This is a genomic window from Mycobacterium shunyiense (assembly GCF_058270035.1).
The window spans coordinates 571,524-627,979 of the sequence record NZ_JBZDPT010000047.1; the positions used below are offsets into that span (position 1 = coordinate 571,524).

Annotated in this window: 54 protein-coding genes and 1 riboswitch (1 of these 55 only partly in view); of the genes, 21 read left to right on the top strand and 33 right to left on the bottom strand. The window is 65.3% G+C overall.

Annotated elements, in window-relative coordinates; genetic code table 11:
* The 5 genes from AC4ELS_RS29880 to prpD all read right to left on the bottom strand — a co-directional run.
* Positions 1-276 carry the 5' end (the start) of a mycobacterial-type methylenetetrahydrofolate reductase gene (locus AC4ELS_RS29880; protein WP_499050566.1) on the bottom strand. 615 nt of this gene lie to the left of the window's left edge, so only the first 276 of its 891 coding nucleotides appear in the window; it begins with the start codon at positions 274-276; its stop codon lies beyond the left edge, outside the window.
* Positions 277-288: 12 nt separating this feature from the next.
* The gene (locus AC4ELS_RS29885) at positions 289-3,684 is read right to left on the bottom strand and encodes a pyruvate carboxylase (RefSeq protein WP_499050568.1); all 3,396 of its coding nucleotides are present in this window, start codon (positions 3,682-3,684) and stop codon (positions 289-291) included.
* Between the two features lie 93 nt (positions 3,685-3,777).
* The gene (locus AC4ELS_RS29890) at positions 3,778-4,911 is read right to left on the bottom strand and encodes a bifunctional 2-methylcitrate synthase/citrate synthase (RefSeq protein WP_499050571.1); all 1,134 of its coding nucleotides are present in this window, start codon (positions 4,909-4,911) and stop codon (positions 3,778-3,780) included.
* Positions 4,908-5,831, bottom strand: a complete 924-nt coding sequence (gene prpB, locus AC4ELS_RS29895; RefSeq protein ID WP_498887903.1) for a methylisocitrate lyase — start codon at positions 5,829-5,831, stop codon at positions 4,908-4,910. Before prpB ends, AC4ELS_RS29890 begins: the two co-directional genes overlap by 4 nt.
* Positions 5,832-5,860: 29 nt before the next feature.
* Entirely contained in the window at positions 5,861-7,366 is a 1,506-nt protein-coding gene (prpD, locus tag AC4ELS_RS29900) for a 2-methylcitrate dehydratase PrpD (RefSeq protein WP_064880029.1), read from the bottom strand.
* Positions 7,367-7,434: 68 nt separating this feature from the next.
* Here prpD and AC4ELS_RS29905 point away from each other — a divergent pair, with 68 nt between their 5' ends.
* Positions 7,435-8,895 carry a short-chain fatty acyl-CoA regulator family protein gene (locus tag AC4ELS_RS29905; RefSeq protein WP_499050574.1) on the top strand — a complete coding sequence of 487 codons (1,461 nt, stop codon included), beginning with the start codon at positions 7,435-7,437 and terminating at the stop codon, positions 8,893-8,895.
* Positions 8,896-8,979: 84 nt separating this feature from the next.
* Positions 8,980-9,678, top strand: a complete 699-nt coding sequence (locus tag AC4ELS_RS29910) for a zf-HC2 domain-containing protein (protein ID WP_236734861.1) — start codon at positions 8,980-8,982, stop codon at positions 9,676-9,678.
* 5 nt (positions 9,679-9,683) lie between these two features.
* Here AC4ELS_RS29910 and AC4ELS_RS29915 read toward each other — a convergent pair whose 3' ends face one another.
* Positions 9,684-10,322 carry a DUF5134 domain-containing protein gene (locus AC4ELS_RS29915; protein ID WP_499050577.1) on the bottom strand — a complete coding sequence of 213 codons (639 nt, stop codon included), beginning with the start codon at positions 10,320-10,322 and terminating at the stop codon, positions 9,684-9,686.
* Between the two features lie 171 nt (positions 10,323-10,493).
* On the opposite strand from AC4ELS_RS29915, the gene AC4ELS_RS29920 reads away from it, so the two are divergent.
* From AC4ELS_RS29920 to AC4ELS_RS29930, 3 genes are all read left to right on the top strand, one after another.
* Positions 10,494-12,434 carry a cytochrome c oxidase assembly protein gene (locus tag AC4ELS_RS29920; RefSeq protein ID WP_499050579.1) on the top strand — a complete coding sequence of 647 codons (1,941 nt, stop codon included), beginning with the start codon at positions 10,494-10,496 and terminating at the stop codon, positions 12,432-12,434.
* Positions 12,435-12,715: 281 nt separating this feature from the next.
* The gene (locus AC4ELS_RS29925; protein WP_499050582.1) at positions 12,716-12,955 is read left to right on the top strand and encodes a WhiB family transcriptional regulator; all 240 of its coding nucleotides are present in this window, start codon (positions 12,716-12,718) and stop codon (positions 12,953-12,955) included.
* 100 nt (positions 12,956-13,055) lie between these two features.
* The gene (locus AC4ELS_RS29930; RefSeq protein WP_064957447.1) at positions 13,056-13,535 is read left to right on the top strand and encodes a hypothetical protein; all 480 of its coding nucleotides are present in this window, start codon (positions 13,056-13,058) and stop codon (positions 13,533-13,535) included.
* On the opposite strand, the gene AC4ELS_RS29935 is transcribed toward AC4ELS_RS29930, so the two are convergent.
* Complete coding sequence (locus tag AC4ELS_RS29935) at positions 13,505-15,811, bottom strand: heavy metal translocating P-type ATPase (RefSeq protein WP_499050586.1); 2,307 nt, start codon at positions 15,809-15,811, stop codon at positions 13,505-13,507. The genes AC4ELS_RS29930 and AC4ELS_RS29935 overlap by 31 nt on opposite strands.
* Before the next feature lie 84 nt (positions 15,812-15,895).
* Between AC4ELS_RS29935 and sigC the strand changes: the two genes are divergently transcribed.
* Complete coding sequence (gene sigC, locus AC4ELS_RS29940) at positions 15,896-16,462, top strand: RNA polymerase sigma factor SigC (RefSeq protein WP_082449030.1); 567 nt, start codon at positions 15,896-15,898, stop codon at positions 16,460-16,462.
* Here sigC and AC4ELS_RS29945 read toward each other — a convergent pair.
* From AC4ELS_RS29945 to AC4ELS_RS29980, 8 genes are all read right to left on the bottom strand, one after another.
* The gene (locus AC4ELS_RS29945; RefSeq protein WP_498887866.1) at positions 16,459-17,919 is read right to left on the bottom strand and encodes a PepSY-associated TM helix domain-containing protein; all 1,461 of its coding nucleotides are present in this window, start codon (positions 17,917-17,919) and stop codon (positions 16,459-16,461) included. The genes sigC and AC4ELS_RS29945 overlap by 4 nt on opposite strands.
* Positions 17,920-17,992: 73 nt before the next feature.
* A complete protein-coding gene (locus AC4ELS_RS29950) occupies positions 17,993-18,340 on the bottom strand; it encodes a heavy-metal-associated domain-containing protein (protein ID WP_498887868.1) in 348 nt (115 codons plus the stop codon).
* A 3-nt stretch (positions 18,341-18,343) separates the two neighbouring features.
* The gene (locus AC4ELS_RS29955; protein WP_499050589.1) at positions 18,344-22,561 is read right to left on the bottom strand and encodes an AMP-binding protein; all 4,218 of its coding nucleotides are present in this window, start codon (positions 22,559-22,561) and stop codon (positions 18,344-18,346) included.
* Entirely contained in the window at positions 22,548-22,793 is a 246-nt protein-coding gene (gene mmaB / locus AC4ELS_RS29960) for an acyl carrier protein MmaB (protein WP_064886008.1), read from the bottom strand. Before mmaB ends, AC4ELS_RS29955 begins: the two co-directional genes overlap by 14 nt.
* Positions 22,786-24,357, bottom strand: a complete 1,572-nt coding sequence (fadD10, locus tag AC4ELS_RS29965; protein WP_499050833.1) for a fatty acid--CoA ligase FadD10 — start codon at positions 24,355-24,357, stop codon at positions 22,786-22,788. Before fadD10 ends, mmaB begins: the two co-directional genes overlap by 8 nt.
* Before the next feature lie 23 nt (positions 24,358-24,380).
* A complete protein-coding gene (locus AC4ELS_RS29970) occupies positions 24,381-24,935 on the bottom strand; it encodes an FcoT family thioesterase (RefSeq protein WP_064886005.1) in 555 nt (184 codons plus the stop codon).
* A 2-nt stretch (positions 24,936-24,937) separates the two neighbouring features.
* Positions 24,938-25,807 carry a (3R)-3-[(carboxymethyl)amino]fatty acid oxygenase/decarboxylase gene (gene scoE, locus AC4ELS_RS29975; RefSeq protein ID WP_064886003.1) on the bottom strand — a complete coding sequence of 290 codons (870 nt, stop codon included), beginning with the start codon at positions 25,805-25,807 and terminating at the stop codon, positions 24,938-24,940.
* 69 nt (positions 25,808-25,876) lie between these two features.
* The gene (locus AC4ELS_RS29980; RefSeq protein WP_448448252.1) at positions 25,877-27,340 is read right to left on the bottom strand and encodes a PPE family protein; all 1,464 of its coding nucleotides are present in this window, start codon (positions 27,338-27,340) and stop codon (positions 25,877-25,879) included.
* 191 nt (positions 27,341-27,531) lie between these two features.
* Between AC4ELS_RS29980 and AC4ELS_RS29985 the strand changes: the two genes are divergently transcribed.
* The gene (locus tag AC4ELS_RS29985) at positions 27,532-28,341 is read left to right on the top strand and encodes a class I SAM-dependent methyltransferase (RefSeq protein WP_499050592.1); all 810 of its coding nucleotides are present in this window, start codon (positions 27,532-27,534) and stop codon (positions 28,339-28,341) included.
* A gap of 18 nt (positions 28,342-28,359) precedes the next feature.
* Here the strand turns inward: AC4ELS_RS29985 and AC4ELS_RS29990 are convergent, their stop codons facing one another.
* Genes AC4ELS_RS29990 through AC4ELS_RS30000 form a run of 3 tightly spaced genes read right to left on the bottom strand, consistent with a single transcriptional unit; the run spans position 28,360 to position 31,851 of the window.
* Complete coding sequence (locus tag AC4ELS_RS29990; protein WP_064885996.1) at positions 28,360-29,268, bottom strand: HpcH/HpaI aldolase/citrate lyase family protein; 909 nt, start codon at positions 29,266-29,268, stop codon at positions 28,360-28,362.
* A gap of 30 nt (positions 29,269-29,298) precedes the next feature.
* Positions 29,299-30,483 carry a CaiB/BaiF CoA transferase family protein gene (locus tag AC4ELS_RS29995; protein ID WP_064886039.1) on the bottom strand — a complete coding sequence of 395 codons (1,185 nt, stop codon included), beginning with the start codon at positions 30,481-30,483 and terminating at the stop codon, positions 29,299-29,301.
* A gap of 9 nt (positions 30,484-30,492) precedes the next feature.
* Positions 30,493-31,851, bottom strand: coding sequence for an LLM class flavin-dependent oxidoreductase (locus AC4ELS_RS30000; protein WP_448448251.1), 1,359 nt, complete (start codon positions 31,849-31,851; stop codon positions 30,493-30,495).
* Between the two features lie 68 nt (positions 31,852-31,919).
* On the opposite strand from AC4ELS_RS30000, the gene AC4ELS_RS30005 reads away from it, so the two are divergent.
* Positions 31,920-32,573, top strand: a complete 654-nt coding sequence (locus AC4ELS_RS30005; RefSeq protein WP_064885992.1) for a GntR family transcriptional regulator — start codon at positions 31,920-31,922, stop codon at positions 32,571-32,573.
* Positions 32,574-32,586: 13 nt separating this feature from the next.
* Here the strand turns inward: AC4ELS_RS30005 and metE are convergent, their stop codons facing one another.
* The 3 genes from metE to AC4ELS_RS30020 all read right to left on the bottom strand — a co-directional run bounded on the left by metE (position 32,587) and on the right by AC4ELS_RS30020 (position 36,615).
* Complete coding sequence (metE, locus tag AC4ELS_RS30010) at positions 32,587-34,860, bottom strand: 5-methyltetrahydropteroyltriglutamate--homocysteine S-methyltransferase (RefSeq protein ID WP_499050595.1); 2,274 nt, start codon at positions 34,858-34,860, stop codon at positions 32,587-32,589.
* 129 nt (positions 34,861-34,989) lie between these two features.
* Positions 34,990-35,206, bottom strand: a riboswitch (cobalamin riboswitch).
* A 57-nt stretch (positions 35,207-35,263) separates the two neighbouring features.
* A complete protein-coding gene (locus tag AC4ELS_RS30015; RefSeq protein ID WP_499050597.1) occupies positions 35,264-35,938 on the bottom strand; it encodes a sensor domain-containing protein in 675 nt (224 codons plus the stop codon).
* 113 nt (positions 35,939-36,051) lie between these two features.
* Entirely contained in the window at positions 36,052-36,615 is a 564-nt protein-coding gene (locus AC4ELS_RS30020) for an Rv2240c family protein (protein WP_448448247.1), read from the bottom strand.
* Positions 36,616-37,065: 450 nt separating this feature from the next.
* On the opposite strand from AC4ELS_RS30020, the gene AC4ELS_RS30025 reads away from it, so the two are divergent.
* Both AC4ELS_RS30025 and AC4ELS_RS30030 read left to right on the top strand, forming a co-directional pair.
* Positions 37,066-37,767: an MspA family porin gene (locus AC4ELS_RS30025; protein ID WP_448448246.1), complete on the top strand. Its 702-nt coding sequence runs from the start codon at positions 37,066-37,068 to the stop codon at positions 37,765-37,767.
* Between the two features lie 91 nt (positions 37,768-37,858).
* On the top strand, positions 37,859-38,545 hold the full coding sequence (locus AC4ELS_RS30030; protein ID WP_463804814.1) for an MspA family porin: 687 nt from the start codon (positions 37,859-37,861) through the stop codon (positions 38,543-38,545).
* 9 nt (positions 38,546-38,554) lie between these two features.
* Here the strand turns inward: AC4ELS_RS30030 and AC4ELS_RS30035 are convergent, their stop codons facing one another.
* From AC4ELS_RS30035 to AC4ELS_RS30045, 3 genes are all read right to left on the bottom strand, one after another.
* On the bottom strand, positions 38,555-39,241 hold the full coding sequence (locus AC4ELS_RS30035; RefSeq protein ID WP_064958738.1) for a hypothetical protein: 687 nt from the start codon (positions 39,239-39,241) through the stop codon (positions 38,555-38,557).
* Positions 39,242-39,674: 433 nt separating this feature from the next.
* A complete protein-coding gene (locus AC4ELS_RS30040) occupies positions 39,675-40,103 on the bottom strand; it encodes a cellulose-binding domain-containing protein (protein WP_499050601.1) in 429 nt (142 codons plus the stop codon).
* 300 nt (positions 40,104-40,403) lie between these two features.
* Positions 40,404-40,943 carry a hypothetical protein gene (locus AC4ELS_RS30045; protein ID WP_064887006.1) on the bottom strand — a complete coding sequence of 180 codons (540 nt, stop codon included), beginning with the start codon at positions 40,941-40,943 and terminating at the stop codon, positions 40,404-40,406.
* Positions 40,944-40,953: 10 nt separating this feature from the next.
* Between AC4ELS_RS30045 and AC4ELS_RS30050 the strand changes: the two genes are divergently transcribed.
* The gene (locus AC4ELS_RS30050; protein ID WP_499050604.1) at positions 40,954-41,676 is read left to right on the top strand and encodes a hypothetical protein; all 723 of its coding nucleotides are present in this window, start codon (positions 40,954-40,956) and stop codon (positions 41,674-41,676) included.
* Positions 41,677-41,821: 145 nt separating this feature from the next.
* On the opposite strand, the gene AC4ELS_RS30055 is transcribed toward AC4ELS_RS30050, so the two are convergent.
* A complete protein-coding gene (locus AC4ELS_RS30055) occupies positions 41,822-42,223 on the bottom strand; it encodes a type II toxin-antitoxin system VapC family toxin (protein WP_498883318.1) in 402 nt (133 codons plus the stop codon).
* Between the two features lie 135 nt (positions 42,224-42,358).
* Between AC4ELS_RS30055 and AC4ELS_RS30060 the strand changes: the two genes are divergently transcribed.
* From AC4ELS_RS30060 to AC4ELS_RS30070, 3 genes are all read left to right on the top strand, one after another.
* Positions 42,359-42,814, top strand: a complete 456-nt coding sequence (locus AC4ELS_RS30060; RefSeq protein ID WP_064885227.1) for a DUF1942 domain-containing protein — start codon at positions 42,359-42,361, stop codon at positions 42,812-42,814.
* A gap of 65 nt (positions 42,815-42,879) precedes the next feature.
* Positions 42,880-43,530, top strand: coding sequence for a maleylpyruvate isomerase family mycothiol-dependent enzyme (locus tag AC4ELS_RS30065; protein WP_064885229.1), 651 nt, complete (start codon positions 42,880-42,882; stop codon positions 43,528-43,530).
* Positions 43,531-43,540: 10 nt separating this feature from the next.
* Complete coding sequence (locus AC4ELS_RS30070; RefSeq protein ID WP_499050607.1) at positions 43,541-44,440, top strand: hypothetical protein; 900 nt, start codon at positions 43,541-43,543, stop codon at positions 44,438-44,440.
* Positions 44,441-44,456: 16 nt separating this feature from the next.
* Here the strand turns inward: AC4ELS_RS30070 and AC4ELS_RS30075 are convergent, their stop codons facing one another.
* Both AC4ELS_RS30075 and AC4ELS_RS30080 read right to left on the bottom strand, forming a co-directional pair.
* Complete coding sequence (locus AC4ELS_RS30075) at positions 44,457-44,960, bottom strand: GNAT family N-acetyltransferase (RefSeq protein ID WP_448448763.1); 504 nt, start codon at positions 44,958-44,960, stop codon at positions 44,457-44,459.
* 62 nt (positions 44,961-45,022) lie between these two features.
* On the bottom strand, positions 45,023-45,784 hold the full coding sequence (locus AC4ELS_RS30080; RefSeq protein WP_448448735.1) for an alpha/beta hydrolase family protein: 762 nt from the start codon (positions 45,782-45,784) through the stop codon (positions 45,023-45,025).
* 256 nt (positions 45,785-46,040) lie between these two features.
* Between AC4ELS_RS30080 and AC4ELS_RS30085 the strand changes: the two genes are divergently transcribed.
* Both AC4ELS_RS30085 and AC4ELS_RS30090 read left to right on the top strand, forming a co-directional pair.
* Positions 46,041-46,781, top strand: a complete 741-nt coding sequence (locus AC4ELS_RS30085; protein WP_082963463.1) for a cutinase family protein — start codon at positions 46,041-46,043, stop codon at positions 46,779-46,781.
* A gap of 151 nt (positions 46,782-46,932) precedes the next feature.
* A complete protein-coding gene (locus AC4ELS_RS30090) occupies positions 46,933-47,445 on the top strand; it encodes a DinB family protein (protein ID WP_064885237.1) in 513 nt (170 codons plus the stop codon).
* Positions 47,446-47,481: 36 nt separating this feature from the next.
* On the opposite strand, the gene AC4ELS_RS30095 is transcribed toward AC4ELS_RS30090, so the two are convergent.
* A complete protein-coding gene (locus tag AC4ELS_RS30095; RefSeq protein ID WP_448448734.1) occupies positions 47,482-47,916 on the bottom strand; it encodes a VOC family protein in 435 nt (144 codons plus the stop codon).
* A 120-nt stretch (positions 47,917-48,036) separates the two neighbouring features.
* Between AC4ELS_RS30095 and AC4ELS_RS30100 the strand changes: the two genes are divergently transcribed.
* Positions 48,037-48,948, top strand: coding sequence for an MBL fold metallo-hydrolase (locus tag AC4ELS_RS30100; RefSeq protein ID WP_499050610.1), 912 nt, complete (start codon positions 48,037-48,039; stop codon positions 48,946-48,948).
* 254 nt (positions 48,949-49,202) lie between these two features.
* On the top strand, positions 49,203-49,538 hold the full coding sequence (locus AC4ELS_RS30105) for a hypothetical protein (protein WP_131811668.1): 336 nt from the start codon (positions 49,203-49,205) through the stop codon (positions 49,536-49,538).
* A 5-nt stretch (positions 49,539-49,543) separates the two neighbouring features.
* On the opposite strand, the gene AC4ELS_RS30110 is transcribed toward AC4ELS_RS30105, so the two are convergent.
* Positions 49,544-50,191 carry a hemerythrin domain-containing protein gene (locus tag AC4ELS_RS30110; RefSeq protein ID WP_448448732.1) on the bottom strand — a complete coding sequence of 216 codons (648 nt, stop codon included), beginning with the start codon at positions 50,189-50,191 and terminating at the stop codon, positions 49,544-49,546.
* Positions 50,192-50,330: 139 nt separating this feature from the next.
* Between AC4ELS_RS30110 and AC4ELS_RS30115 the strand changes: the two genes are divergently transcribed.
* The 3 genes from AC4ELS_RS30115 to AC4ELS_RS30125 are packed head-to-tail and all read left to right on the top strand — an operon-like array spanning position 50,331 to position 51,948.
* Positions 50,331-50,660, top strand: coding sequence for an ArsR/SmtB family transcription factor (locus AC4ELS_RS30115; protein WP_448448731.1), 330 nt, complete (start codon positions 50,331-50,333; stop codon positions 50,658-50,660).
* A complete protein-coding gene (locus AC4ELS_RS30120) occupies positions 50,660-51,298 on the top strand; it encodes a cation efflux transmembrane domain-containing protein (protein WP_448448730.1) in 639 nt (212 codons plus the stop codon). The genes AC4ELS_RS30115 and AC4ELS_RS30120 overlap by 1 nt, the downstream gene beginning before the upstream one ends.
* Before the next feature lie 14 nt (positions 51,299-51,312).
* Positions 51,313-51,948 carry a methyltransferase family protein gene (locus AC4ELS_RS30125; RefSeq protein WP_499050613.1) on the top strand — a complete coding sequence of 212 codons (636 nt, stop codon included), beginning with the start codon at positions 51,313-51,315 and terminating at the stop codon, positions 51,946-51,948.
* Here AC4ELS_RS30125 and AC4ELS_RS30130 read toward each other — a convergent pair.
* The 4 genes from AC4ELS_RS30130 to AC4ELS_RS30145 all read right to left on the bottom strand — a co-directional run bounded on the left by AC4ELS_RS30130 (position 51,932) and on the right by AC4ELS_RS30145 (position 56,369).
* Positions 51,932-52,327 (bottom strand): tautomerase family protein, encoded by a 396-nt coding sequence (locus AC4ELS_RS30130; protein ID WP_448448728.1) that lies wholly within the window; start codon positions 52,325-52,327, stop codon positions 51,932-51,934. The genes AC4ELS_RS30125 and AC4ELS_RS30130 overlap by 17 nt on opposite strands.
* A gap of 133 nt (positions 52,328-52,460) precedes the next feature.
* On the bottom strand, positions 52,461-53,717 hold the full coding sequence (locus AC4ELS_RS30135; protein WP_498887816.1) for a S1C family serine protease: 1,257 nt from the start codon (positions 53,715-53,717) through the stop codon (positions 52,461-52,463).
* A 490-nt stretch (positions 53,718-54,207) separates the two neighbouring features.
* A complete protein-coding gene (locus AC4ELS_RS30140; RefSeq protein ID WP_064885250.1) occupies positions 54,208-54,618 on the bottom strand; it encodes a transglycosylase family protein in 411 nt (136 codons plus the stop codon).
* 395 nt (positions 54,619-55,013) lie between these two features.
* A complete protein-coding gene (locus tag AC4ELS_RS30145; RefSeq protein ID WP_064958745.1) occupies positions 55,014-56,369 on the bottom strand; it encodes an alpha/beta hydrolase-fold protein in 1,356 nt (451 codons plus the stop codon).
* Positions 56,370-56,456 lie beyond the last annotated feature (87 nt).

The window sequence follows — 56,456 nt, forward strand, 5'->3', positions numbered from 1 at the left end:
TTCGTCGGAGAACGAGGTGACCTGCGTGCACAGGCCACGGACACCCGGCAGCTCGGGTTGCAGGATCGACCAGTAGTCGAGGACGTCCATCTTGGGTTTCATCTCGATGGGTCGGTCGTCGTCTTCGGCGATCATTCCCGGGATCATGACGTGACCGAGACGTCCTCCCACGCCGAACTCGGCGGAGAGCCGCGCCACCTTCTGCGCTTCGGCTACGGCATCGCCCGTTGCCCGATCGAGATTGGGTGGCACCAACTCGAGCGCGACGGTTCTCATGGACACAAGTACCTACTGACCCACGACGACCAGGAGGTCGCCGCCTTCGACTTGCGCGGTCGGGGCGACCGCGATTCTGGTGACGGTGCCGGATTCCGGTGCCGTGATCGCCGCTTCCATCTTCATCGCCTCGATGGTGGCGATGGACTGGCCGGCCTCGACCGCGTCCCCTTCGGTGACATTGACTGTGACCACCCCGGCGAACGGCGCACCGATGTGGGCTGGGTTGGCCCGATCGACCTTCTCGGCTACCGGGACCTCGCTGGCAATACTGCGGTCCCGCACCACAATCGGTCGTAATTGTCCGTTGAGGATGCACATCACTGTCCGCATTCCTCGCTCATCGGGTTCGGAGATTGCCTCCAGCCCGATCAGCAGTTCGACGCCGGGTTCGAGTTTGACCCGGTGCTCCTCACCGTGACGCAGACCGTAGAAGAACTGGTTGGCGCTCAGACGTGAGGTATCGCCGTACTCGTCGCGATGCGCCTCGAACTCCGCTGTAGGGCCCGGGAACAGCAGCCGATTCAAGGCGGCCTGACGCTTCGGCCCCGGCGCAGCCAGCACCGTTTCGTCCTCGGCGGACAATTCCTGGATCGACTTGGCCGGGCTCCGGCCGTTCAGCGCCTTGGTCCTCAGCGGTTCCGGCCAGCCGCCCGGGGGCTCTCCGAGTTCGCCTCGCAGAAAACCGATCACGCTGTCCGGGATGTCGTATCGAGCCGGGTCGGCGGCGAAGTCGTCGGCGTCGATACCCGCGCCCACCATCGCCAGTGCCAAATCGCCCACGACCTTGCTCGATGGGGTGACCTTCACCAGCCGTCCCAACATTCGGTCCGCGGCGGCGTAGTTCGCCTCGATGTCCTCGAAGCGGCCGCCCAGACCGAGCGCGATGGCCTGCTGACGGAGATTGCTCAACTGTCCGCCCGGGATCTCGTGCGTATACACCCGGCCCGTCGGAGAAGGAGGGCCCGAGGCCGCGACATCAAATGGCGCATATACCTTCCGCAACGCCTCCCAGTAGGGCTCCAGGTCGCACACTGCGTCGAGCGAGACGCCGGTGTCGTACTCGGTGTGCGCGGCGGCGGCCACGATCGAGGACAACGCCGGCTGACTTGTCGTGCCCGCCAATGGAGCTGCGGCACCGTCGACAGCATCGGCGCCGGCCATCCAGGCCGCCACATAGGTGGCCAACTGCCCACCCGGACTGTCGTGGGTGTGTACGTGCACCGGAAGGTCGAACCGCGATTTCAGAGCCGACACCAGCGTCGCGGCCGCCGGCGCCCGCAGCAAGCCCGCCATGTCCTTGATGGCCAGAACGTGCGCGCCGGCCTCGACGATCTGCTCGGCCAGACGCAGGTAGTAATCCAAGGTGTACAGCGACTCACGCGGATCGGACAGGTCGCCGGTGTAGGACATCGCAACTTCGGCGACCGTGGTTCCGGTGTTGCGGACCGCGTCGATGGCCGGACGCATCGAGTCCAGGTTGTTCAGCGCGTCGAAGATCCGGAAGATGTCCACCCCGGTGGCGGCCGCCTCATCGATGAACGCACGCGTCACGGTCTCCGGGTACGGCGTGTACCCCACGGTGTTTCGGCCCCGCAACAACATCTGCAGACAAATGTTGGGCAGCGCTTCGCGCAGCGCCGCCAGCCGCTCCCACGGATCCTGCTTGAGGAACCGGAGTGAGACGTCATAGGTGGCACCGCCCCAGCACTCGACGGACAGCAGCTGCGGCATGGTCCGGGCGATGTACGGCGCGACCCGCAGCAGGCCGCTGGTGCGCACCCGGGTCGCCAGCAGCGATTGATGGGCATCGCGAAAGGTGGTGTCGGTGATGCCGACAGCACGACTGTCGCGCAGCCAGGAGGCGAACCCTTCCGGCCCCAGCTCGGTCAGGCGCTGCTTGGATCCCGACGGCGGGGCCACGCTCAAATCACACGCGGGGAGCTTGTCGCGCGGATACACCGCCGAGGGTCGCGGACCGTGAGGCTGGTTGACCGTCACATCGGCCAGATAGTTGAGGATCCTGGTGCCCCGGTCGGCACTGCCGCGTGCAGTCAGCAGTTCGGGTCGTTCCTCGATGAAGGACGTCGTCACCCGCCCGGCCACGAAGTCGGGGTCCTCCAGGACCGCGGCCAGTAACGGGATGTTGGTCGATACTCCACGAATCCGGAACTCCGCGACCGCGCGTCGGGCCCGCGCCACTGCCGTCGAAAAGTCTCGTCCCCGACAGGTCAGCTTCACCAGCATGGAATCGAAATGCGCGGCGACCTCAGCGCCGAGGTTGGTGCCGCCATCCAACCGGACGCCGGCGCCGCCCGGTGAGCGGTATCCGGTGATGCGTCCGGTGTCAGGACGAAAACCGTTCGAGGGGTCTTCGGTGGTGATCCTGCACTGCAGGGCCGCACCGCGAATCTTCAACGCGTCCTGAGTGAGTCCGAGATCAGCCAGGGACTCCCCGCCCGCGATGCGCAGCTGACTCGACACCAGGTCGACATCGGTGATCTCCTCGGTCACCGTGTGCTCGACCTGAATCCGGGGATTGCACTCGATGAACACGTGGCGCCCCTGCTCATCGAGCAGGAATTCCACCGTACCGGCGCACGAGTACCCGATCTGACGAGCGAACGCCACCGCGTCGGCACAGATCCTTTCCCGCAGTTCGGGATCCAGATTTGGGGCGGGCGCCAGCTCGATGACTTTCTGGTGACGCCGTTGCACACTGCAGTCACGCTCGAAGAGGTGGATCACGTTGCCCTGCGTGTCGGCCAGGATCTGTACCTCGATGTGGCGCGGGTTGATCACCGCCTGCTCGAGGAACACCGTGGGATCCCCGAACGCCGACTGTGCCTCCCGGCTCGCGGCCTCGATCGCGTCCTTCAGGTCGGCCGGGTCGTTGACCTTCCGCATCCCCCGGCCCCCGCCACCGGCAACCGCTTTGACAAACACCGGGAAACTCATCGATTCGGCGGCTGCCAGCAGTTCCGAGATCGAACTCGACGGCGCAGACGACGCCAGCACCGGGAGTCCGGCCCTGCGGGCCTCGGCGATGGCCCGGGCCTTGTTGCCAGTCAGCTCCAGCACGTCGGCCGAAGGCCCCACGAACGCGATACCGGCCTGATCGCATGCCCGGGCCAGCTCAGGGTTCTCAGAGAGAAACCCATAGCCGGGATAGATCGCATCGGCGCCCGCATGGAGAGCGACCCGGATGACCTCATCGACCGAAAGATAGGCCCGGACCGGATGTCCTTCCTCGCCTATCTGATACGACTCGTCGGCTTTCAGCCGGTGCTGAGAATTACGGTCCTCGTACGGATAGACCGCGACCGTTGCGAGACCGAGCTCATAGGCCGCGCGAAACGCACGGATCGCGATCTCTCCCCGGTTGGCGACCAGAACCTTGTCGACCACTGTTTCCTTTCCTATCCCGCGAGCAGACGTGTAGGTACCCGTAGGGAGTGCTTTCCGGGTACCTACACGTCTGCTCGCCGGAAAACGGGCGAACTAAGCCAGGACCCGTTGCGGGTGCCCGCTGTATTCGCTGAGTGGCCGGATGAGCGCGTTGGAGGCCGCCTGTTCCATGATGTGGGCCGTCCAACCGGTGATCCGGCTCATCACGAAAAGCGGTGTGAAGCTGGGAATGTCGAACCCCATCAGGTAGTACGCCGGGCCGGTCGGGAAGTCCAGGTTGGGCTTGATCCCAGTGGCGGCGAGCATGTTCTGCTCCAGGCGCTCGTAGAGGTCGAGCCAACGCTGACCGTCGCGCACCGCAGCGACCTGCTGGAGTGCGGCCTTCATGGTCGGTACCCGGGAATCGCCGTTCTTGTAGACCCGGTGCCCGAATCCCATCACCTTGTCCTTGCGGGACAGCTTGCCGTGCAACCATTCCGCGGCGTTCTCGGCGCCGCCGATCTCCAGCATGTCGTGCATGACAGCCTCGTTGGCCCCGCCGTGCAATGAGCCCTTCAGCGCACCGATCGCCGCTGTCACCGCGCTGTAGATATCGGACTGCGTCGAGGTGACCACCCGCGCCGCGAACGTCGAGGCGTTGAAACTGTGCTCGGCGTAGAGGACCATCGACTGCTCGAACGCCTTGACGATCACCGGATCCGGCACCTCGCCGAAGCACATGTTGAGGAAGTTCTCCGAGTAGTCCATGTGGCTGTGCGGGGCAATCGGTTCCAGGCCGCGACGCCGGCGCATATCGGCGGCGACGATGGTTGGCAGCACCGCGAACATCCGCAACGACTTCGCGAAGTTGGCCGAAGGGGCGCTGTCGTCCTCCTCCGGGTCTTCCGCACCGAGATAGCTGATCGCGGTCCGGACCACGTCCATCGGATGGCAGGTGTCGGGAATCTTGGCGAGCAGCGACTGCATCGAGCGGTCGATGCGGCGCGAGGCCCGTTCACGCTGGGAGAACAGGGCCAGCTCCTGATCCGTGGGGAGTTCACCGTGCCACAGCAGGTAGGCGACCTGCTCGAAGCTGCAGTGCGCGGCAAGATCCTGCACGGCGTAGCCCCGGTAGGTCAGGGAGTTGGTTTCCGGGACCACCTTGGAGATCGCGGTGGTGTCGACTACCACGCCGGCCAGGCCCTTGTGGATGTTCGGCTTGACTGTGTCGTTCGCGGTAGCGGTCATCGTGTCGCCCCTTGCAGCGAGAAGTTGTAGATATCCGAGTCGAACTGGTTGTAGTCGTTGTAACGCAGGAGCTCGTAGAGCCGGCTCCGATGCTGCATCTGGTCGAGAAGTCCGGATTGTGTTCCTGCCGAGTCGATCTCGCGCAACCCGACCTCGACGGCCTGCATCGCCAGGCGCAGCGTGGTAACCGGGTAGATCACCATGTTGTAACCGATCTCCGACAGCTGCCGAGTAGTCAGCAGTTCGGACTTGCCGAACTCGGTCATGTTGGCCAGCAGTGGAACGTCCACTGCCTCACGGAACTGTTCGAAATCCGCCGGGGTGTGCAGAGCCTCGGTGAAGATCAGGTCGGCGCCGGCGTCGGCGTAGGCCTTGGCCCGGTCGATCGCCGCGGGAATCCCCTCGATCCCCGCGGCGTCGGTACGGGCACAGACGATGAAGTTGGGATCGCGCCGTGCCGAGACGGCAGCACGCAACCGCTTGACCATCTCCGCGGTCTCCACCACGGCCTTGCCGTCGAGGTGTCCGCACCGCTTCGGGTTCACCTGGTCTTCCAGGTGCAGCCCGGCCAGGCCCGCATCTTCGAGCAGTGTCACGGTGCGGGCCGCGCTCATCGGTTCCCCGAAGCCGGTGTCGGCATCGATGAGCGTCGGAAGGTCGGTGGCCGAAGCGATCTGGGCACCACGGCCTGTCACCTCGGTCAGCGTCGTCAACCCGATGTCGGGCAGGCCCAGGTCTGCGGACAAGACCGCGCCGGAGACATAGACGCCGTCGAAGCCGATCTCGGCGACGAGCTTGGCCGCCAGCGGCGAGAATGCCCCCGGAAAGCGCAGGAGCCGACCCGATTCCAACCCGCGGCGGAACTTTCGGCGCTTCTCCGAGGCAGGGACCGCAGAGCCGAGCAGCCCGCCCGCGCTCATCTCAAGCCCGCTACTCTCCGCGCAAGCGCTCATCGGAAAATCCCCGAGGGAATCGTCGGCGCCTTGTCCAACACCCGTGGATCGACGCGGACATTCAGGGCACCGAGTCCACCGGACTTGGTCGCCGAGACATTCTCGACGGCAGACAGGAAGCGCTTCTGCTCCTCGGCTTCGACGACGCCCTCCGCCAATTCGGCGAACTTGGCGACGTACTGCTCGCGCTCGAAAGGCCGTGCGCCGAGCGGGTGGGCATCGGCGACCGCGAGCTCGTCGACGATGGTCTCGCCGCTCTTGAGCGTGACGACGGCCTTGGCGCCGAATGCCTTCTCGGCCGGATCGTTGGAGTGATAACGCCGGGTCCACTCCGGGTCTTCGACCGTGGAGATCTTGCGCCACAACTCGATGGTGTCGGGCCGGTGCGCGCGCTCGGGGGCGTAGGACCGCTCGTGGTGCCAGGTACCGTCCTGCAGCGCGACCGCGAAGATGTACATCACCGAGTGGTCGAGCGTTTCCCGCGACGCGTCGGGGTCGAACTTCTGCGGATCATTGGAGCCGGTGCCGATCACGACGTGAGTGTGGTTGCTGGTGTGCAGCACGATCGTGGCGATCTGATCCAAATCGCCGATGCGCTCGCGCATCCGGCGGGCCAGGTCGATCGGCGCCTGGCTCTGATACTCCGCCGAATGCTCCTTGGTGTAGGTGTCCAGGATGGCGCGCTTGGGTTCGCCCGGGCCGGGCAGCGGAACCTGGTAGGTGTGGTTCGGGCCGGACAGCATCCAGGCGATCACACCGTCCTCGCCCTCCCAGATCGGGGCGGGCGAGCCCTCGCCGCGCATCGCCCGGTCCACGGCCTCGACCGCGACCTTGCCGGCCCACGCCGGTGCGTAGGCCTTCCAGCTGGAGATCAGCCCCTTGCGGGACTGGCGGGTGGCAGTGGTGAGATGTAGCGCCTGACCGATTGCGGCGTAGATGGTTTCGGGATCGAGTCGCAACATGGTGCCCAGGCCGGCGGCGACCGACGGGCCCAGATGCGCGACATGATCGATCTTGTGCTGGTGCAGGCAGATGCCCTTGACCAGGTCGACCTGCACCTCGTAGGCCGTGGCGATCCCGCGGATCAGGTCCGATCCGCCCACGCCGAGCTGCTGTGCCACCGCGACCAACGCCGGGATGTTGTCGCCTGGGTGCGAGTATTCGGCGGCCAGGAAAGTGTCGTGGAAGTCCAGCTCGCGAACGGCGACGCCGTTGGCCCACGCCGCCCACTCGGGCGAAACCGTGCCGTCGACTCCGAACACCGTGGCTCCCCGCGGGGTCTTGTGGGCGAGTGCCTGCGCACGGGCCACCGTCACCGGCCGGCGGATCACCGACGCGGCCGATACCGCGGCGTTGTCGATGATGCGGTTGATCACCATCGCCTCGGTCTCAGGCAGTACGTCCACCGGGTCTGCCGCGATCTCGGCGATCTTCCAAGCCAAGTGCTCGGTGCGGGGGAAGTCCTCGGCGCTGCGTCGGGTTCTGACGTCGTGTTCAAGCATGTTCCGCACGGTACGCAGAGGCGATGACCAGCGGAAGTACCTGTAAATGCGTACTTTTGTGTCCTTGGATGACCATTTTTGCGAACGTTGCGAAACCCGATCGGGGTAGCGTCGGCAGCGTGACGAAGACATTCGCCGGCGCCCGTCTGCGACGGCTACGCGACGAGAGGGGCCTGACACAGGTCGCGCTGGCGCGCGCGCTGGGACTGTCGACGAGCTACGTCAACCAACTCGAGAACGATCAGCGTCCGATCACGGTCCCGGTGTTGCTCGCCCTGGCTGACCGCTTCGACCTGCCGACTCAGTACTTCACCCCCGATGCCGATGCCCGGCTGGTGTCGGATCTGCGCGAGATTCTGGCCGACGGCCCGACCACCTCGGCCCAGATCGAAGAGCTCGTCGCGCGCATGCCCGAGGTGGGCCAGGCAATGGTCACCATGCACCGCCGGTTGCACGACGCCACCGCCGAGCTGGAGGCTGTCCACGGCCGGACCAACTTGGATGCGCAAACCGGTACCCAACAGCCGATGCCGTTCGAAGAGGTACGTGATTTCTTCTACGACCGGCGCAATTACATCGATGCACTCGACCGCGCCGCCGAAGACCTGTTCACCCGTCACCGTCTCCAGATCGGCGGCCTCGACCGGCAACTGGCCGATCTGTTGTCCACGGAGTTCGGCATCTCGGTGATCGTGGACAACGGAGATGTCCTGGGGTCCAGCGTCAAACGCCGGTACCAGCCCGAAGCCGGCACACTCCACGTGGCGCGATGGCTGCTGCCGGGCCAGCGCGCATTCCAGCTCGCCACCCAGATTGCCTTGCTGCTGCACTCTGAGCTGATCAACTCCATCGTGGCCACCGACGACCAGTTGAGCTCGGAGGCAAGGGATGTCGCGCGGATCGGGCTGGCCAACTACTTCGCCGGCGCCCTGTTACTCCCCTACCGGATGTTCCTGTCCGCCGCCGAGGATCTGCGTTACGACATCGATCAGCTCGCCCGGCGGTTCGAGATGGGATTCGAGACGATCTGTCATCGGCTGTCCACTCTTCAGCGGCCGGATGCGCGTGGCGTACCGTTCATCTTCGTTCGCACCGACAGCGCGGGAAACATCTCGAAGCGGCAGTCCGCCACCGCCTTTCACTTCTCCCGGGTGGGCGGAAACTGTCCGCTGTGGGTGGTGCACCACGCTTTCTCCCGTCCCGGCGAGTTCTTGACCCAGGTCGCTCAGATGCCTGACGGCCGGAGCTATTTCTGGATCGCGAGAACCTCGGCGTCGGCACCGAGCCGATATCTGGGTACACCCAAGAGTTTCGCCATCGGGCTCGGCTGCGACCTGAGCCATGCCGACAAGCTCGTCTATTCGGCGGGCATCGATCTGAGCGATCCCGAGGCCACGGTGCCCATCGGCGCGGGTTGCCGGATCTGCGACCGCCCGGCCTGCCCGCAACGGGCGTTCCCCTACGTGGGCCGACCGGTGCAGGTCGACCCGCAGACCAGCAGCAATCTGCCCTACTCACCGACGGTGTGACCGGCGCTGTCGACGTTCGGGCGGCAGAGCCGAGCAGATGTGCAATCCGCGAGTTCAATGCGAGAGAATGGCCCGGTGGACTGCGTGGTGGCACGAGAGGCGCTTTCGGCGCGCCTGGATGGGGAGCGTGAGCCGGTCCCCTCTGCGCGCGTCGACGAGCATCTGCGTGACTGCCAGGAGTGTGCCAACTGGTACGACCGGGCCGGAGCGCTGGGGCTGCAATTGCGCGACCTGGCCGACACCGGACTGATCGGCGCAGTCAGCGGACGCCCGGACCGCGGGGCCGGCGCGCTGAGCGGACTCTGGCACCGGCTGAGCCCACACCTGCTGACCACCGCAATCATCACCATCGGGATCGTCCAGCTGGGCTTGGCGGTCGCGCAGGCGGCAGGCATCAATTTCGGGATGGTTGCAGCCCACCATGGCTCGGCCAGCGGAGCCCACCTGCTGAACGAGTCCACGGCGTGGTCCGCGGCGCTGGGAATCGCGACGATCGCGATGGCCTTCCGCCGTCGAATCGCGCCCGGTCTGGCGTGCGTGCTGGTGATCTACTGCGGATTCCTCACCTATTACGTGGTGTCGGATGCGCTGGCGGGACTCGTCACCCCGGTCCGGGTCCTGAGTCATGTCCCGGTGGCTCTGGCGGCGATCGTCTCGATGTGGGCGTCGCGCACCAAGCGACCGAACGACCCGTCGCCCAGGGCACACGGTGAAGATGACGAATCGGGCCCGGCCGCACCGACCCGTCGTCATCTCCGTGCCGCGGACGACCCGGCCGCCTGAGCCGCTTACACCATCACGCCGAACATGATCGCCATACCGGCGGCCATCATCGTCCGGCACAGTGTGCCGAAATGCGAGAACGGCGAAGTGTCGGACTGCTGACGTGCCGCGAAGTAGCGGTGCAGCCACACCGCGGCGGCAATCGTGAAACCAATGGTCAGCAGCCAGTTGACGGCAGGGATCCAGAGCGGCGGCTGCGCCGAGACGTGTTCCATGGCCATCGTCGTGCTGCCATGGTGTCCGGTCATGTGCATGGCGTGCATGTCCTGACCGCCCGCGGCGACCGTTTCGGTATGGCGCCCAAGCACATTGCCGTTCATGGCGGCGTACATCCAGGCCATCGCCAGCATCATTGCGGCGTGATAGCCGTCGATCACCCGCCCCTGGGTCGTTGCGGACCTCAGCACACCGGCCAGGAACCAGGCCGCGGCGACCAGGAAGAAAAACATCGGGCCGAGTGTGGGCAGTTCGGCCCCTCGCGGCCAGGCCATCACCATCATCGCGACGGCCATCGCCAGATGCAGCAGCTGGCTCATCACAGCGCTCGGCCGGCCACGCGAGCCCACCAACGCGTAGGCGCACTCGACCGCGCTCAACGCGAACAACCCCGTCACAACCCAGCGGAGTGCAAGATCGGCGATCATTCCGGGTCCTGTCTACAAGAGTGTCGGGCGGCTTCGTCTCTTGGTCGCAGACGAGAGTGCCAGAGTTCCCGCACCCATCAGCACTACGACACGTTGTCGTAGAATCGCATGGCCGCGACGTTCGGTTCGTTTCCGCGGCGGAAGGCCGGTTCGACTATGGCGCGAGTGCGCATGTCCACTGCGGCCGGGGTGTGGCGGGAACGCCTGACACTGCTCGGCATCGTCGCAGGTTGCACTGTGGTGTTGTCCATGAGCGGCGCGCACCTGGGCGCGCAGCGGCTGGCCGCTGCAGGCATCGCTGACCCGGGAACGGCCACCAGTGCAGCTCGGCTGCTCGGGCACTGGGCCGGCACTTTGGCTGCTGTGCTTTGCGTCGGAGCACTTGTCTGGATTGTGACGACCGCGACACCTCGCGACGACGGGCGGATCGACGCGGCATCCTTTCCGGTGCATCTGCTTGTCGAACGCATCGCCATTTTCTGGGCCTGCTGCGCCACCGCGATGATCGTCATCTCGGCGTCCGCCGACGCGGGGATTCCCATCGGCCGGCTTGTCGCCGGGCCCGGGCTCGGAAGCACCATCGCGGCCTCCGAGGTCGCCCGCGGCTGGTGCGTGACAGCGATATGTGCGCTGGTGTTGGCGGTCGGCGTGCGGTTCACCCTCCGCTGGATGGGTCATTGCGTGGCACTGCTGCCTGCGTTGATCGGCGTGATCGCGGTACCGGTGACCGGGAATGCCGGGCAGGGACCGGATCACGACATCGCCACGAGCGCCGTCATCGTGTTCTCGGTGGCGATGGCGGTGTGGGCCGGAACGAAGATCGTCTCCGCGGTACTGCAGGACGTCGTGTTCCGACGCCGGATCCAGGCGTTGCAACTGGCGTGCGGTGCGGTCACGATCGTCTACGGCGCCCTCCTGGCCACGCTGATGTTGGGCGGGTTGCCGATCCTGGGGTCGGCCTACGGGCGGGCCGTGGTGGTCGCCGGGGTGCTGCTGGTACTGGTGTGGGCCGGCGACGGCGTACTTCTGTTGGCTCGGCGCACGCCGTCGCGACTGGTCAACAGTGTGTCCGCGGCGGCCATGATCATCGTCACCGCCGCGGTGGCGCTCGCCGCGAACAGTGTGCCTCCCCGATTCACGGTCCACGAGTTCACCACGTGGGACGTCTTTTTGGGCTATCAGCTCGATGCGCCGCCGAGTCCGGTCAGCCTGATCACCGAGTGGCGGTTCGACCCCCTGATCGGGACCGCAGCCATCGTGCTTGCACTCGGCTACCTCGTCGCGGTGGTTCGGCTGCGGCGACGCGGTGACCAGTGGCCGGTGGGACGCACGATCGCCTGGTCTCTGGGTTGCCTCGCCTTGCTGATCACCACGAGCTCCGGAGTGCGGGCCTACGGATCAGCGATGTTCAGCGTGCACATGGGCGAACACATGGCGCTGAACATGTTCGTCCCGGTACTCCTGGTGCTCGGCGCACCTGTCACGCTCGCGCTGCGGGTGCTGCCCTCCGCGCCGAAAGGTGAAACGCCTGGTCCCCGCGAGTGGCTGGTGTGGTTCGTGCACGCCCCGGTGACGCGATTCCTGTCGCACCCCGTGACGGCGTTCCTCCTGTTCGTCGGATCGCTGTACCTCGTGTACTTCACGCCCCTGTTCGACACCTTGATCCGGTATCACTGGGGCCACGAGTTCATGAGCGTGCATTTCCTGCTGACCGGCTACCTGTATTACTGGGGGATCATCGGCATCGACCCCGGTCCGCGGCGACTCCCCTTCCTGGGGCGGCTCGGGCTCCTGTTCGCGGTGATGCCGTTCCATGCCTTCTTCGGTATCGCCACGATGACGATGACCTCGTCCCTGGGCGATAGCTTCTACAGGTCCGTCAATCTGCCTTGGTTGCAGAGCATTTCGGATGACCAACATATGGGCGGCGCCATCGCTTGGGGTTCGAGTGAGCTGCCGGTCGTCATCGTGGTGATTGCCCTGGTGGCCCAGTGGGCACGTCAGGACCGCCGGGCGGGTGCACGCGAGGACCGCCACAGCGATCGCGGGTACGACGACGAACTCGACGCCTACAACGCCATGCTGAGCGAGCTGGCCCGCAACCGGCGTTGACTCCTAGGTCATTCGGCCGCGTCGGAACCGCACGTGCAGTTGCTCCCGCAGGTGCAGTTTTCACACGTACAGTTCGGGTTGTCGCACTTGGTCGACTCCACGGTTTCATTGCTGGTCATGCATATGAGGTTACGCCCCAGGGGTGCCGATCACGCCACAACGGAACTAATCACGTCGTGCTCCCGACCAATCAGCAGGGCCATCGAGAACCGCAGTGCGCAACTGCCTCTCGTGCCCGCATTGAAGGCGTAGCTCTACGAGCCGTGGGGGGAACCACAACCATGCAGCAGTCGCATCGATTGCCCGCGCCCCGGGTGGAGCTGTGGGAGTGGCAGCGGCTGGGACGGTGTCGAGATTCCGGGCAGGCGATGTTCTTCTTCGGCCCGGACGGGGAAGATCGGCGCACCCGCAACCGACGGGTTCAGCAGGCCAAGCGGGTGTGCGCAGACTGCCCGGTACAGTCGACATGTCGTGACCACGCACTCGTCGCGGCCGAGCAGCACGGTATCTGGGCGGCCTGACCCCAAGCGAACGTGACGCGATTCTCGAGAATTCGCCGCCCCGCCACGCCCCTATAGTCCAGGTCAGGTAGTCAGACACATTGATGAGCGAGGTATCTCGGTGACGACGAGGCAGACCAGCAACACGGTCGAGGCCGAACTACGGGCGATCGAGCGTCGGGTCTTCGAAGACGTCTGGATCAGCGCCACGCGCGCCCGTGCTCTGGCCGCACTCGCCACCGCATTGACGGTGTCCGCCGTGGCACTGCAGGCGACCGGCGCGACACCTGCCGGCGTTACGCGCAACGGGCACTGGATATCCCTGGTGGCGTTCTCCCTGTTCGCCTTCGCGGCATCCGGATCGGCATTCGCTCTGCTGCGCCGCCGTTTTCGATGGTGCTGCATGGCGATGTGCGCGTCGGCTGTCGCCACTGTTGTTGGCGCCGGGGCGTTCTGGTGGCATCACACCACACATACCGCTTCCTGGATTCCGGCGGCACTGGGCACACTCTTCGTTGCGGCACTGACCGCAGCATGGCTTGGTGTGTGCCTGGCCCCGCTGGCCTCGTCTCAGCCGGATATGCGCGCTGCCGGCAACTGAGCGTCACCGAACGTATTCGGTTGCACCGTACCGTAATTGCGCAACCGCAGGCTGTTCGAGACCACCAGGAAAGACGACACCGCCATCGCCGCACCGGCGATCAACGGGTTCAGCAGGCCCGCCGCAGCGATCGGGATGGCCGCGATGTTGTACCCGAAGGCCCAGATCATGTTGACCCGGATGGTCCGCATCGTCGCCCGGGCCAGCCCCAACGCCTGCGGGACCGAATCGAGGTTGTCGCGAACCAGGATGATGTCGGCCGCGCCGATGGCTACGTCGGTCCCCCGACCGATGGCCAGGCCCAGGTCTGCGCAGGCCAACGCGGGGCCGTCGTTGATCCCGTCGCCGACCATGGCCACCACCCGGCCCTGGTCGCGCAGCTTCTCGATCGCGCCGACCTTGTCCTCCGGCAGCACCTCGGCGACGACGTCGTCGATGCCCACGGCCGCGCCGATCGCGGCTGCCGTGGCGGCGTTGTCACCCGTGAGCAGCATGGTCTTCATGCCCTCGGCGTGGAGCTGGGCGATCGCACCGGCCGCCGAATCCTTGACGGCGTCGGCGACACAGATGGCGCCGCGCACGGCATCGCCGCAGGCGACGAATACCACTGTCTGGCCCCGTGACTCGCCGAACTTGCGGGCAGCCGCCAGATCGGCGGGCACCACCCGGTCCCGGGTGACCCAGGCCGGACGCCCGACCGCCACGGCGACCCCGTCCACCGAACCGGTCACACCGTGGCCGGCGAACGCCTGGAAATCCTCCACTGCGGCGATATCCCGACCCGCTCGGGCGGTGACGATCGCATGGGCCACCGGATGCTCGGACGCCGACTCGACCGCTGCCGCATACGCGAGAACTTCGTCCTCGTCCCATCCGTCGCCCTCTGCGACGACGACGGTGATGACCTGAGGCTGCCCGGTGGTCAGGGTGCCGGTCTTGTCGAAGACGACCGTGTCGACGGCGCGGATGGCCTCCAGTGCGCGATGGCCCTTGAGGAAGATGCCGAGTTGAGCGCCCCGCCCCGAGGCCACCATCATCGCCGTCGGGGTCGCCAACCCCAGCGCGCACGGGCAGGCGATCACCAGCACTGCCAGGGCAGCCGATACGGCTCGGTTGACATCTCCATCGATCAGCAGCCAGCAGATCGCGGTGGCCGCCGCGATCACGAGCACGCAGGGCACGAACACCGCGGCGATGCGGTCAGCCAGTCTCTGCGCGTCGGCCTTCTGGGCCTGCGCCTGCTCCACGAGGCGGACCATCCCGGCGAACCGGGTATCGGGCCCCACCGCGGCGGCCTCGACGACCAAGCGACCATCGAGGACGACGGTGCCACCCACCACGCTCGAACCTTCGTGGGTCTGCACCGGTTTCGACTCTCCGGTCATGGCGCTGACGTCGACCGCGGCCGCCCCGCTCACCACGAGACCGTCAGCCGCGATGGCCTCGCCGGGACGCACGACGAACCGCTGGCCCTCTTTGAGCTCGTCCGCGGGCAACACCAGTTCGCCGCCATCGGCAAGCAACACCGTGACCGACTTGGCGCCCAGCGCGGCAAGCGCGCGCAGCGCTCCCCCGGCGCGCGAGCGTGCCCGGGCTTCGAAGTAACGGCCGGCGAGCACGAAAACCGTTACGCCCGCGGCGACCTCGAGGTAGATCGCATCGCTGCCGAGCAGCGCCTGCCAGATCCCCGCAGCGTGGTAGGTCTGATGATCGAAGAAGATCGTGTACATCGACCACACGGTGGCCGCGGTCACGCCGATGGAGATCAAGGTCTCCATGGTCGAGGTTCCGTGCCGGGCGTTGCGCAGCGCAGTGCGGTGGAACGGCCACGCCGCCCACGTCACGATCGGCGCCGCCAACGCGGTGAGCACCCACTGCCATCCGGCGAATCGGGTGTCGGGCACCACGGCAAACATCACCGACAGATCGGCCAGGGGAATGAACAACACTGCGGAAATCGCGAGGCGCCGGAGCAGGCTGTGGGCATGGTCGGCATCGGGGTCGACGTCGGTCGTGGAGCGCTCGGTCCGGGGCGCCGCCTGGTAACCGGCCCGCTCGATGACCGCACAGAGCTGCTCGACACCGATGTCGGGATCGGCTTCCACCGTGGCGACGCGTGTGGCGAAGTTCACTGACGCCCGTACCCCGTCGACCTTGTTGAGTTTGTTCTCCACGCGGGCAGCGCAGGCCCCGCACGACATTCCTGTGACGTCGAGCGCAATGCGCTGAGTCACCTCTTTGTCGGGGACAGTTGCTGTTGTCACCACCACTCCCATTGCTCACTCACCACGTCGGTGGCATACGTCACCGATTACATAGTCGGTCCAGCCCGATGCCGAGTTCCCGGGCGTCATCGAATAATGTCGATGGCTGTGACTACCGAACGCAGCGAGGATCACGTTACGCGGCTGGCCTTCGCCGCCGGCCGCGGTGATTCGGCGGCGCTCGAGCAATTCATCCGGGCCACCCAGACCGATGTCTGGCGAACGGTCGCCTACCTGGGCGATTCCGGGTCTGCCGACGACCTGACCCAAGAGACGTTCATGCGCGCCATCACCGCGCTGCCCCGGTTCAGTGGCCGGTCCTCGGCCCGCACCTGGCTGCTGTCGATCGCTCGGCGAGTTGTGGTCGACCAGATTCGGCACAAGCAGAGCCGGCCGCGGACCCAGCACGGTGTGGACGTCGAGCAGGTTCTCGAGAGCTACCGCCCGGTGGGTGGGTTCGAGAAGATGGTCGAGATTCGCCTCCTGTTGGACGGACTCGATCCCGACCGGCGGCACGCGCTGTTGCTGACCCAGGTCCTCGGCTTGTCCTACGCGGAAGCGGCCGAGGTATGCGGCTGCCCGGTCGGCACCATCCGTTCACGGGTCGCGCGCGCCCGCGAAGACCTCATCGCGGCGGCCGAACGCGACGATCTGACCGGCTAGCGTTGCCGGCGGTGCTGTCGCCATCCCATAACGACGTCCACGGCCACGAACACCACCAGGCTGACCCCCAGCAACGGGATGAACCAGCCCACGGCGGTGGCCACCAGGACCACCGCGACCGCCGCGCCGGGCGGTAGGCCGGTGAGGACACCGCGACGGGGTGCACTACCCACCAGGGCACGGCTCGCCGTGGGGCGACGGTGCCACCACAGCAGGTAGCCGCGCACGATCACGGTGACCAACGCGACCGCAAGGCCCAACAACACGAGCTGGTTGGCGACCCCGAACAGCAGTCCCATGTGCAGTTGGATGCCCCATGCGGAAAGCTTTGCCGCCAAGGGCCAGTCGGCGAACCACGCGATGTCGGTCACCTTCGCGGAGGTTCCGTCCACAGCCACCGCGTTGTTCGACATCACCCAGGGCTGCCGGGTCTGCGCCACGGTGAACGCGGTGTGCGAGTTCGCGGGAATCCCGACCTCGACCCTGCCGCCGACCCCGGCATCGCGCGCTGCCTTCAGCACCCCGTCGATGTCGCCCACCAGCGACGCGTTGGCCACGTGTGCGGCGGAGGGGGCCGCAACACCGTGATGCCCCTCGTGACCGGACATGAGGCCGGGCATATCTTCCGCTGCGCCGTCGAGCGCCGTCGAAACGGTCGGCGTCGTCCACGACAGCGCGGCACGGACAGCGGTGATGTTGTCGCCGGCGAACCGCGACCAGGTGAGCCCTGTCGCCGACAGGAACAGCAATCCGACGGCGATCCAGATCCCCACCGCCCCATGCCAGTTCAATGCGCGCGCTCGACCCCGGAGGGCGCGGTCGAGCGTCAACAACCGGGGCTCTGCACCGCCGCGCCGCGACACACGACGGTATCTGCCCCACCACAGGAACACCCCGGCCAGCGCGATCAGCCACAGCCACGACGCCGCAAGTTCGCTGTACATGCGGCCCGGCTCGCCCAGATGCAGGCTGCGGTGCATCTGATCGATCCAGGTCCGCAGTGGCAGTGCGCCACTGCTGCCGTACACCGTGAGCTCCCCGTGCGAGGCGCCCGTCACCGGGTCGATGAACACAGCATTACGTTCGGACTCACCCAATGACGGATCGTCGAACATGACGCGCGTGGTCTCACCCGGCCCGGTGGCCGGGCGAACCGCGGCGACCGCCAGATCGCGTCGCACGGTTTGGGCCGCGCGGATCTGTTCGGCAACCGGCAGCAGGTCACCGCTGCTGTGGGATTGAAGTTGATCCCGATAGACGAACTGCTCGATGGTGGGTGCGATCGCGTACAGGCCGCCGCTGATCGCGGCGATCAGCAGGAAGGGCCCGACGAAGATCCCGGCATAGAAGTGCAGACGCAGCAGGAACGCGCGGTAATGCGCTGTCCCCGCCGGTGGCGAGATCGACGATTCCGGAGGCGTGGTTTCATCTGTGGCTGTCGACGGGTTCTCGCCCATGGCTCCTCAGCGGTCGAACGGTTCCTCGATAAGAGTGGTCGTTCGCGCCGCGCCGACAGTTCCCGACAAATATTCAGCCACCCATGTGCCCGATGGTCACCCACCGGATGGCCCTCGCCACCAAGGAGGGTTTCGAGGACGGCCCCTCGGGCGCGGTTTCGGGGGCGTCGAGGGCGGTGCGCTCTTCGGCGTGGTAGCCGGCCTGCTCAACGGCATCGCAGAGGTCGGCCACACTGATGTCGGGGCCGGCATCGATGGTCGCGATCTTGGTGGAGATGGCGACCGAGGCCTGCACCCCGTCGATCTTGTTCAGCGCGTTCTCGACCCGGCGCGAACACGCTCCGCAGGACATTCCTGTCACGTCGAGTCGGATCCGTCGGGTACCTGATGTCTCGTGTGCGACCACGTCTGTCACTGCCATCCCTCACTGTCTAACGGCGTCTGATTGATGAGTCGTTGCACAGGCGGGTTGAGTTCCCGAGCCTTGGGTGAGCAGTGCCCGCACCGAGGTCGGCTCCGCCACGAACTCGCCGACGAATCGCACGTCCAGCGGTAAGGCGGGGTACCCAGCCAGGTACTCCGCGTAGGTGCGTCCGTCGAGCTGCAGGCCCAACCCGATCCACGCGTCGATCACCGACCAACGCCGCGGATTGGCTCTTGCCCAATCACTTTCGTCCAACCGGCGCTTCCACTCGTGGCTGCCGACCTCTTCGAAGGCAATCGTGCCGAGCAACTGCCGGTATGCCACCGTCTGCCCGCGCATCACCTCGATCCCGGAACCCAGCTCGTCCGGTCCACCGAACTCGGGCAATCGGCGAAGAATGCTCTCCGCCGCCGCGCGGCCGGTCGTCACTTCCTCGATCAACTCCACCGCCGGGTAGGCCTGTAGCGCACGGCAGGCATCGGCAACGGCCACCAGGATGTCGGCGGACCCGCGCAGTTGTTCGGTTGTTCCCAGGACCCGGGGCAGGCGCACGATGGTGAAGTCGAGGTCTCGACCGGCCCCGGCCACTGCCAGTTCTGCGAGTGCCTTCGAGGCTGCGTAGGGGTACGGAGCCTGACACGGGTCAACGACGTGTGGCGAGGAAACATCCGCATTGACGACATAGGACGAAAGGTGCACCAGCCGGGCACCGGTCGCCGCACACGAATCGGCCATGGTCTTCACCAATTCCACATTGGCCGAACGGAGTTCGCGGTAAGGAACCACCACGTTGGTGTTCCCGATGCAGTTGACGACAGTCTGGGCACCGGTCTCGCGGATCAGCGCCTCCAACTCGACCGGACCGAAACCGGCGACGAGGGTCTCGATGCGGACGCCTGGCGTGCCGCGAAGCTCCGTCCAGACCCGGTTGTCGGGGAGGTCCGATCGGGTGGCCAGCACCAGGTCGGGGCGCAGCACATCCGAGCGGGTCAGCTCCAGAATCGCCTCGGCGAATCCGGTCCCCAGCACTCCGGAGGAACCGAGCACCAGCACGGGCTCTGCACCGTGGGCGGACGGTCCCCGTCGTCTCGGCGCTGTCGGGGCGTCCCGCGTCGAAAGTCCCGTGAAGTCACGCTCGATCTCCATCGCGGCGTCGGTATCCATCCAGCTGCCGGTGAACGACATGTCGTCCACCAGGTTCGCCGCGGTGTCGGCACTGATGAGGTCCAGGATCGACACCTGTCGATCGAGATACCTCCGGGTAGCGGGCAGGATTCGCACGAGGTCCAATGACCCGATGCCTTCGTGCAAGAGCGACGCATGCGGTGTGATCGACCTCTCGAGGCAGACGCTCCAGAGTGCGGCGAGACCGTCGGGCCGCTCTCCTGCTTCGGCGGTGTGGGTTCCTGATCCAGACGCGGCAGGTCCCGGCAGCCTCGCCGTGTCGACCTTCCCACCGGGCTTACGCGGAATGCTCGCGACGCTGGAAACAGAGAACGACGGCACCCGCGAGTCCACCAGGATGTTCCTGATACGTGCTGCCGCAGCAGGGTCTTCATCACCGTCGCGGGTTCGCTGGGTTTCGAACCACACCCCCAGACCGCCGTTGTGAAGCTCGACCGCAACGTCGACCACGGTCGGGTCGGTCCCGATACGTCGGGTGATCTCGGCGGTGTCGACGCGCTTGCCCGCGATCTTGACGATCGCGTCCTTACGTCCCGCGAACATCGGGTATCCGTCACCGTCGATCGTCACCCGGTCGGCAGTCGAAAAGGCTCGCTGTCGCCGGCCGTCGGGCGTCACGACCCAGCCGAAACTGGCGCTGTCCACGCCGAGGTAGCCGCAGGCCACCATCTCCCCCATCACCACGACTTCGCCGAACGCGACCACCACCGCGTTCGGAACGAGTGGTCGACCCAGTCGAAGGCGCCCGCCGTACTCGATCACCTGGCCACCGTCGATGATCGGCAAGTAGGTCACCACGACGGTGGTCTCTGTCGGGCCATAGCTCGACACCAGCGAAATATCCTCGGTGCCCACGGTGTCGATCCACTTGTCGACAACGGTCGGGCGGACCGGCTCGCCACCGATCACAATCTGTCGGAGTCGAGAGCGGCCGACTCCGGAGATCGCGTCGAGATCCTCACCCCAGAGCTGCCACAGCGCGGTGGGCAGATCGACGATGGTGGCTCCACTTTCCACCAGATCATGGGTAAGGGCCTGCAGATCAGTGTCTTTCACTGCGGCTGAACGGACGATCCCTGCCCCGGCCAGTGCGGCACCGAACACTTCTTCGACGCTGATATCCGATGTCAGCGGCGCACATTGGAGGATCGTGTCATCCGGTCCCCAGCCATATGCCCGGGTCGCGCCGACGCAGAACGTCGCGAGTGCACCGTGGCTGACGTGCACGAGTTTGGGTTCCCCGGTCGACCCCGACGTGGGCATGACGTAGGCGGTCCTGATGGCCAGGCACGGGTCCGTCGCCGTCTGCTCGACACGGGCCTCCACCAGGCGGCGAAGGTCCCCGTCGAGATGCGGCAGGATGGTCGCCGACGCGACATCGACGATGTGCGCCGAGATCCCGTTGCCGGATTGGTTGATTCGTTCGGCCCGCGATTTCAGCTGATCATCGCGGTCGCAGACGCTGTACCCGCAGCCCGCGAAGTGACACCCGATCAAGAGGCCGATTGTCTTGTCGGTGCCGTCATCGGCGAACACCACCACATCGCCCGGCGCCGCACCGATTTCGAGCAGCGAGGCGATCGAGGAATCGACGTGGGCGTGGCGACGACGACATTCAGCGATGGTCTCGGGACAGTTGAGAAACCACGCGGGCGCCGGCGATGCCGCAGGCTCAGATTCTTCCGAATCCGGACACAACGACCCGTCCGTGGCGACCGGTCGCCAGGCGCCGACCGTCATCGCGATCGGGGAATCCCACATCGCCGGCATCGATTTCAGGGCGGCCGCGATCCGGGTCGCCACGTTCGAGACAGTCTCCCGGGGCAGATCGGGCCGATTCCACATGTTGAGGGTCAATGTGTGGTGGTGCTCGTCGAGCACGGCCGCCACCGTGATGCCCTCGACCGGTCCGATATCCGACGTCACCGGTGCGTCCGACAAGAACGGCGCCAGCTCAGGCGCACAGGGCTCACGCAGAAAATTGAGCGTCAACGTCTCCACGGAGGTGGTCCGATTGATCGCCAGATACATTCGGCGGTACTGCTCTTCGCGCAGCCAACGGCGCCTGCCGGCCTTGACATAGCCCCGGTCCACCACGCGCACCAGGTCAGCCACCGAGGCGTACGGAGAAAATCGGACCGGCTGCGCCAACGAGTTGACCAAGCACGTCGCGACATCGAGGTCAGGATCACCGAAGCGGTTGTCGACCGCATGTACCAGCAGGCTCTCGGTGGTGTGACGAAGGCTCGCGTCCACCGCCGTTGCCGCCGCCGCGACGAGGATGTTGAGCGGGATGTTCTCCCGGGCGGCCAGATCAACGATCTGGTCGTAGTCTTCGCCGCGGACCACCACAGTTTCGACGAGAACCCCTCTGGCCGCGGTGGCGGGGCCGCCAGCGGCCGCAGGTCCGTGACCCCCCTCCTCGGCAGCCGCGGCGAGCTCCCGCTGCACAACGGTGGTGAGCCCGGTGAGAGATTTGTCGATCCGGGTCGCCTCTCGGCGGTGAGCGGTGGCGACACCGGTCAGACCGGCACGAACGCAGGTGGTGTCACCAGGGTCGGCGCCGGAAAGGAAGCGCCCCAGGTCGGCTTCGATGATGCCGATCGCTCCCCCGTCGAGCAGAATGTGATGCGCGTGGGCAGCAAGGCCGACAACGAGGCCACTGCTGTCGAGATGCACGGTATAGCGCACCAATGGCGTTGCGAAGATACCCGATTCCCACTCGTGCGACAGCGCGGCGTAGGCGTCACTACCGGACACCTGCACGATATCGTCGGCGGCCAGCCGCGGCACGAGCTCGGGATAACCGCCGGGATCGGACGGCGCCGACAGCACACACAGCTGAACCGGGTTGGCGCAGATGGTCTTCCGTAGAGCGGCCAGGAACTCCGGCTGCGGCGTCGGACGCAACCGGTAGTGCCTTCCGATCAGGTACAGGTGCGGATCATCATCCTGCAGCAGCCCGTTGAAGATGTTCTGCTGTGATCGACTCAGCGGAATGCGTTGCAAATGAGAATCTTCAGGCAGGTTCACCCAGCTTCTCCAACTCCTGGACCCATCCCGCGAGCGACAGGTTGTCCGCCAGCCGCCGCGGAACATCCGATTCCCGATCGATGCCGAGCTGCTTCATCAACAGCACGAAGCGAACGGAGTCCAGCCCGAGATCTCGTAGGTCGGTGGCGTCACCGTCGATGAGATCTGACTCGTCGACGTAGAGCACCTCAGCGAGTGCAGCGAGGATTCTGCTTCTCGACGTCTCACCCACCGGTTACCAGGCCCAAGGCCGCCCGCATGATCTTGCCGGACTGGGTGCGGGGAATCTCCTGCACGAACCTGATTGTCGACGGCCTGGCCATCGGCTCAGATTCCTCTCGGAAGCGGGCCGCAATGGCGTGCTTGAGCTTCCTGGCCCCGGAATCGTCCATGCCCATCGACGTGACCACGGCCAAACCCACCAGCGCGCCGAACTCCTCGTCGGGGATCTCGAAGCAGGCTGCCTCCTCGACGCCCGCTACCCGCTCGGCGATTCGATCGACCTCATCGGGCGCGATGTTGACACCTCCGGAGATGATCATCTCCGATGACCGCCCCCTGATGTAGAAGAAGCCGTCGTCGTGACGATCGAGAAGGTCTCCCGTGTTCACCCACCCGTCGACCAGAGCTTCGGCGGTGCGATCGGCGTCTTCCCAATACCCCAACATGTTCGCCGGGGACTTGATCCACAGCGTGCCCGAAGACGCCGAACCGGAGGAGGACCTGGTGGGTGGACCGCCGCCGTCACCGTCCAGATGGACCTCCACGCCGGGATACGGCCGCCCGACCGCCCCGGCTTCGATCCTGGCGACCGACCCTTCCTCGGTGGGAAGACACAATGCGGTGCAGCCGGTTTCGCTGAGCCCGTAGACCTGAGCGGTATGAACCCCGGCAGCTTCGACAAAGCTGACATCGGAGGCAACCGCGCGGGATCCGCCGTAACCCACCATGCGCAGTGCTGGCGGGACCGGTTTTCCGGCGGCCCGCAGTTCGGCAACGAGGCGGGTCAGGAGCGTGGGCACCAGGCACGTCGTCGCGACGTCGTTCGCGGTGAGGATCTCGGCGATCGACGCGGAAGTCTCACCGCCGGTGATGCAGAGGCCGCCCTGCATCAGGCAATTGAGGATCCACCAGAGACCGCCGATGTGCGTCGCTGGCAACGGTGAGTAGGTCGTTTCGCCGACGACCCAGTGAACCCAGGTCAACTCCGCTCGCTGCAGGATGTCGGCGATGGAGTAGAAAGTCCGGTTGGGCAACAGCACGGCTTTCGGCGCGCCGGTCGTGCCACTGGTGAAGATCATCGCCAGCGGGTGATCTGCTCCATCGACGAGATCGCGGGGCGATGGGTCTGACACCGGTTGGTCAGCGCGGTCGGCCGCGCCTGCGGCGATGTTGACATCGAAGGCAGGGATTGCCTGGAGCGAACTCGAGAGGTCGGACGTTTGCAGCCGGCAGCCCGGTGCGGTCAAAATCGCAGCGGGGTTGGTGATTTCGCCGAAACGGTCAACGGTTGCCGGAGGCAGTCCGCCGTCCACCATGACCGCGATGGCGCCCACTGCAGCACAGGCCAGCACCGACAGGTAGGTCTCGGGTCCATTGTCCGAGACGACGAACACACGGTGTCCCCGAGCGACCGATCGGGAGGCGAGATCGGCTGCCATCCTGTCCACTTCGGCCATCAGGTCCCGGTACCGAATCGAGCTGGATCCGTCGCAGCGACGGAGGGCGATCGCCTCGGGACGTTGTCGCGCCCGCTCGGCGATGCGTTCCAGCACCGTGGATGGTGGGGGTGTCATAGCCATCTTGCTCTCGTAGAAGGTCAGGGGATGTTGAGTGCGGCCAGTTCGACTTCGCCGGATGCGGCGCCCCCGTCCTCATCCCAGAATTCGACCGTGCACGGAATCTTGAGATAGCGGATCGTCCGGTCGACCACCTCGAAGTCCTTGCACAGCAACCGCGCCGAGAACTTCTGGGACTTGATCGGACGCTTGAACCGTGATTTGGTCGTCTTGATCAACATGCTGGGGAGTTGATAGTTGAAGTAGTCCTCGATCGACCAACCCCGGAATTCGGGTATCACCTCGTTGAGGATGGCCGGCGCAAATGCGCTGTACGCGAGTTGGTTGAAGCACAGGACCCATTCGGCGGCGTTGAAGTGACCGGTGTCCCGGATGTATGCGGGCTCTTTGATGCTGAAGTTCCCCACGGCGGATACCGAGGTCTCGGTGGCCTCGTATTCCGCATCGAGAAGGTACCGACACCCTTTGTAGGAATAGGGTTCCAACACCTTGACCAGCAGATCCTCGGGGATCGGCGCCATGTGGGTGATGTCGTACCCACTCGTGACCACGGACAGTGTTTCGGCGGTGCTCATTCTCATACCCCATATCCCGGTGTTGTGAGGCCGTCCAGCATGGTCAGCCGATGTGTCGTCAGAGTTCCTGGCGTCGTTCCGTGTTTCGCCCGGTGCATCAGAACCCGGTTGTCCCACAACACGACATCGCCCACTTCGTAGTGCTGGGCATGGATGAACGGCGAGGTGAAATCCGGATCGAGCTGCCCGGTGGCGGTCATGAGATCCTGCAGCACAGTGGGATCCAGAACACTTCCGTTCTCGTCCTCGATCTTCGTGGTGCCGGATGCGCAGATGTACAGGATCTCCTGCCCGGTCTTCGGGTGTCTGATCACCGTCGGCCAGGCGATCGGAGGCGTGGTCCTGGAGATCTCATCCCATACCTCGCCGATCGGCTTGTACACGTCATGCGGGCGAATCTTGATGTGCCGCCGCGGATCATGCGTGGCGAAGGTGCCACGGACGGGGTCGCGCACGGCATCGGGCAGGGATTCCCACACCTTGTTCAGATCGATGAAGTAGGTCCCTCGGTCAGTCCCCGGCACGGCGAGAGGTACCACCATCGAGAACGCGAACGGCTCGGGCATGAACATGTAGTCGATGTGCCAGAACGCACCGGTCCTCGGGACGCCGAGCCCCTCCTCGGTGGAGGAAACGAAGATCTCCGGGTGGTCTTTGTGGTGATAGATCGGCTCGTAGTACGTGACGACGTCGCCGACGATGCGGCCCAACCGGAGGAATTCCTCGGGCGTCGGATGAACGTCTTTCAGAATCACCAGCTTGTTCTGATAGACGATCTCCCTGATCTCGTCCCTGGTGATGCCGTCGAGATTTTTGGGGTCGATTCCCGTGACGTGCGCCCCGAGCCCCTCCCCCAACACATTCAGCGTCAACTCTTCTCCTCGTTCGGCACAGTTGTGCGACTACCGGATTGGTCGAATCAAACTCGTTGAAAGTTCCGGCTATTCGGGATTTTTCTGTGAACTACCTGTCCAGGTGGCCGGCAGCATCGGGACGGATTCTCCGGAGCTTTCAGACCGAACCATTCCCGCCGCGGTTGCATTCGCGGCGACCGCAGCGGCGCCGGAGAACCCGAGAGTGGTCACCCCCTGGGCACTGGAGAGCGGTGACGCGGGTCGGCCGCTATCAGGGACCTCCGCTGCCTCGGTGTCCTCCAGAAATTCGTGGCGGTAGCTCCGGGCGCGGTCTCGGTCGCGACCAGACTGCTTTCGACGAGTACGCGCGATGACCGCTGCCCTGGCCGCCGCGACGGTGGCCAAGGTATCCGCCATTTCTCCAGGGGATTTCGCACCGGCCCTCGGACCTGCCGCCACTGCCGGCGGATCCAGACCCGGTACGGCGTAGCCAGCGAGGGACGGGCCTGCCGGTCCGCCCGCGGCACCAGGACTGCTCGGGGCGGGTACACCTGACCCCGTAGTGGGCTGCGGAAGTGCTGTTGGCCCCGTGGACAGGGGCAGCGGCATTCGGACATCGACCGACCCGCCGGCGCGATGGCCGGCGTCGACATCGGCGGGTCCTGGCATCGAGCCAGGTACCGGAACCCGGTTCTGCAGCAGCGTCAGTGCGCTCAACGCGCTGAGGGCACTGAGCGCCGGCGCGAAGAACGGCAAGAGCAGTAGCGAGTACGAGGCGTAGTACGGGTACCAGAGCATGTCGTAGAGCACCAACGCGATGGCGGCGAGGATGGCGGTCTCGGCCGGGTTGAAACCCAGTTGCGCGAAGAACTGTTGGAACGTTTCAAGGAGCTGTTGGGGATTGCCGGCTCCCGAGATGAGGTCCGAGATCAGCTTCCAGATGTCGTTCAGCGGCAGGTCGCCTGAGGTTGTGCTCGACGTGTTCTGCTGCTCGCTCGGCGCTTCTCCCCCCGGCGCCAGGATCGACGGAGCCGGCCGGGTCTGCGGAACCACCGAGTACGCGCTCGCGGCCGCCGCTTCGTAGGTGGCCATCGATTCGGCCGCCTGAAACCACATCCGCACGTAATCGGCCTCGTTGAGTGCGATCGGAATGGTGTTGATACCGAAGAAGTTGGTGGCCAGCAGCACGCCGTGGGTGACATGGTTCACCGCGAGTTCCGCCAGGGTCGGCATGGTTGCCAGCGCGCTGCTGTACGCCGCAGCGACCGCCTCATGCTGCGCGGCGGTGACGGCACTGTCGGCTGAAGCCTGCTCCAGCCACGCCAGGTAAGGGCCGTGGGCAGCCACATACTGTGCGGCGCTGGGCCCTTCCCAACTGCTGGTCTGCACGTCGGCCAGGATCTGCGTGAGTTCCACCGCCGCTGCGCTGTATTGCGCACTCAAGCCCTGCCACTGGGCAGCTGCCGCAACCAGGGATCCTGGACCGGGTCCGGCGGTCAACAAAGCCGAATGCACCTCAGGAGGCACCGCAAACCAGAGCGGTGCGGTCACGTCATCACCTCCTCGCATGAGCGTTGATTGCGACCACACAGCCCGGTACGCGTTGCCTCGTAATTCAGCTAGTCGGGCCCGTGCGCCAGAAAGTTCCCGAGAAGTCGGTATTGACCGGTCAACCGGGGCAATGACTCTCGATGGTGTGACACGTGTGCCGCTGCTTGTGCGTTCACGGGTACGGTCGGCCCATGCCAGTCATCGATGCTCGTCACCTGACCGCGATCTCAGAGACCGCGCTCCTGACCCTGCACCAGAGAGCAGCCGAGGCGGCGCGTCCCGACGGCATCATCGAGGACCCGCTGGCGATCGCGCTGCGCGATAGCCTCGGGTACGACTACCAGCATTTCGGCCGTACGCACCAGGCCACCGCCCTGCGGGCCGTCGCGTTCGACAACGCCACCCGCCGTTATCTGCAGATGCAGCCGCGGGCCACCGTGGTTGCCCTGGCCGAGGGCCTGCAGACCAGCTTCTGGCGCCTCGACAATGGCGAGATGAATTGGCTCTCTGTCGATCTGGAGCCGATTGTGCGGCTGCGTCAGCAATTGCTTCCGCCCTCGGACCGACTCCGCAACCTGGCACAGTCCGCGTTCGACTACTCCTGGATGGACCAGGTTGACCCCGCCAACGGTGTGCTGATCACCGCCGAGGGCTTATTCCAATACCTGGAGCGCGACGCGGTGTTGAATCTCATCGCGGCATGTGCCGCCAGATTCCCCGGAGGACAGCTGATCTTCGACAGCGTCCCTCGATTTCTGAGCTGGTACTCGCAGCGACGCGGCATCAAACTCAGCAAGGAGTACACCGCGCCGCCGATGCCGTTCTCGTTGACCGCCGACCGGTATGACGAGCTGCGTGCCATCCGCGGCGTTCGTGCCGTACACGAACTCGAGATGCCGGCGGGACGCGGCAAGGTCCTGTCGCGCGCCGCGGCACTCGTCTACCGAACCCGCTCGCTCCGGCGCTTCCGAGCGCCTACCAACGTCATCGAGTTCGGTTGATACATCGCAGTAGTGGGCCTACGCGACGCCGATCAGCGCGGCGCGGGCCAACACCTCTTCGGCCTTCTTCACATGAGCGGCGTCGACGAGAACACCCTCGACTCCGACCGCTCCACGACCCGCCGCCTCGGCCTCCCGGTACGCCGCGACGTTGCGGTGCGCCAATGCGACCTCCTCGGCCGACGGGGCGAACACCTCATTGGCGATCGGCACCTGGCTGGGGTGGATGGCCCATTTTCCGGTGTAGCCGTATAGCGACGATCGACGCGCCTCGGCCTCGTAGCCGGCAACGTCGGCGTAGTCGGGGTACGGAGAGTCGATGGCGTCGATTCCGGCGATTCGCGCCGCGACCATGATCTTGTTGCGCGCATACGCCCAGAAGTCACCGGGGTACTCACCCATCGGCACGAAATTGGTGTCCACCCGTGCACCCTGGGACAGCGAGAAGTCGCCGACGCCGAAGATCACCGCGTCCAGTCGCGGGCTCGCCCGTACGATCTCCTCGGCGTTGGCCAGTCCTTCGACCTCCTCGATCAGTACCTCAAGCCGAATCTTCTTCTCCAAGGCCAGCTTTTCTTCCAGCTGGGTCAGCAGCAGGTCGACCCACCAGACGTCCTTGGCGGTGCGGGCCTTGGGAATGACGATGGTGTCGAGTTGGGCACCGGCATGAGTGACGACCTCGATGATGTCGTCGTGGCACCACGGGGTGTCGAGACCGTTGATCCGGATCGCGCGTGCGGTCCGGCCCCAGTCGAGCTCGGTCAGCGCCCGGATGGCCTTGGCCCGCGACTCCACCTTGAGCCCCACCGGAGTCGCGTCCTCCAGATCAAGGAACACCAAGTCGGCACCGCAGGTGACTCCCTTGATGAACATGTGGTCATTGCAGGCAGGCAGGGCGAGCTCAGAACGGCGAACCAGATTGGTCATGAGATGTGAATTCCTTTGCATAACTGAGTGTCAGAGCACACCAACGGTGTGCAAGTGATCGATTTCTTCAGCTGTCAGACCCAACAGCTCGTGGTAGACCTCGGCGTTGTGTTCACCGAGTCGGGGGCCCAGCGAGTCCACCCTCCCGGCGTTCCCCGAGAATCTCGGGACCGGCGCCTGCACCGTCATGGCGCCGAGTTCGTCGTCGGCGACCGATACGAACACTCCACGATGCTGCAGTTGCTCGTCAGCCACCAGATCGGCGATCTCGTACACTGGCGCGGCGGCCACTTCGGCAGCGTCGAACACCGCCATTGCCTCCGACAAGGTATGCGCGGCAACCCATTCCGCGACAACCGAGTCAACTTCGGCGGCGCGCGCCAACCGACGCTGAGGATCCGAGAAATCGTCGTCGGACACCAGGTCATCGCGTCCGATGGCGCGGAATACCCTCAATGCCAGGCTCGGCGAACTTCCGGACATGGCCAGCCAACGCCCATCGGACGTGCGATAGGTGTTGCGGGGCGCTGATATGTCCCAGCGATTGCCTGCGCGGCGCGGAACGATACCGAGCTGGTCATACCCCAACAGGTTCTGCTCCAGCAGTCGAGCCAGCGGGTCGACGAGATTGATGTCGATCAATTGACCACCGGCGCCGTGCACGTCGCGGTGATAGAGCGCCATCATCACGGCATAGGCGGCGTTCAGCGACGCCACCCCGTCGGCGAGCATGAATGGGGGCAGAGTCGGCGGACCTTCGGCTTCGCCTGTCACATGGGCGAATCCGCTCATCGCCTCGCCCAGTGTGCCGAACCCGGGGCGCTCGCTCTTGGGCCCGGACAGTCCGTACCCGGTGATGTGCAGCATCACGACACGATTGTTGACCAACCGCAACGACTCGTAATCCAGACCCCATTTGGCCAGTGTCTGCGGCCGGGTGTTGACGATCACGACGTCCGACTTCTCGACCAGGCGCCGCACCAGATCCTGGCCTTCGGTCACCCGCAGATTGGCGGTCACCGATTTCTTGTTGCGGGACACTGACTTCCACATCAACCCGACACCGTCACGTTGGTTGCCCCAGGTGCGGATGGGGTCACCCTGCCCGGGCTGTTCAACCTTGATGACATCAGCTCCGAACTCGCCCAGATACGTCGCGGCCAGGGGGGCCGCCGCGAGCGTGGCGAGGTCGAGCACCCGAATCCCGCTGAGCATGCCGCCCATCTACGACGCGGACCTGGTGAGTGCGCCGGCGGGCCGATCCAGACCCAGGTGGTCACGCAGAGTGGACCCGCTGTATTGGGTGCGGAACAATCCCCGATGCTGCAGCTCTGGCACCACCATCCGGACGAAGTCCTCGTAGGATCCCGGGGAATGCGTTGCGGCCATGACGAATCCGTCGCAGGCGCCGCTGGTGAACCACTCCTCCATCTGGTCCGCCACCTGCGTTCCGGTGCCGACGAAGCGTGGGCCTTGCAGCAGGGTGGCACGATGTCCCGCCAGGTCGCGCACCGTCACCTTGTCCCCGCCGATATGTGCGCGCAGGTTCTGCACCAGGCCCCGGATGCCCGAGACCGAGGCGATCAGCTCATCGGTCACCGGGTCGTCGAGATCGTGCTGGGCGAAGTCGTAGTTCATCAACTCCGACAGCAGGGTCAGCGACGCCATCGGATCCACCAGGTCGTTGAGGAACATGTCCTCACGTTCCTTGGCGTGGGATTCGGACTCGCCTACCACCGCGTACGCCATCGGACAGATCCGCACCGATGAGGGATCCCGCCCGGTCGCGGCGATTCGCGCTTTCTGATCGCCGTAATGCTCGCGTGCCACATCGATGCCAGGATCGCCGGTGAAGATGAGATCTGCCCAGCGTGAGGCGAATTCACGCCCCCGGCCCGACGAACCGGCCTGGAGAATGACCGGACGCCCCTGCGGCGTGCGCGGCACGGTCAGCGGGCCACGCGAGGAGAAGTAACGGCCGACGTGGCCGAGTTCGTGCACCTTGCCCGGATCGGCGTAGTAGCCAGATGCCCGATCGTGCTGGATCGCGCCGTCCTCCCAGGTGTCCCAGAGTCCCGCGACCACGTCGAGGAACTCGTCGGCGCGGTCGTAGCGCTCGTCGTGACCGAGGTGGGATTCCAGACCGAAGTTCTGCGCCTCGCTGTCGTTGACCGAGGTGACGACGTTCCACGCCGCTCGCCCGCGGGACAGATGGTCCAGCGTCGCGAAGGTGCGGGCGACGTGGAATGGGGCGTAATAGGTAGTCGAGTAGGTGGCACCGAGTCCGATGTGGGACGTCGTCTGCGCGAGCACTCCGAGGATGACACTCAGATCCAGCTTGACCGGCCGTGCCCCATAGCGGACCGCCTCGTCCACCGAGCCGCCGTAGATCCCGGGCATCGCCAGGCGGTCGTCGAAGAACATCAGGTCGAAGCAACCTTCTTCGAGCTGCCGGCCGACCTTCGCGTAATACGACGCGTCGAGATAGCCGTGCTCGGTCGCTGGGTGACGCCACGAACCCGCGTATACCGAGGTGCTTCCTGCCTGCATGAATGCCACGAGCGCCATCTGATCTGTCCGCATGTTCGGAATCTAACATCTGATATATCAGATATCAAGGATGATGTTTGACGGATCGGTACGCTGCACGGATGACCCCGCTTGACATCTCAGGCACCGTTCGCGAGCGCGCGGCTCGCGAACTGCGCGACCGGATCATCACCGGCGTGCTCGCGCCCGGGTCACGCATCGACCTCGATGCCATCACCGAAGAGTTCGCGACCAGCCGCACCCCGGTACGGGAGGCGCTGCTGGAACTGTCCTTCGAAGGGCTGGTGCGGGTGGCTCCCCGCAGCGGGATCACCGTCATCGGCGTCAAGTCCGAAGACGTGACCGACAGCTTCACCATCCTCGGTGTCCTCACCGGGCAGGCCGCCGCCTGGGCGGCCGAACGAATCACACCTGACGAACTCGCCCGGCTACGCGAACTGGCCGCCGACGTTGCCCGGCGGTCGGGCGAGGACAGCATCGGCGAGGCAAACTGGCTGTTCCACCAGGAGATTCACCGCGCCGCCCACTCCCCTCGCTTGCTGACCCAGATCCGACAGGCCGCACGGGTGGTGCCGTCGAACTTCCTGACGGTGTTTCCCGAGCATGAGAAACACTCGCTCGACGAGCACGAGCAGCTGCTGGACGCCCTGGAGGCCAAGGACGCCGAGGCCGCCCGCACCATCGCCGAGCGCCACGTTCTGGAGGCCGGGCGCTCGTTGGCGGCCTGGCTCAACGCTCAGACCGCCACGAGCTGACCCCGACACCGGGCTACCCCGCGCGCACCTTCGCGGTAGCGGTGACCAGATGCTTGAGCGACTCGGTCACCTCATCAGTGGTCCGGGTCTTCAAACCGCAGTCGGGATTGACCCAGAGCCGCTCGGCCGGAACGGCTTTGAGCGCCTCCCGCAATGATGTGACGATCTCGTCGACCCCGGGCACCCGGGGCGAGTGGATGTCGTACACACCCGGGCCGACGCTGTTGGAGAAGCCGATGCCGTTGAGGTCATCGAGCACCTCCATATGCGATCGGGCCGCCTCGATCGACGTCACATCGGCATCCAGGTCGGCGATGGCCCCAATCACCTCACCGAACTCCGAATAGCACAGGTGGGTGTGGATCTGCGTGGAGTCGGCAACCCCGGAGGTGGACAGCCGGAACGCGTCGACCGCCCAACTCAGATAGGCCTCCTTGTCCTTGGTGCGTAGCGGCAGCAGTTCGCGTAGCGCGGGCTCGTCGACCTGGATGATCGCGATACCTGCCGACTGCAGGTCCACCGTCTCGTCCCGGATTGCCAGGGCGACCTGAAAAGCGGTGTCGGCCAACGGCTGGTCATCGCGGACGAAAGACCAAGCCAAGATGGTCACCGGCCCGGTGAGCATGCCCTTGACCGGCTTGTCGGTGAGCGACTGCGCGTACGTAGCCCAGTCAACCGTCATCGGCTGCTGACGAGTGACGTCACCGAACAACACCGGCGGACGCACACAACGGCTGCCATACGACTGGACCCACCCGTTCTTGGTGGCGAAGAAGCCGTCGAGCTGCTCGGCGAAATACTGCACCATGTCGTTGCGTTCGGGTTCACCGTGCACGAGCACGTCCAACCCAAGCTGCTCCTGCAGCCGGATCACCGATTCAATCTCCGCCTGCATCCGGTTGCGGTACTCGGCCTCGTCGATCTCGCCGGCCACCAGCGCCGCCCGCGCCTTGCGGATGTCAACGGTCTGCGGGAACGAGCCGATTGTGGTGGTCGGCAGCGACGGCAGGCTGAGCCGCTCATCCTGCGCCCTGCGACGTTCGGTGGCGGCACCGCGGCTGATGCCGCCCGCCAGGACGGACTCCAGCCGAGCCCGCACGCTGTCGTTGTGAAGCCGGGGATCGCCGGCTCTCGACGCGGCCGCCGCGTTGGACGACTCGATCTCGGCGGCCACCTTCTCTTCGCCGTCGCGCAGCGCTACCGCCAGAGTCGCCACCTCGAAGACCTTCTCGGCGCCGAACGCCAACCAGCTGCGCAGCGCGCCATCGAGACCGTCTTCCGGGTCGAGCGTGTACGGCACATGCAGAGTCGAGCATGACGTCGAAACTGCAACTGCATTGGCATTTCCGGGGAGTGCCGTCAGGGTGTGCAGCGCGCTTTCAAGATTGGTACGCCAGATGTTGCGCCCGTCGACCACGCCCGCCACCAGCAGCTTGCCCGCAAGCTCGGGAACCGCTGACAGCGCCGAGGCAGATCCGGCCACCAAATCGATGCCAATCGCTTCGACCGGCGTCCGCGCCAGAGCGGGCAATGCGTCGGTGAGTGCACCGAAGTAGGTCGCGACGAAGATCGCCGGCCGCTTCGCCAGCTCAGCCAGCCGGGTGTATGTGCGCTCAGCCAGCTCGGCAGCATTGTCGAGGATGTCGGTCACCAGGACGGGTTCGTCGATCTGTACCCACGTGACGCCCTTGTCCGCGAGCACCGCGAGCAGTTCGGCGTACACACCGACGAGCTCGTCCAGCCTGGCCGTGGGAGCGTCGGCGCCCTCGACCGCCTTGGACAGGGCCAGGAACGTGATCGGGCCGACCACCACCGGGCGAGCCGGAACACCTTGGGCTGCCGCCTCTTCCAGCTCACCGAGTATCTTCGCCGGGTTGAGCGCGAAGGTGGTGCCCGGCCCGATCTCGGGCACGATGTAGTGGTAGTTGGTGTCGAACCACTTGGTCATCTCCAGCGGCGCGATGTCGTCGTTCCCGCGAGCCGCGGCGAAGTAGCGGTCGAGGTCATCGGCGATGCCGTCGACCCGGGACGGCAGGGCACCGACCAGGACCGCTGTGTCGAGCACCTGGTCGTAATAGGAGAAATCGTTGACCGGGACCGAATCCAGCCCGGCCGCGACCAGCGCCTTCCAGGTGTCGCGGCGCAAAGTAGCGGCGACGGACTCCAGTTCGGCGCGATCGATCCGCCCGGCCCAGTACTTCTCGACGGCACGCTTGAGTTCACGATTGGGCCCGATTCGGGGTGACCCCAGAATGGTGGCGGAAAACGGTGTTGCGGTTGTGCTCATGACGAGGTCCTTCAACGTACGAAGAGGATGGCCACCGCTAGGAGACACCGAGCCGAACGCAGCCACCCGCCACGAGTGAACCGCTTTCGGCCACTGCCCATTCCGCGAGGCGATGAACCACCGGACGCGGCGCGCCCGGTACGGCTGGCAGGTCTTCGGACTCACAGGCACGCACGTGGACCGTGCTCCTACTGGCCGTCGCTTCCCAGCCGCAGATTTCTGCGGGCCAGTGCTGATGACGGCGGTCGTTCCTGCATACCGCTGCGGGACAGTCCCGGATTCTCACCGGGTTCCCTCTCACGTCGCATCTCGATCAGCCTGCGACGCTCGATGTCGGCACCGTAAACGTCCCGGCGCCGACAAACCAGCTGCGTGGCTCAGACTACCCCGTGGTCAGCACTCCTCATCGAGGCATCGCGGCCTTGATCTTGTCCACCACGTCGGCTGCCTGGGTCACTGAGGATCCCGCCGGCTTGCACGCTTGGATGTCCATGACGAGGTTCGCGGCGGCGGCCAGCGCGCGCTGGCAGTCGCGGGTCTGGTCACCGTCGACGCGGGTGAACGGCAGGGTGAGTTCGTCTTCGGTTCTGGTGAGCGTGCCGCTCTTCCACTTGGGCAGCGGTTCACCGTTGAGCGTGATGTTCACCTTGTGGTCGGTGCACTTGGACCAGCGTTCCGCCGACTGAGCAAGGAAGTCGTCGGCGTCCTGCGCAGACGGAAAGATCACCACCGACTGCACCAGAAGGTTCTCCCAGTTGTCATTGTCCGGTGCCCGCAGCAGCACCTGGCGCATCGCGGCCCAGTGATCCCCGTAGATGGCGGACTCGTTTACCTGCCAGGCGCCCAGGCAGTTCAGGTTGGGCAGCAGGTTGCGATGGTCGCTCATCTCCGTGACCGGTGGGTGCGCTGTCATCCCGTCGGCCCCCATCAGCGTGTTGACCTCTTCGGTGCTGAGCAGCAGACCCTCGAGTGCCGACTTGGGCACGTCCTTCGGCGGCCCCGGGACTGTGTCGCTGTTGCCGGAACAACTGGTGGCCATCAGCACGAGCGCAACCAACGAGATCACAAGCCGGATCACGGTAATCCTTTACTGGAGGCACGGTGCACCGCGCAGGTGGGTGAATGTTCAAAGATCGCAGGTGCCGGCCCGAGCCGCGATTACCCGATCATTCCAACGTGATTGGCGCTTCGTCAGGCGTGTGTGCCCGCGGCGGCACAGGCCATCTGCGCGTTGTTGGCATCGTTGTTGAGCTGGGTCGCCGTGTCGTTGAGCGATTGACCGCCGGTCCGCAGCCCCATCTTCAGCAGCAGCTTGGTGGCACCGAAAGACCATGAGCGCATCGGGTTGGCAATGTCGGGCGAGAGTCCCGGTGTGCCTGCGGCATTCATCGCCGACGCGGCGGCTTCACGCAGCGCCGTCCGGCCACTGGTGTTCGTCGTACTGATGGTCGGATCCCCGTAGTCGGGCCGCTCCACACCTTCGATCGAATCGGCGAAATCGCCGTAGAAGGTTGATGCCGAATCGAGCGCGTTGGCGAACGTCGAGCAAGCCGTAACCGCAGGCACGCCAGGGTCATCCGTACTCGCGACCGGCACCGGCACCGGACCTGCAACCGGCGCACCCGCCGTCACCGGCGGCAACTCGGGCACCGCGGGCGCCCCCGGCCCCGGTGCGCCCGCCTCATCGCCGGGTTCCGCGAACGCGGCGGGCGCGGAACCAAACCCAATGCTGAAGGCAATGAGCAACGATGCCACGCCTCGCTCGTACACCTGAGACGACCTCAACGATTCCTCCGTCAGTCGGATAGCAGTTCGACGCCAAGGCGCCACAGTTGACGTCCGCGCCTCATCGACGCATCTGCCGTCCCCCCGGATGCACCTCACCGTCGAGGGTCCACATGTCCAAAAGGTGAACTGCAGGCCAACCCGTTCCCCCTAACGGTCGTCCATTGTGCGCCGGCCGCACCCGCCGATGCCTCATATATGTAATGCGCTGCAGCACACGCTATTTCCCAGCAATCTCACAGGTTCGGCGATTCCAGCTCGACGGAAATGAGGTGGCAACTGTTGGGACGTTGTTCACCAAACCGAAACGCGACCGGTTCATGATTCGTCGCGACAGATTCCTTGGGCCCTTTGATTTTTGACGACCACGGCGCGTCGCATAACGCAGGGCCCAAAACCACGAGAGGCGCAAGTTCACGCATGTTGAGTCGTTTTGCCCCCCTGGCTGCAGTCTGCATGTTGGCCCCTGTAGCGATTGCGCCCCTTGCATATGCAGATCCCCCGCCGCCGCCGGACCCCGCGGTGCCCGCCGCAGCGGCGGCGCCCGCCCCGCCCCCACCGGACACGGGCGCAGTGCCGTCCTCGCCCCCCGGAGTCCTCGACACCCCCGACGGCTGGCACGTGACGGTCGCCGGATCCAACGAAACCCTGCTGCCGGTCGCACCACTGACCACCGCGGTGTCGTCACGTGAGTACCTCGTCGGCGGCACCTTCAACGGAAAGGTATCGGGCGGGGGCAAGACCAAACTGACCGGCGGCACGCTCGAAGCCGGCGCCCAGATCGGTTGCGGCATCATCACTGACGAAACGGAAATCAACCCGGGCATCAGCTTCACCCCAGGCATCAAGATCCCGTTCACCGGTTCGGCCGGCGATGCCAGCCTCGGTACCGGTGTCAGCCTGCAGGGCAAGGTCTACCTCAAGCCCGGCACCGTGACCATCGTTCCGATCGACAAGAAGTCGTTCAAGGGCACGGGCACTCGCGTGACGATCACGGGCGTGCGCATCAAGTTCGATCAGTGCGCCGGTCAGTCGTTCATCCGCACTTACGCGACGCTGACCAGCTCCACCGACAACACCGACGACGTCGTCACCTACCTCGGCGTCACCAAGGCCGTCTGACCGCGGCCCCGCGACGGCACCGACCATCTTTCGCCCCGATCACGACGCCGATACCTCGGATTCGAACCCCATGAGAGGCACAAGTTCCCGCATGTTGAATCGTTTCGCCACATTGGCCGCTGTCTGTATGTTGGCCCCGGTTGCGTTGGCGCCCCTCGCGTCAGCCGACCCGCCGCCACCACCGCCGGATCCCGCCGCACCCGTCGATGCCGGACCACCGCCGGACAACGGGCTGGTCGCCTCCGCCGAGCCGGGCGTGGTCACCACCCCCGACGGCTGGAAACTCACAGTGTCGGCCAAAGACGAGAGCCAGCTGCCGGTCGCGCCGCTGACCACCGCGGCATCGTCACGTGAGTACATGGTGGGAGCCACCTTCACCGGCACCGTCACCGGCGGCGGATCCACCTCGCTGACCGGCGGCACGCTGGACACGGGCTACCAGATCGGCTGCGGAATCGAGCTGGGCCAGGTCCGTCTGATCGGGTCCATCGGTCTGAGCACGTCGGGCTCGACGCTGGCCGGCATCATCCCGACCGGGGTGAGCATGCCGATCTCGGGCACCCTGGAGGTCCACCCCAAGCCCGGCACCGTCACCAACGTCTCGGTGAACAAGAAGTCGTTCAAGGCCGCGCCGGTGCGCGTCACGTTGAAGGACGTTCACATCAAGGTGGACGGCTGCGTCGGCCAGTCCTTCCTGCGGTCCTACGCGACCCTGACCAGTTCCACCACCGACACCGACGATGTGGTCGCCTACTACGGCCTCACCAAGTCGGTCTGAGGGGAACCGTCAGGTAACCGGTTGCAGCACCGGGCCGGCGGCCTGGTTGTACAAGTCCGCGGCCGCGCTCATCGCCGCCTTGATGGTGTTGTAGTAGTGCGTGCCGACGCCGCCGCCGCGGAACTTGAGCAGCTGTGGGTTCTGCGCCAGCGTGGCTGCCAGCACACTGTCGCCGTTGATGGCGTATTTCTTGGACGCCTCAGTGAACCGAGCGATGAACCGGGCGATCGCCTTGTTGGGGTCCTGACGCTCGGCGACGGTGCCGAAACTGGCCTTCTCCTGGAACAGGCCGATGACCTCATCAGCCGCGCCACCTGAGCTGCCATAGGCCTGCACACCGCCAGAGGCGGTCGGGCGGAACGTGGACTCGATCTTCGCGGTGGCGATGACGGTCTTGATCTGGTCTTCGCTGAGTCTGGCGGCGTGGCCCTGGCTCACGATGGCCTTGACGATGTCCTGCGCGCTGGAGTCCTTGCCGACCACCACCGGTGGCGGCGTGGGGACCACGGCTGCGGCGTTCTTGGTGACTGGGTCCACCGCCGGCGGTTGCTCCACCGCCACCACGGTGTTCCGGTGCGTCGGAGCAGACAGCAGGGTGGCGCCGCCGAGGCCGGTAGCGACGAGAACAGTGGTGATGATTTTCTTTGCGCGGTTCTGTTTTCCGAACGCCTCGGTTGGTCCGCCGAACTTCGGCATGGTCGTACTCTCTTCTGTGATCTGCGAAAATTTGTGAGCCGTGTCCGACGCGCCCGCCCGCTCCCACCGCCATTCAGACGCCAAAAGACAGGGATGGACCGTGCATCGGTCACGCTGGGGCGGTCACGCGCCGATCCGACCAGATGCACGCGACTAAAAGTTTGCTATGTGCGATTCGGCCGAGGCGACGCAAGAGTCAGCCCGCCGGCGACACGTCACATTTATGGCAACTACCACCCTTATTGCCACAATGTGATCAGTGTCACTCTACCTGGCACTACAGAGGTGTAGTAATTAGCCGTGAACTGTATTAGAACATCCGAAATCTGGCAAAACCCCAGTACAGGTCTGTCCGACGGCGGCCAGTAGAAGCCTGGTCAATGATCAGCTTCCCGTTTGCCGAGGCGCACCCCGACGCTTTGCGTAGCCGCCGCTAGATGCACAAATATTGTCCGTTGAGCACGCAATTCGAAGGTGGCGCGTACGACCCGGACAACACGCCTCTGAGGCCCCCAGTGGCGGTACCGCCAGGTGCAATGATGCGATTCCAATTCGCGGGCGTGAGCACATAGTGCGTGCCATACCGCGTGATGTTGCTGCTCCACGTGTGCGAGACGGATTCGCCCATCGGCAGGTCGAATTCGAGCTTCCAATCGGACAGCGGCACGGCGCTCGGGTTGGTGATCGTGAAGTGGCCGATGAAGCCGGTCTGCCACGTCGATGACACCCACAATCTCGCCGCGGGCGCGGCCGCTTGAGCTACGGGGGTGATGACAAGCCCGGGCATGGCGACCAGTAACGCCGACACCGCTACCTGAACCGCTGTGCGCCAGCGCTTCACGTATGAACGCAATCCCGCCATGGTGGCAAAGTTAGAGCCACCCGGGCGATGTCGACGCCTCGCATCGCGGCTCCGCTGCAGTACCTTTGCGCAACTGAAACCGTCACGAAATCTCCGGTCTCCCCGATTCGCTGATTGAAACCGGCACCCCGGCCCGGAAACCGCAGGTATAAACATCGTCAGCCGACGATGGCTGGGAACATGCGGACAGTTGTGGTGATCCGCCGGAAACGATCGGGACAGCATGGGTCGGCACAGTGCCTCGCATATCGCAGCGCAACATCGACCTTCCGCCGGACCGACCGGATCGGGAGCAGCAATCTACGCTGGGCGCGTCGGATTGTTGGCGCTGGGTTTGGGCATCGGCGCGGCGGTAGCAGGCAGCGCCGGAATCGCCAATGCCCAAGGCACCCCGGACAACAACGGCGGTTCCGCCGCACATTCGTCGGATTCATCGACTGGCGCCGGCACGGTGAAGAGTCCCCCCTCCGTCGGATCGCCTGGCGCCAAGACCCGCAAGCCCGGGTTGTCACCCACGCCAAGAATCAAACCGGCCAACAGCCGCCGGGCTCCGATCGGCGACGAGCGGGCGGCCGCTGCCGGCCCAGCGTCGATACCGGGGTTGTCCCTTCGCATTTCGCGGAAGGTCCCGGCTCCCGCGCGCTCCGCTGCACCTGCCAGAGCGACCGAGGCCTCGACCTCACCCACGAGCGTGCGTCCCAACGCCACTCGGATCCGCTCGCGTCTGGCCGCCACGCCGACCGCCGGCCCGACTCGCACCGGCTCTCCGGCCACGGCACCGTCGGTCGGCTTGCCGGCGGAGGCGAATACCGGTGGTGCACCGGCAGTTCCGATTCCCATGGTGCAGGCGGTGCTGCAGTTGGTCCACCGGGAAGTCGAACGCTTCACCCTCGCCGCCAACCACTTCGGGCCGGCGGCCAGCTCCACCCCGATCGGCGTCAACGCTGTTCCGGCGATCGCACCGGGGGTCCCGACCCCCGCTGATCAGGTCCCCACGGTCTACGGCGATATCGGCAAATGGATGCTGCAGTCCAACGGGCAGATATCCGATTACGGTGGACTGCCGCACCAGGGCAGGACGGTGCTGGAGCCGGTCAACGTCATCATCGTCGACCCGACGTCGACGTCCGCAGCTGAGGCCGCCTACAAGCTCAACACGGCGATGTTCTGGTCCGGCTACCCCGCCCAGCCCATCCACAGCACCGGGTTCCAAGGCACGATCGACGATGTGACCTATGGGCAGCAGCCCACTGGCCCCTTGCTGGGCTACTCGGACAACTTCTTCCTGTTCCCCAACAACCACGGCCGAATCTTCGGGCCCGACCCCGTGGAGACCAGCGCGGGGTACGTCTGGAGTGGCTCGTTCAGCACCGAACAGTTCGTCATCTACGACCTGTTACCCAGACATGCGTACGTCTCGTCCAACCTCGCCCGAAATGCGCTCGCGCTTCGGCTGCTCGCCAGCGGCCGGGCGACCTATGGCGGGATGGTGGCGTTGGACAACTCGTACAACACCGCCACCACGACAACCGGTGACCATGACGGTTACGCCGTGGTCATCGTCCTGAAGTAGACGTGAACTCCGGCTGCACATCACCAAGTGACCAGAGGCGAGACCTGCCCGCCTCCCGGCCACCGAACCCTCACGTACGTAACGTGGTGGCGGAGAAATTCGAGTTTCGCCGCCACTCGGTTACAAACGCGGCATGGACCGCACGCTATGGCCGCAAAATCTCTGCTGGAGAAACGGTTTCGACGAACGCGCGCGCCGCATCTGCGAGTTTCCTGTCCGCGGTGGCCAGCGCGTCCGCCTGCAGTTGGGTCAGTGCGATGTACTCGGCCTCGTAGGTGTCCGGCCAGTCCAACTGGGCGGCTATTCGCCAAGCGCGGTCCTGTAGTACCCGGTCGCCCAGGAGTCGGATCCGCAGCCCGCGAATACCGTCGAGGACCTTGCGGGCGCCCGCGTCGTCGATCTCGCCGCGTCGCACCGACTCGTACACCAGGGCAAGTGCCTGCGAACGCAAGAGCGTGGGCGCCACCAGGCTGTGCTCCGGCGGAATCGAGGCTCCATCAGCGGCGAGCTTGACGGCGACCGGGGCATCGATGACAAACGCTGTCATACCAGTACCTTCGCACGAACACGAGCCACCAGTAGCAGGTCGCACGTTTGAGGGACCTGAGTTTGGATACCCCTCGGGTGAAGAAGAAGGTAATTACTCCTGCACACAACAGGAATACGGCGGAGGGAGCCCAACGTGGCATTCTCGCAGATCGCAATGAAGACGATGGCAGCTGCGGCCGGGATCGCGGCAGCCGGAATGGTGGCAGCGACTCCGGCATACGCAGATCCGGAAACGCTCCAGTTCGGCCAAACCGCAGAAGTTCCCAGTCCAGGTGGCGCCATCGACTACACCGTGAGCAACTTGCAGCCCAGCGGTCATAACGACGGGATCTGGTATGCCGATGTGACGGCCGAGGCCGTCAGCGGCTCCCCGACGCCGAACATTTCCGATTTCAACGCTCGGGCTGTCAACAGCTCCACCTACGCGGACATGAAGGGCAACCAGACGGACGGCCTTGCCAACCAACCGATCGCACCGGGGTCTCAAACGACCGGGCGGGTCTACTTTGACGTACGCGGTGGCACCGCGCCCGACAGCGTGGTCTATCGGGACGCCGGTGGTACCGACAAGGTGGTTTGGAAAGGCTGACCACCCATCGGTGAAATCGGCGGAAAGGTGACCGCCGACGTCGCCCTGCGGTAACACTTTTGGTCATGACGATCGCAGAGGACGTCAAGGCCGAACGCGCAGCATTGACGAAGTCGTTGGTCGAGTTGGGCCCGTCAGCCCCTACCGCGTGTGGCGGGTGGACGGCGCTGCACCTTGCGGCCCATCTGGCTGGTGAAGAACGCTACGGAGGTGTGACGACCTTCATTGCTCGATCCCTGGTGACGCGTGGTGTTTCGGTGTCCGGTACACCGAAGATGGTCGACATTGCGCTTCGCCGGGAACAGCGACACGGCTTCGCGGCAGTGATCGATCGGTTGCGTCGGCCGATGCCGCGGCTGCTGCTGCAACCGACGGTGGCGCCGCTGGCTCTGTTCGAATACTGGACGCATCACGAGGATCTCGTCGGTTTCGACAACGACGCCCACGCCGCGCCGGTGACGCTGACGGAGGCCATTCCACTGGTACTGCGGTACCAGGTCAAGAAACTGCCTGCGGGAGTTCGAGTAACGGTCAGCATGAGCGACGGCCGCCGGCAGTGGTCAGTCGGACCGACGTCGGGACCGGAAGTGATCCTCGGTGGCTCTGCCCCAGATCTGGTCCGGTGGCTGTCGGGTCGACGAGCAGCAGGCGAGATCACCATGGCCGGGCCCAGCGCAACGGTGCAGGAACTCCGCGCATTCGGGGGGCGAGTGTGACTGCCGGACAATGGACTTGCGCCGCTGTGAGGCTGCGTTGACCGTCGATGACGACCTCGACTCGCTCTACGGCATGCGGCCCGAAGAGTTCACCGCCCGGCGCAATGAGCTCGCGGCAGCGGCAAAGAAGCGTGGAGATGCATCGGCGGCCAAGGCGATCGCCTCAGCCCGTCGGCCGACGACGGCTGCGTGGGTGGTGAACCTGCTCGCACTGACCGACGCGACAGTCCGCCCAAAATTGACCAACCTGCACGAAGCGCTGCGCGCCGCACACGCGGCCATGGATGGTCAACGCATCCGTGAGCTGTCGGCGACGCAGCGAACCCTCGTGCAGGACCTGACCCGCGCCGGATTCGCGGCGGCCGAACTGCCCGATCCGACAGCAGCATTGCGCGACGACGTCACCGGCACACTCCAGGCAGCGATCGCCGATCCCGAGGTCGCTGCGCGTCTGGGCCGGCTGTCCAGAGCGGAAGAGTGGTCAGGATTCGGCGACTTCGGAGCATCGTCCGTTGTGATCACGCGTTCCCGGCCCGACACAGGATCCTCGCCGGGACCCACCCCACCACCACCGACGCCGCGCGAGAAGCAGTCCGACGAGGACACTGCTGCGGTTGAGACGGCCCGGCGCCGCCGTGACGCCACCGCATCCGAACTGGGCCAGGCCCGCGCCGCAAACGACGATGCTCTCGCAGCGTTGAAGGAACGCCGGCGCAAGGTCGAAACCGCACGCCGGCGCTACGAGAAAGTCCTCGAGACGCTCACGGCCGCACAGCGCGACCTCGATGCAGCGGAAGCGCAACTCGACCTCGCGCAACAATCCGCCGATGAGCTGCAGAATCGGGTACGAAACGCCGAAGCAGCTGTGGCGCAGGCAGAATCGCAGCTGATTCGACTAACGGGCGAGTAACAGTGGCCGTCGGGCGTCAGACGCCGAAAGCTTTCGCATACGCAACCTCACCGCGGGGTACCGCCGCATCAGGATTGAGCGTCAGGGCCAGGAAGTTGTCGTCCGGTGCCTCGAACGGCGCAGTGATACCGAGCCGCGATGCCGGGCTGAACCCGAACCGCGGGTAGTACTCAGCGTGACCCAGCACAACAACCAGGTTCTCCCCCAGTTGGCGCGCCCGCTCCAACCCTGCGCGAATCGCCGCCGACCCAGCGCCACTTCGCTGGAGATCGGGCACGACCGCGCAGGGCCCGAGTGCGAGGGCGGGATGACCGTCGACGGCACATCGCGTGAGCAACGCAAATCCCGCAATCTCACCGTTCACGTCGCAGCTGACGACGGACAGTCCGTCGATCCAGGCGGTCGGGTCTTCTCGGAGCGCGTCGACGAGGTTCGCTTCCAGCTCGGTGGGAAAAGCTGCCGCATTCACGGCGTGGATGCGCTCGACATCCTCTGGTTGCTCAACTCGAGTACTCCACATATCCAACCTCTCACTCACCGCCTGTGTTTCATGCGTCGTGAACCATATCTTCTGCCGCCCCGTCAACCCGGCACGGTGCTGGACGCGCGCCCGAGATGCCTGGGAAAGAACCGGGTATCGATCCGGCCATCGGCGGGCACCGGGTGATGCCGCCCTGGAAAGGCATGCAGCACTTTGTCTTCCGAGGCGAAGGCACCGAACAGCTCGAGTCCAAATCCGCGTGGGATCTCCTCGTCGTCCCACGGGAGCAGGTACTCGACAGGGATGGTCACCTGCTTCGCCGCCTCCAGTAGCTCAGGATGTTCGACTACCGCGCCGAAGAGCGCGGCGGTGATCCTGGATTCAACCGCGACCAGCGGTATTCCGACCGCGCTCGCCAGTGTCATGCCGGAATAGCCGATCGGCGCTCGTGGGTCGATCTCTGGAAGGGTATGGACTGCATCGATCGTGGCCTGCCATTCGGAGACGGCGCGTTCGGCCACCGAGTGGCAGTAGTCCGCGAGGTGCCGACCGAACGACGGGCTGCGTTCTGCCCGCGCCTGCTGGAAGGCGTCGACCAGACGAACATCTGCTGCGCTGCGTGGCCGCTCGCCATGGCCGGGCGCGTCGATCGTGACAACGTGAAAACCATTCGTGAGCACCGAAGAGTAGGCTCGGGCGACGTGCCCCGGGGCCCTCTTGTCCAGGCCGCCGGGGTGACCGGCCAGCAGTACCGGAGCGCCGTCGGAATCGGTTTCCGGTGACCAGAGCACACCGGTGATGTCGCCCAGGGTGAAGGTGCGTTCGATGACGCCGTTCGACGACGTCTCAGAGGTGAAATGCATGATGTGATGCCCTTTCGGAAGTGCCGATGTTCAGGCGCTCCCGGCGACACCTACCTCGATCGCCCGACCGTGAACACGAGTGGGAGCACCCACAGGGTTACAGCGTCCATGGGTCTCACCTCCTCGCGTGCCGTCACGGTCGCAGGCACGTTATCAATGCGACGGCGACCCCGTCCAACGGTTTTCGCGCGCGTCCGCGTTACGTACCATCGAGTTCGGACAATCGGCCGTCCTCTCCCGACGCGAAGGTTCTCCTATGCACGCAATCCATCGCCACCGAACTCCCGCGGTGCGCAACCGCCGGAAGATCTACGGGCCCGCGGGGCTGGTCACGGCCACATTCACCGCGCTGGCACTGGTGAGCGCCGCCGCGCCCGTTGCCAACGCGGCCCCATGCCCGGACGCCGAGGTGGTGTTCGCCCGCGGGACCGGAGAGCCGCCGGGTGCCGGCGGCATCGGGCAGGCGTTCGTCGATGCCCTCCGCGCCAAGGCCGGCGCGAAGTCGGTCGCTGAGTACCCGGTGAATTACCAGGCCAGTGCCGATTTCGCCGATGGCATTCAGTTTGCCCTCACTGTGATCGACGGCATCAGGGACGCAACCACTCACATTCAGGCCGTCGCCGCCGACTGCCCCACCACCAAGATGGTGCTCGGCGGGTTCTCCCAGGGCGCGGCAGTGGCGGCATTCACCACAGCTGCCGACATCCCCGAGGGCGTCCCAGCCGCCTTCGTGCCGCCGCCGATGCCACCCGAGATTGCCTCGCACGTGGCCGCCGTGGCGCTGTTCGGGAAACCGTCAAACGAGTTCCTCACCGACGCCGGGGCGCCGCGAATCACCATCGGACCGCTGTATGCACCCAAGACCATCGATCTGTGCGCCACCGGCGACAGCGTGTGTAATGGTGCAGCGCCAGGACCGCCCACCGGCGCGCACAACTCGTACATCGCGAACGGCATGGTCGACCAGGCCGCGCAGTTTGCGGTCAGCCGGTTGTAGCGACCACACCGCTGATCCTCCCTGTTTCGTGCGGTGGTGCCTCGCACAAGCTCGGCGTTCCCGTCCGCCCGGTCGCGGACGCTCGACACCTGCCTGGGCGAACGGCACTTGAACCATGACTGCACCCGCACCACAGAAACGGAGTAAACGTATGGGCACCAACCGAATCACCAACGGAACCGAGCGCACACTCATCGAGAACACACTCGACCGAAACCGTGAAGCACTGATCGCGACCGTACTCGGGCTGACTGAGCCAGACGCGCGCCGACACCTCGTGACATCGCTGACGACGCCGATCTCGTTGATCAAGCACGCAGCGGCCGCGGAACGGATTTGGTTCCAACGGTTCTGGGGCGGCCTCGATGAATCCGCATGCGACGGATACTCGAGGCGAGACGAGGGTACGTTCTCCGTTGCCGATGACGAGTCGCTCGCCGACGTGATCGCCGAATTCGAGCGCGCCAGTCAACAATCCCGCGAGATCGCCTCCCGCTTCGACCTCGACGCCACGATAGACATACCCGCAGAGGGAAAGGTGAGCATGCGGTGGACCCTGCTCGCCATGATCGAAGAGTTCGCCAGGCATGCCGGCCACGGCGATATCCTTCGCGAGCAGATCGATCAGGCCCGCTCTGACCGCGGCACCACCGAAACTTCTTGACCTGAACCGGGGTTGGGTTCCTGCAGGCGGCGTACCTCAGTCGAGGCAGAACTCGTTGCCCTCGATGTCCTGCATCACGATGCAGGACTCCTCGATGCCGTCCGCGGGCAACACCCGCACCTGCACGGCCCCGAGCGCCACCAAGCGCGCACACTCGGCTTCCAGAGTCGCGAGGCGTTCTGAACCGACGAGTTCGCCGCCCACCCGGACGTCGAGGTGCACTCGATTCTTGACGGCCTTGCCTTCCGGTACGCGCTGAAAATACAGTCTCGGGCCGAGACCCGAGGGATCGATGCAGGCGAACGCCGATCCCTGGCGCTCCGGACTGAGGGATCGATCGAAATCCGCCCAGGTGTCGAACCCCGGCGGCACCGGCGGCACCACATAGCCCAGCACCTGGCACCAGAAGCGACCTACGCGCTCGGGATCTGCGCAATCGAAAGTGACTTGGAATTGCTTGACGGAGGCCATCAACCGACCCTAGCCACCTGCCGAGCTCGATCGCTGGATAGTTCCGATGGCTCGAGGGCGTTCCCACGAGAAAGACAGGTCATTCGACATGTCTTCAGTGCGGCCCTCAGGAGGAACAGTATGAGTTTGGACAGCAGTGCACGGGTGGGCAGTCCGGTCGACGAGTTGGTTCCGTCGCGCTACGCGGTACAGGTCGGGGACATCGAGGTTCTGGTGATCAGCGACGGAGTGCTGCCCATTACGACCTCGACGTTGGCCACCAACGCCGACCCGACCGACCTGACAGTCTGGCTGGATGACAATTTCCTGCCGCCCGAGGTGATCGACTGGCCACTGAACATCGTGGTCGTCCGTAGTGGCGATCGGACCATCCTCGTCGACGCCGGGCTCGGCCTGGAGTTCCCGGACTTCCCCCGGGCCGGCCAGACGGTCCAGCGACTGGAGGCTGCCGGTGTGGATCTCGGTTCGGTGACCGACGTCGTGCTCACCCACATGCACATGGACCACGTGGGTGGACTGATCACCGAAGGAGTGAAGGAACGGCTGCGGCCCGATCTGCGGATCCACGCCGCGGCTGCCGAGGCCGAGTTCTGGGAGAAGCCTGATTTCTCCCGCACTGTCATGCCGCAGCCGATACCGGATGTGCTCCGGCGGGTCGCCTCGCAGTTCTTGGACGACTACCGGGGCCAGCTACGCACATTCGAGACGGAATACGAGGTGGCACCGGGCGTACTCGTCACCCGCACCGGCGGTCATACCCCCGGTCACAGTGTGGTCCGTCTGGATTCCGGCGGCGAGAAACTGACATTCGCCGGCGACGCGGTGTTCGCCCCCGGGTTCGACAACCCCGAGTGGCAGAACGGATTCGAACACGACCCCGAAGAGGCGGCCCGCGTCCGAATCGACCTGCTGCGCGAGTTGGCAGCGACCGGAGAAGCACTGGTGGCCACCCACCTGCCGTTCCCGTCCGTGTGCCACGTGGCGACCGCCGGCGACGTCTTCCGGTGTGTCCCTGCCGCCTGGGATTACTGATCGAGTCACCGGCTACCGGTCGTGATCGGCCGGCGTTCTCCACGGAGAGCGCCGGCCATCCACGTTCCGGACGGCGTGTACCGCTGCCTGCCAATTTTTGACATGCACGTCAAACTTCAAGGCGGCGTTGAAGTTTCTGTCAGCGAAGTCGCAGTTTCCACCCGCAGCAGGTGCGGAACTGCGAGCATGGCCGTAACGGCGCGACGTCGGCAAACGTCGAACCGCCGTGTTCAGCCGGAACGAAGGAGCGGAAGATGCGTTCGTTGATGACTTCTGAGGTGCGATGCCTGCTGACGAGATCAGCGGTGGCGGCAATCTCGGGGATTGCAGTGCTGGGCGCGGTCACTCCGGTGTCGGTCGCCTCGGCAGCACCCCGCACACCCGCCGCTCTCGATTCCCCCAACAACCCGGATGATCCGGCGTGCGCCACCGAGGGATGGAATCCCGCCTGCTGGGGAGGCATGTACGACCAGACGCCAGACGACGGGATACCAGGAGACAACGCCGCGGAGGGAGGCATTCCGGCCCCGGCAATGGTGCCGAACGTCGACGGGTCGATGAGCCCGCCCGGCACGCCCGGAGCCATCTAGTCGCATCACACGTCGTACAACTTCCTGCGGTATGCCGCCAGTGACCGCGGTCCCAGCGCTTCGACCAAAAACCTTTGCGGCAGTGGCACTCCCATCAGGAAGGAGCGGCCCTCTTCGGGGGAGGCGTAATCCAGCACCAGACCGCCGAGGAGGACGCCCCACCGTGGATGCTTGGCCAAGAACGACGCTCCCCGCTTGACTGCGATTCCCCACTCCCTCGGTGTCAGATACTCGACGATCACCGGCAACGCGTCACGTTCTTCATCGTCCAGGTGGACCAAGACCAGTTCGGACAGCTGGGCGAAGGCCTCCCTCATCCGGGCCGTCGTCGATCGCTGCACGAACTTCGTCCACGCCACACGAGCTGCTTGCACCTCCTCCAGCGCCGTTGCGATCTGCCCGTGCTGCGCTTGCATCCGCTCGATGTCCGATTTCCGATCCAACGCCCTGGCCGAGACGATCGGCCAGACCAGCTCGTCCTCGGCCGCGTGGTGGTGATGCAGTGCTTCTGTCATGAATTGCAGGTGCCTACCGACTACCCGCGCACGACGGTTGTCGCCGGGCTGCACCCTGGCGATCAGCCACGACAGGTCATCGAGCTCGCGACGAAACACGCGGTGGACGAGCAACATATCCAAGTCGTTGACCGGCATCGCAAGCTCCCTTCGATGAACGGCGTCAACCATTCAGGGCCAGCATGCGCCGGGCGCCGGGCGTCGCCACGAGTATGTGGCTACCCCACCTTCTCAGTTCAGTAGTTTCTGAATTCAGGAACTGATGTACTGTTGGCCCATGGAGACGCTGACGCAGGTGGCGGTGCTGGCCCGGTTCGGTCATGCCCTGTCGGATCAGACCCGGTCCAAGATCCTGCTCGCACTCAAGGACGCCCCGGGATATCCGGCCGACCTGGCCGAGGCGGCGGGCGTCTCTCGGCAGAGCATGTCCAATCACCTTGCCTGCCTTCGTGGTTGCGGACTGGTCGTGGCTGTCCCGGAAGGCCGGCGAACCCGCTATGAACTCGCGGATCCCAAACTCGCCCACGCACTGAACGATCTGCTGAACGTGGTGCTGGCCGGCGACCCCGAGCAGTGCCCCGACGCGGCTTCGGATGGTTGCTGCTGATGGCAGCCGATGCCCCGGTTCCCGCTCCCCCGGCCCCCGCGAGACGGGCGTTGCTCCACCGGCGGATCCGATGGTTCGTCGCCGCAACCATCACCTACAACGTGATCGAGGCGATCGTCGCGATCGGCGAGGGCACCAGAGTGTCGTCGACCGCACTGATCGGCTTCGGACTCGACTCCGTGATCGAGGTGTCCTCGGCTGCCGCCGTCGCCTGGCAGTTCTCCGGCCCGGAACCGGAGGCACGCGAGAAGACCGCACTGCGGATCATTGCGGTGTCGTTCTTCGCACTCGCGGGCTACGTCACCATCGAATCGATCCGATCGCTCAGCGGGGCAGCCGAAGCCGGACATTCGGCGATCGGCATCGGATTGACCACCGCCAGCCTGGTCATCATGCCGCTGCTGTCCTGGGCCCAGCGCCGCACCGGCCGTGAACTCGGTTCCCGCTCAGCCGTGGCCGACTCCAAGCAGACGCTGCTGTGCACCTATCTGTCCGCGGTGGTCCTCGCCGGACTGGTCCTCAACAGCCTGCTCGGCTGGAGCTGGGCCGATCCGATCGCCGCACTCATACTCGCCGGCGTTGCCGTCAACGAAGGACGCGAGGCCTGGCGCGGCGAAACCTGCTGTGGAGACCGATAACCGAGGAGATGAACATGGCCGTGACCGCATTGATTCTCTACCTGATCTTCGCGGTATTGGGATTCGGTTGGCGTAGTTGGGTCCAGTACCGACACACGGGGTCGACGGGATTTCGTGGCATCGACGGACGGCCGGGCTCGCTGGAATGGTTGGCCGGTGTCGGCTTCATCCTGTCGATCATCGTCGGCGTGGCCGCGCCGGTGCTGCAATATCTCGGACTGACCGCACCGATCGCCTTCCTGCAGGCTTCATGGATCCAGTCGCTGGGTACGGTGCTCGCCGTTGCCGGAATCGTCGCCACCGTCTACGCCCAACTGGACATGGGTGAATTTTGGCGTATCGGGGTCGATCCCAGCGAGACAACAACACTCGTGCGCAACGGAGTATTCGGATTGGTCCGCAACCCTATCTTCACCGCCATGCTGGTCTTCGCCGGCGGCGTCACGCTGATGACACCGAACCCAGTGGCGCTCTTGGCTTTCGTCGTGTTGTCGACCACCGTCGAACTGCAGGTCCGTGTCGTGGAAGAGCCCTACCTGAGGCGGACCCACGGTGAGGCCCATCGTGACTACTGCGTCGCCGTCGGACGATTCGTGCCCGGTGTGGGACGCGATGGGGGCCGCCAGGAGCCGATCACACGTTCACGTTGAAACCCAGGTCGATATCGCAGGCGGCCTGTCCGCCACGAATACCCCAGTTCTGCAGCGGGCTGTCGCGTACGAGGATGGTGACATGGTTCGGTGGGATGCCCAGCGCCTCCAGACGATTGACGATCTGCCGGTAGAGATCTCGTTTGGCGTCCACTGACCGACCAGAAAAACAGTCGATCGTCACCAAGGTGTACAGCTCCGGTTGCGCCAGGCCCGGTGAATGCGAGAACCGATGCGGCTCATGGGCTATCAGGCGTACATGCTTGTCGCTCGCCGGGATCTGGAAGGCGACCACAAGTGCGTCGTGCACGGCGTCGATGATCGCCACCTCTTCGGACTGGCAGTAGGGCCGCCGTACCTCGATGAGTGTGCTGGGCATCCGGGAATCGTCACACACGGCCCGCGACGCGGTCATCCGAATTTCTCGGTCCACCTCACCTGCACTGACAGCCGACACAGCAGTGGGCCCCAGCCCGGAAACATCCGGCTGGGGCCCACTGACTGCTTCTGCGCTATGCCTGGACCTGCCCGAGGGTGACGTCGACGGTGCGCGAAGCGCCCGACGGGTCCTCGTAGGTCAGGGTCACGGTGTCCCCCGGCGCCTTGGATCGCACGGCAGCGACCAGGGCATCGGCACCGTCGATCACCTGATTGTCGACCTTGGTGATCACCGCACCATCGGGCAGACCGGCCACGGCTGCCGGACCCCCGGCGACCACACCGGCGACTGCTGCGCCGTTCGAATCGTTACCGGAGAGCTGGACACCCAGCGAGGCGTGCTGGACAGTTCCGGTCGAAACCAGTTCGTCGGCGATGCGTTTGGCCTGATCCACCGGGATCGCGAAGCCCAGACCGATCGAACCGGCCTGTCCACCGCCCTGCGAACCCTGGCCGCCGCCCAACGATGCGATCGCCGAGTTGACCCCGATCAGGTCACCGTTCATGTCGACCAGTGCACCGCCCGAGTTACCCGGATTGATCGCAGCGTCGGTCTGGATGGCGCTCATCACCGAGTGTTGGCCGCTCTGCTCATCGCCGGTGGCAACGGGACGATCGAGCGCGCTGATGATGCCGGTGGTCACCGTCCCCTGCAGGCCCAACGGCGAGCCCACGGCGACGACATTCTGCCCCACCTTCAGATCCTTCGAGGAACCGATGGCAATCGGCGTCAGCCCGGACACGTTCTGCGCTTTCACCACCGCGATGTCGTCGTCGGGGTCTGTCCCGACGACGGTGAACGGCACCGTGCGTCCATCCGACATGGTGACAGTCGCCCGCATCGCGCCACCGGCCCGACCAGAATTCCTGGCCGACGGTCCATCCGGCGAATACTGGTCGTCACCGGGGAACTGTCCACCCGGGTACATCCCACGCGGCAAGCCGGGGAATTGCCCGCCCGGCGACTCCTCGGCAGCCAACGGCCCCTGGCTACCGGTGCCGCGGGCGGCGGCCGCCACGACATGGTTGTTGGTGAGGATCAGGCCGTCCTCGCTGAGGACGATTCCGGATCCCTCCTCACGTCCCTGCCCGGTCTCTATCTGCAGCTTCACCACGCTGGGCAGCACCTTGGCGGAAACCTGTTCGACCGACCCGGCAGGTGCGGATGCCTTCGGCTGCACCGGAACGGATCCGGCGGCAGGCGATGGGATGCGGGCGTGGTCAGCGGCCGGCGCCTGCGCGACAGTCGCGGGCTTTCCGGACTGGTCCACCACGGCGACCGCTGCGACGGCACCGGTGGCCATCGCCACCGCGGCCGTGCCGGCAACCAGTACACCGACGCGGGACTTCTTCTTTGGCTGCGAAACGTCTTGCACCGGAGGGGCATCGAAACTGTTGGTCATCTCGGGATGCAGGCCATACGGCGGGGACGGATGCTGATATCCGGTCCGGCTCCACGGGCTTGAAGTTGTATTTCTTTGATCTGCCGCCTGTTTGGCGTCCCACTGAGGGTTACTACTCTGCGGTGACATCCCAGACCATTGATTCATTCGTGATGCTTCTTCCTTTGCGACACCGACATACATGCGCCGTGCCGGCGCCTACCTAGATGGTGCAGTGCGCTACTGAGGCTTTGCTGAGAGTTGGCTCGGTGCTGCCCAAGACTTTCTCGAAGCGTGAAAGCACTAGTGCCGCAGGAAGGCCCCCAGCCGAGCGGTGGCCAGCACCTGCTCGGCTTTGAATTGCTCGAATGCGCCGACTCGGGTGAACCCGATCCGGTCGGCGAGGCGGAGCGCCGCGAGATTTGCCCGGATATTGGCCTCAGCCCAGCGGATTGAGCACCAAGGTGCACAACCGCGGCAGGTTCCTCAGGGGGATCCAGACCATCACCTGACGACAGGCCCCCGAGGCCTGGCCGACCGGGCCGCCACACACCGGCCAGGCGCCAAGGCCTTGGGTCTGCATCACGTTGCGTGCCACCCGGATCTGCTCCTCGCGACTCGCCGCGGCGGGCGACCCGATTCCCCCGTTCGAGGACCATGTGGCCGGGGTGAACTGCAACCCTCCGTAGAAGCCGTTGCCGGTGTCCGCCGCCCAATTTCCGCCCGATTCGCACTGAGCCATCGCGTCCCAGTTCGGTTCGGCGCCGGCGTTCGGAACTGCGACGACTAATTGAGCCAGGGCGATCGCACCGACGAACCCGAATACGGTGACGACCTTGCGCACGCGCATGTCGATCCCTTCATGGCGGTGTGCACTGCGTGCACGCCGGTAATGGCGGGGCGACAGACCATTTTCAGCCCATCGTGATACAGAGTTTACCGATGGGGCGAAAGTAAAATACCCGTGCTAGAGAGTCTAATTATCTTCTTTGAGTTTATTTAATAGTTATGGGCCGTGTGTGGCCGATGGGAACAACCCGATCCCCCTTTCTGACCCTGAAACCGCAGTTCACACGCATCTCCGTGCAAGATCGGCAGCCCGCGCGGGTTCGCGTTCCGCCTCACAGAGTTGGCCATCGGCGGTGTGAAATTTGCAGCCCATTGTGAGTTCAGTTTCCAATGCGATAGCAGTGAAAGAATTGAATTCTGTTGCAAATGTGACTGATGGGATTGATGTGGCTGTTGTTACATCGCGGTGGCTGCGACGGCAGCAGGCCGCAGCCGGGCGATGATGCCGTCGAGGTCGACAGCGAACATGTCGGGGCGGAAGACGTGGCCCCCAGGCACCTCGTGCGCTTCGTACGGGATCCCGGCGTGGTCCAGCAGCCCCCGGAACTCGCGCTGGCCGGCGAGCACCTCCGTCTCGTTGGCGCTGTCGAACCAGTTGATCGGGTCCGGACTGGTGCCCGCGACGAGGAACACCCGCTTGTTGCGGTAGCTCTCGATCCGCTCGACCGGGTTGTCGGCGCTGACCCTGGCCTGGTCCCAGAGCGGCGCGCCGTACACCGTTCCACCGGCCAGATCCAGAACCGCCGACGTGATGTTCGCCCAGTGCACGACGAGGCCGAAATCGCGGCGCAGGCTCGCCGGGCCCGAATGGGCACTGACCGAGGCGAAGTGGCCGTAGTACTTGGCCGCGTACTTCAGCGCACCGAAGCCGCCCATCGAGAATCCGCCGACCGCTCGGCCGTCGTACTCGGCGTACGTCCGGAAGTTCGCCTCGATCCAGGGCAACAGCTGGGCGATGTGGAACGTCTCCCAGTTTCGCGGTCCCACGAATGAAGTGACCGGGTTGGAGTACCAGCCGGCATGCCCACCGTCGGGCATCACGACGATGATCGGCTTTCCGGCGGTCCAGTCACGGATGCCCATGAAGTCGAACGAGCGGAAATCGTCGTTGCCGCCGTGGAACATGTAGAGCACCGGATAGGTCCGCCCGCTGGTGTGGTAATCGTCGGGAAGCAGGACGTTGACGCCGGGGTTCCAACCGATGGCCGCGGTCTGGAATCGGTAGTACCACAGGCGAGGATCGTTCTCGTTGCGATCCACGATCCGCAGACCGAAGCCGTCGCCGCGCCCGGTGAATATCACCAGCGTCTGCCCGGGGCTGATCGCGCCGGGGTCGGAGATGCCGTTCACGCCGGCGATCGGTGGATAGAACGTAGCGTCCCCGTAGAAGCGTGATGCCAACGCCGACAACGTATCTCCCGGAGCAACCTGGTACTTCCTGAGTTCCGGGATGATCAGTTGCCGGCCGGGATCGATACCGGCATCCGGGGCGATGCCATTGGCGGCGGCGATCAACCGCGACAGATCGGCCTGCCCATAGAAGCGCGACGCCAGAGCAGGCAACGTATCCCCCGCGGCCACGGTGTATCGCGCATAGTCGGGAAAGAGCAGCCGTTGCCCCACTTGGATGACGTTGGGATCCGGCACCCCGCTGGCCGCGGCGATCAGTCGGTACCGCTCGGCATCCCCGTAGAACCGCAATGCCAACGCTGACAGCGTTTCCCCCGGCACCACCGTATGAATCCTGACCATGGTTCCCCTCCTTCAGTCGCAACTAGCTCTGGTCCTGGCGCTTGTCGTAACGACGCCGGTTGCCCTGATGTCAACAAGTCTAGGCCC

Excerpts from the sequence above, each read along its gene's own strand:
- AC4ELS_RS29920 (WP_499050579.1), top strand. The coding sequence starts at position 10,494 with ATGTCCACTGCGGCCGGGGTGTGGCGGGAACGCCTGACACTGCTCGGC.
- AC4ELS_RS30085 (WP_082963463.1), top strand. The coding sequence starts at position 46,041 with ATGCACGCAATCCATCGCCACCGAACTCCCGCGGTGCGCAACCGCCGG.
- AC4ELS_RS30070 (WP_499050607.1), top strand. The coding sequence starts at position 43,541 with ATGGACTTGCGCCGCTGTGAGGCTGCGTTGACCGTCGATGACGACCTC.
- AC4ELS_RS29935 (WP_499050586.1), bottom strand. The coding sequence starts at position 15,811 with ATGGGAGTGGTGGTGACAACAGCAACTGTCCCCGACAAAGAGGTGACT.
- AC4ELS_RS30065 (WP_064885229.1), top strand. The coding sequence starts at position 42,880 with ATGACGATCGCAGAGGACGTCAAGGCCGAACGCGCAGCATTGACGAAG.
- AC4ELS_RS30000 (WP_448448251.1), bottom strand. The coding sequence starts at position 31,851 with ATGCGGACAGATCAGATGGCGCTCGTGGCATTCATGCAGGCAGGAAGC.
- AC4ELS_RS29945 (WP_498887866.1), bottom strand. The coding sequence starts at position 17,919 with ATGGGCGAGAACCCGTCGACAGCCACAGATGAAACCACGCCTCCGGAA.
- AC4ELS_RS30100 (WP_499050610.1), top strand. The coding sequence starts at position 48,037 with ATGAGTTTGGACAGCAGTGCACGGGTGGGCAGTCCGGTCGACGAGTTG.
- metE (WP_499050595.1), bottom strand. The coding sequence starts at position 34,860 with ATGAGCACAACCGCAACACCGTTTTCCGCCACCATTCTGGGGTCACCC.
- AC4ELS_RS30055 (WP_498883318.1), bottom strand. The coding sequence starts at position 42,223 with ATGACAGCGTTTGTCATCGATGCCCCGGTCGCCGTCAAGCTCGCCGCT.
- prpD (WP_064880029.1), bottom strand. The coding sequence starts at position 7,366 with ATGCTTGAACACGACGTCAGAACCCGACGCAGCGCCGAGGACTTCCCC.
- AC4ELS_RS30035 (WP_064958738.1), bottom strand. The coding sequence starts at position 39,241 with ATGCCGAAGTTCGGCGGACCAACCGAGGCGTTCGGAAAACAGAACCGC.
- AC4ELS_RS30040 (WP_499050601.1), bottom strand. The coding sequence starts at position 40,103 with ATGGCGGGATTGCGTTCATACGTGAAGCGCTGGCGCACAGCGGTTCAG.
- fadD10 (WP_499050833.1), bottom strand. The coding sequence starts at position 24,357 with ATGACACCCCCACCATCCACGGTGCTGGAACGCATCGCCGAGCGGGCG.
- AC4ELS_RS29890 (WP_499050571.1), bottom strand. The coding sequence starts at position 4,911 with ATGACCGCTACCGCGAACGACACAGTCAAGCCGAACATCCACAAGGGC.
- AC4ELS_RS30130 (WP_448448728.1), bottom strand. The coding sequence starts at position 52,327 with ATGCCCAGCACACTCATCGAGGTACGGCGGCCCTACTGCCAGTCCGAA.
- AC4ELS_RS29970 (WP_064886005.1), bottom strand. The coding sequence starts at position 24,935 with ATGAGCACCGCCGAAACACTGTCCGTGGTCACGAGTGGGTACGACATC.
- AC4ELS_RS30045 (WP_064887006.1), bottom strand. The coding sequence starts at position 40,943 with ATGGGAATCGGAACTGCCGGTGCACCACCGGTATTCGCCTCCGCCGGC.
- AC4ELS_RS30005 (WP_064885992.1), top strand. The coding sequence starts at position 31,920 with ATGACCCCGCTTGACATCTCAGGCACCGTTCGCGAGCGCGCGGCTCGC.
- AC4ELS_RS30125 (WP_499050613.1), top strand. The coding sequence starts at position 51,313 with ATGGCCGTGACCGCATTGATTCTCTACCTGATCTTCGCGGTATTGGGA.
- AC4ELS_RS29950 (WP_498887868.1), bottom strand. The coding sequence starts at position 18,340 with ATGGCAGTGACAGACGTGGTCGCACACGAGACATCAGGTACCCGACGG.
- AC4ELS_RS30080 (WP_448448735.1), bottom strand. The coding sequence starts at position 45,784 with ATGCATTTCACCTCTGAGACGTCGTCGAACGGCGTCATCGAACGCACC.
- AC4ELS_RS30025 (WP_448448246.1), top strand. The coding sequence starts at position 37,066 with ATGTTGAGTCGTTTTGCCCCCCTGGCTGCAGTCTGCATGTTGGCCCCT.
- AC4ELS_RS30075 (WP_448448763.1), bottom strand. The coding sequence starts at position 44,960 with ATGTGGAGTACTCGAGTTGAGCAACCAGAGGATGTCGAGCGCATCCAC.
- AC4ELS_RS30105 (WP_131811668.1), top strand. The coding sequence starts at position 49,203 with ATGCGTTCGTTGATGACTTCTGAGGTGCGATGCCTGCTGACGAGATCA.
- AC4ELS_RS30095 (WP_448448734.1), bottom strand. The coding sequence starts at position 47,916 with ATGGCCTCCGTCAAGCAATTCCAAGTCACTTTCGATTGCGCAGATCCC.
- AC4ELS_RS30110 (WP_448448732.1), bottom strand. The coding sequence starts at position 50,191 with ATGCCGGTCAACGACTTGGATATGTTGCTCGTCCACCGCGTGTTTCGT.
- AC4ELS_RS30120 (WP_448448730.1), top strand. The coding sequence starts at position 50,660 with ATGGCAGCCGATGCCCCGGTTCCCGCTCCCCCGGCCCCCGCGAGACGG.
- AC4ELS_RS30090 (WP_064885237.1), top strand. The coding sequence starts at position 46,933 with ATGGGCACCAACCGAATCACCAACGGAACCGAGCGCACACTCATCGAG.
- sigC (WP_082449030.1), top strand. The coding sequence starts at position 15,896 with ATGTCGATGGCTGTGACTACCGAACGCAGCGAGGATCACGTTACGCGG.
- AC4ELS_RS29995 (WP_064886039.1), bottom strand. The coding sequence starts at position 30,483 with ATGCTCAGCGGGATTCGGGTGCTCGACCTCGCCACGCTCGCGGCGGCC.
- AC4ELS_RS29985 (WP_499050592.1), top strand. The coding sequence starts at position 27,532 with ATGCCAGTCATCGATGCTCGTCACCTGACCGCGATCTCAGAGACCGCG.
- AC4ELS_RS29925 (WP_499050582.1), top strand. The coding sequence starts at position 12,716 with ATGCAGCAGTCGCATCGATTGCCCGCGCCCCGGGTGGAGCTGTGGGAG.
- AC4ELS_RS29915 (WP_499050577.1), bottom strand. The coding sequence starts at position 10,322 with ATGATCGCCGATCTTGCACTCCGCTGGGTTGTGACGGGGTTGTTCGCG.
- AC4ELS_RS30030 (WP_463804814.1), top strand. The coding sequence starts at position 37,859 with ATGTTGAATCGTTTCGCCACATTGGCCGCTGTCTGTATGTTGGCCCCG.
- prpB (WP_498887903.1), bottom strand. The coding sequence starts at position 5,831 with ATGAGCGCGGGCGGGCTGCTCGGCTCTGCGGTCCCTGCCTCGGAGAAG.
- AC4ELS_RS30145 (WP_064958745.1), bottom strand. The coding sequence starts at position 56,369 with ATGGTCAGGATTCATACGGTGGTGCCGGGGGAAACGCTGTCAGCGTTG.
- AC4ELS_RS29990 (WP_064885996.1), bottom strand. The coding sequence starts at position 29,268 with ATGACCAATCTGGTTCGCCGTTCTGAGCTCGCCCTGCCTGCCTGCAAT.
- AC4ELS_RS29905 (WP_499050574.1), top strand. The coding sequence starts at position 7,435 with ATGACCATTTTTGCGAACGTTGCGAAACCCGATCGGGGTAGCGTCGGC.
- AC4ELS_RS30115 (WP_448448731.1), top strand. The coding sequence starts at position 50,331 with ATGGAGACGCTGACGCAGGTGGCGGTGCTGGCCCGGTTCGGTCATGCC.
- AC4ELS_RS30140 (WP_064885250.1), bottom strand. The coding sequence starts at position 54,618 with ATGCGCGTGCGCAAGGTCGTCACCGTATTCGGGTTCGTCGGTGCGATC.